At 71.6% G+C, this 56,633-nt stretch carries 50 protein-coding genes and 6 pseudogenes (1 of these 56 running past the window's edge); 31 read left to right on the top strand and 25 right to left on the bottom strand.

Annotated elements, in window-relative coordinates; all coding sequences use genetic code 11:
- Positions 1–12 carry the beginning of a hypothetical protein gene (locus IE277_RS19100; protein ID WP_189953995.1) on the bottom strand. The gene continues 354 nt to the left of window position 1, outside the view, so 12 of the gene's 366 nt are visible here — the first part of the coding sequence; the start codon lies at positions 10–12; its stop codon lies beyond the left edge, outside the window.
- Positions 9–332, bottom strand: coding sequence for a hypothetical protein (locus IE277_RS19095; protein WP_189953993.1), 324 nt, complete (start codon positions 330–332; stop codon positions 9–11). Before IE277_RS19095 ends, IE277_RS19100 begins: the two co-directional genes overlap by 4 nt.
- A gap of 32 nt (positions 333–364) precedes the next feature.
- Between IE277_RS19095 and IE277_RS19090 the strand changes: the two genes are divergently transcribed.
- The 3 genes from IE277_RS19090 to IE277_RS19080 all read left to right on the top strand — a co-directional run bounded on the left by IE277_RS19090 (position 365) and on the right by IE277_RS19080 (position 4,315).
- Positions 365–586 (top strand): hypothetical protein, encoded by a 222-nt coding sequence (locus tag IE277_RS19090; RefSeq protein ID WP_189953991.1) that lies wholly within the window; start codon positions 365–367, stop codon positions 584–586.
- Between the two features lie 384 nt (positions 587–970).
- Positions 971–2,506, top strand: a complete 1,536-nt coding sequence (locus IE277_RS19085) for a serine/threonine-protein kinase (RefSeq protein WP_189953989.1) — start codon at positions 971–973, stop codon at positions 2,504–2,506.
- Between the two features lie 234 nt (positions 2,507–2,740).
- A complete protein-coding gene (locus tag IE277_RS19080; protein ID WP_189953988.1) occupies positions 2,741–4,315 on the top strand; it encodes an alpha/beta hydrolase in 1,575 nt (524 codons plus the stop codon).
- Positions 4,316–4,367: 52 nt separating this feature from the next.
- Here IE277_RS19080 and IE277_RS19075 read toward each other — a convergent pair whose 3' ends face one another.
- The 3 genes from IE277_RS19075 to IE277_RS19065 are packed head-to-tail and all read right to left on the bottom strand — an operon-like array spanning position 4,368 to position 7,596.
- Positions 4,368–5,213 carry a carbohydrate ABC transporter permease gene (locus tag IE277_RS19075; protein ID WP_189953986.1) on the bottom strand — a complete coding sequence of 282 codons (846 nt, stop codon included), beginning with the start codon at positions 5,211–5,213 and terminating at the stop codon, positions 4,368–4,370.
- Entirely contained in the window at positions 5,213–6,157 is a 945-nt protein-coding gene (locus IE277_RS19070) for a carbohydrate ABC transporter permease (protein WP_189953983.1), read from the bottom strand. Before IE277_RS19070 ends, IE277_RS19075 begins: the two co-directional genes overlap by 1 nt.
- A gap of 32 nt (positions 6,158–6,189) precedes the next feature.
- Positions 6,190–7,596, bottom strand: coding sequence for an ABC transporter substrate-binding protein (locus IE277_RS19065; protein ID WP_189953982.1), 1,407 nt, complete (start codon positions 7,594–7,596; stop codon positions 6,190–6,192).
- A gap of 230 nt (positions 7,597–7,826) precedes the next feature.
- Here IE277_RS19065 and IE277_RS19060 point away from each other — a divergent pair, with 230 nt between their 5' ends.
- From IE277_RS19060 to IE277_RS19020, 10 genes are all read left to right on the top strand, one after another.
- Positions 7,827–8,324: an ATP-binding protein gene (locus IE277_RS19060; RefSeq protein WP_189953980.1), complete on the top strand. Its 498-nt coding sequence runs from the start codon at positions 7,827–7,829 to the stop codon at positions 8,322–8,324.
- Between the two features lie 119 nt (positions 8,325–8,443).
- Positions 8,444–9,427: a sugar-binding transcriptional regulator gene (locus tag IE277_RS19055; protein WP_189953978.1), complete on the top strand. Its 984-nt coding sequence runs from the start codon at positions 8,444–8,446 to the stop codon at positions 9,425–9,427.
- Positions 9,428–9,466: 39 nt separating this feature from the next.
- Positions 9,467–10,411, top strand: coding sequence for an ATP-binding protein (locus IE277_RS19050; RefSeq protein ID WP_189953976.1), 945 nt, complete (start codon positions 9,467–9,469; stop codon positions 10,409–10,411).
- Between the two features lie 150 nt (positions 10,412–10,561).
- A complete protein-coding gene (locus tag IE277_RS47230) occupies positions 10,562–11,329 on the top strand; it encodes a tetratricopeptide repeat protein (protein WP_229881772.1) in 768 nt (255 codons plus the stop codon).
- Entirely contained in the window at positions 11,298–12,206 is a 909-nt protein-coding gene (locus IE277_RS49195) for a helix-turn-helix transcriptional regulator (RefSeq protein ID WP_308433406.1), read from the top strand. Before IE277_RS47230 ends, IE277_RS49195 begins: the two co-directional genes overlap by 32 nt.
- A gap of 97 nt (positions 12,207–12,303) precedes the next feature.
- Positions 12,304–13,791, top strand: coding sequence for a Y4yA family PLP-dependent enzyme (locus tag IE277_RS19040; protein WP_189953972.1), 1,488 nt, complete (start codon positions 12,304–12,306; stop codon positions 13,789–13,791).
- Entirely contained in the window at positions 13,788–15,107 is a 1,320-nt protein-coding gene (locus IE277_RS19035) for a pyridoxal-phosphate dependent enzyme (protein WP_189953970.1), read from the top strand. The genes IE277_RS19040 and IE277_RS19035 overlap by 4 nt, the downstream gene beginning before the upstream one ends.
- Positions 15,108–15,113: 6 nt before the next feature.
- A complete protein-coding gene (locus IE277_RS19030; protein ID WP_189953968.1) occupies positions 15,114–16,322 on the top strand; it encodes an aminotransferase class V-fold PLP-dependent enzyme in 1,209 nt (402 codons plus the stop codon).
- 92 nt (positions 16,323–16,414) lie between these two features.
- Positions 16,415–17,179, top strand: a complete 765-nt coding sequence (locus IE277_RS19025; protein WP_189953966.1) for a class I SAM-dependent methyltransferase — start codon at positions 16,415–16,417, stop codon at positions 17,177–17,179.
- Between the two features lie 92 nt (positions 17,180–17,271).
- Positions 17,272–18,240 (top strand): asparaginase, encoded by a 969-nt coding sequence (locus IE277_RS19020; RefSeq protein ID WP_308433405.1) that lies wholly within the window; start codon positions 17,272–17,274, stop codon positions 18,238–18,240.
- Between the two features lie 50 nt (positions 18,241–18,290).
- Here IE277_RS19020 and IE277_RS19015 read toward each other — a convergent pair whose 3' ends face one another.
- Together IE277_RS19015 and IE277_RS48825 are read right to left on the bottom strand one after the other, a co-directional pair.
- Entirely contained in the window at positions 18,291–19,439 is a 1,149-nt protein-coding gene (locus tag IE277_RS19015; protein ID WP_229881764.1) for an LmeA family phospholipid-binding protein, read from the bottom strand.
- A 163-nt stretch (positions 19,440–19,602) separates the two neighbouring features.
- Positions 19,603–19,809, bottom strand: a pseudogene (locus IE277_RS48825) (GntT/GntP/DsdX family permease); the annotation flags it as partial.
- A 199-nt stretch (positions 19,810–20,008) separates the two neighbouring features.
- On the opposite strand from IE277_RS48825, the gene IE277_RS19005 reads away from it, so the two are divergent.
- The 8 genes and pseudogenes from IE277_RS19005 to IE277_RS18965 all read left to right on the top strand — a co-directional run bounded on the left by IE277_RS19005 (position 20,009) and on the right by IE277_RS18965 (position 26,443).
- Positions 20,009–20,500 (top strand): peptidylprolyl isomerase, encoded by a 492-nt coding sequence (locus tag IE277_RS19005; RefSeq protein ID WP_189954440.1) that lies wholly within the window; start codon positions 20,009–20,011, stop codon positions 20,498–20,500.
- 312 nt (positions 20,501–20,812) lie between these two features.
- Positions 20,813–22,758 (top strand): annotated as a pseudogene (locus IE277_RS18995) (serine/threonine-protein kinase); the annotation flags it as partial.
- Between the two features lie 349 nt (positions 22,759–23,107).
- Positions 23,108–23,431 carry a hypothetical protein gene (locus IE277_RS47220; RefSeq protein ID WP_229881763.1) on the top strand — a complete coding sequence of 108 codons (324 nt, stop codon included), beginning with the start codon at positions 23,108–23,110 and terminating at the stop codon, positions 23,429–23,431.
- Positions 23,432–23,538: 107 nt separating this feature from the next.
- Positions 23,539–24,039, top strand: a complete 501-nt coding sequence (locus tag IE277_RS18985) for a hypothetical protein (RefSeq protein WP_189953957.1) — start codon at positions 23,539–23,541, stop codon at positions 24,037–24,039.
- A gap of 409 nt (positions 24,040–24,448) precedes the next feature.
- Positions 24,449–25,081: a LysM peptidoglycan-binding domain-containing protein gene (locus tag IE277_RS49190; RefSeq protein WP_189953955.1), complete on the top strand. Its 633-nt coding sequence runs from the start codon at positions 24,449–24,451 to the stop codon at positions 25,079–25,081.
- Between the two features lie 147 nt (positions 25,082–25,228).
- Positions 25,229–25,573, top strand: a complete 345-nt coding sequence (locus tag IE277_RS18975; protein WP_189953953.1) for a hypothetical protein — start codon at positions 25,229–25,231, stop codon at positions 25,571–25,573.
- A 67-nt stretch (positions 25,574–25,640) separates the two neighbouring features.
- Positions 25,641–25,979 (top strand): hypothetical protein, encoded by a 339-nt coding sequence (locus tag IE277_RS18970; RefSeq protein ID WP_189954494.1) that lies wholly within the window; start codon positions 25,641–25,643, stop codon positions 25,977–25,979.
- Positions 25,976–26,443 (top strand): DUF6294 family protein, encoded by a 468-nt coding sequence (locus IE277_RS18965; RefSeq protein ID WP_189954492.1) that lies wholly within the window; start codon positions 25,976–25,978, stop codon positions 26,441–26,443. The genes IE277_RS18970 and IE277_RS18965 overlap by 4 nt, the downstream gene beginning before the upstream one ends.
- Positions 26,444–26,572: 129 nt before the next feature.
- Here the strand turns inward: IE277_RS18965 and IE277_RS18960 are convergent.
- Positions 26,573–27,046, bottom strand: a pseudogene (locus tag IE277_RS18960) (response regulator); the annotation flags it as partial.
- Positions 27,034–28,186: pseudogene (locus IE277_RS18955) on the bottom strand (sensor histidine kinase). The pseudogenes IE277_RS18960 and IE277_RS18955, both read right to left, overlap by 13 nt.
- Positions 28,187–28,405: 219 nt before the next feature.
- On the opposite strand from IE277_RS18955, the gene IE277_RS18950 reads away from it, so the two are divergent.
- From IE277_RS18950 to IE277_RS18935, 4 genes and pseudogenes are all read left to right on the top strand, one after another.
- Complete coding sequence (locus IE277_RS18950) at positions 28,406–28,942, top strand: TetR/AcrR family transcriptional regulator (RefSeq protein ID WP_373310821.1); 537 nt, start codon at positions 28,406–28,408, stop codon at positions 28,940–28,942.
- Positions 28,943–29,054: 112 nt separating this feature from the next.
- Positions 29,055–29,255 (top strand): ferredoxin, encoded by a 201-nt coding sequence (locus tag IE277_RS18945; protein WP_189953951.1) that lies wholly within the window; start codon positions 29,055–29,057, stop codon positions 29,253–29,255.
- On the top strand, positions 29,252–30,466 hold the full coding sequence (locus IE277_RS18940; RefSeq protein WP_189953950.1) for an NAD(P)/FAD-dependent oxidoreductase: 1,215 nt from the start codon (positions 29,252–29,254) through the stop codon (positions 30,464–30,466). Before IE277_RS18945 ends, IE277_RS18940 begins: the two co-directional genes overlap by 4 nt.
- Positions 30,467–30,530: 64 nt before the next feature.
- A pseudogene (locus IE277_RS18935) lies at positions 30,531–31,554 on the top strand (cytochrome P450).
- Between the two features lie 74 nt (positions 31,555–31,628).
- Here the strand turns inward: IE277_RS18935 and IE277_RS18930 are convergent.
- The 10 genes from IE277_RS18930 to IE277_RS18885 all read right to left on the bottom strand — a co-directional run bounded on the left by IE277_RS18930 (position 31,629) and on the right by IE277_RS18885 (position 43,951).
- Positions 31,629–33,896, bottom strand: coding sequence for an FG-GAP repeat domain-containing protein (locus IE277_RS18930; RefSeq protein ID WP_189953949.1), 2,268 nt, complete (start codon positions 33,894–33,896; stop codon positions 31,629–31,631).
- An 88-nt stretch (positions 33,897–33,984) separates the two neighbouring features.
- Positions 33,985–35,889 (bottom strand): ArnT family glycosyltransferase, encoded by a 1,905-nt coding sequence (locus IE277_RS18925; RefSeq protein WP_189953948.1) that lies wholly within the window; start codon positions 35,887–35,889, stop codon positions 33,985–33,987.
- 15 nt (positions 35,890–35,904) lie between these two features.
- Positions 35,905–36,135: a hypothetical protein gene (locus IE277_RS18920; RefSeq protein ID WP_189953947.1), complete on the bottom strand. Its 231-nt coding sequence runs from the start codon at positions 36,133–36,135 to the stop codon at positions 35,905–35,907.
- Positions 36,136–36,430: 295 nt separating this feature from the next.
- Entirely contained in the window at positions 36,431–37,723 is a 1,293-nt protein-coding gene (locus IE277_RS18915) for an alpha/beta hydrolase family protein (protein ID WP_229881762.1), read from the bottom strand.
- Positions 37,724–37,921: 198 nt separating this feature from the next.
- Positions 37,922–39,088: a hypothetical protein gene (locus IE277_RS18910; RefSeq protein WP_189953946.1), complete on the bottom strand. Its 1,167-nt coding sequence runs from the start codon at positions 39,086–39,088 to the stop codon at positions 37,922–37,924.
- Between the two features lie 205 nt (positions 39,089–39,293).
- Positions 39,294–39,773: an HIT family protein gene (locus tag IE277_RS18905; RefSeq protein ID WP_189953944.1), complete on the bottom strand. Its 480-nt coding sequence runs from the start codon at positions 39,771–39,773 to the stop codon at positions 39,294–39,296.
- Positions 39,774–39,782: 9 nt separating this feature from the next.
- Complete coding sequence (locus tag IE277_RS18900) at positions 39,783–40,784, bottom strand: zinc-binding alcohol dehydrogenase family protein (protein ID WP_189953942.1); 1,002 nt, start codon at positions 40,782–40,784, stop codon at positions 39,783–39,785.
- Positions 40,785–40,954: 170 nt separating this feature from the next.
- The gene (locus IE277_RS18895) at positions 40,955–41,932 is read right to left on the bottom strand and encodes an Lrp/AsnC family transcriptional regulator (protein WP_189953940.1); all 978 of its coding nucleotides are present in this window, start codon (positions 41,930–41,932) and stop codon (positions 40,955–40,957) included.
- Between the two features lie 44 nt (positions 41,933–41,976).
- Complete coding sequence (locus IE277_RS18890; protein WP_189954434.1) at positions 41,977–42,582, bottom strand: TetR/AcrR family transcriptional regulator; 606 nt, start codon at positions 42,580–42,582, stop codon at positions 41,977–41,979.
- Positions 42,583–42,817: 235 nt separating this feature from the next.
- The gene (locus tag IE277_RS18885; protein WP_189953939.1) at positions 42,818–43,951 is read right to left on the bottom strand and encodes an FAD-dependent oxidoreductase; all 1,134 of its coding nucleotides are present in this window, start codon (positions 43,949–43,951) and stop codon (positions 42,818–42,820) included.
- Between the two features lie 149 nt (positions 43,952–44,100).
- On the opposite strand from IE277_RS18885, the gene IE277_RS18880 reads away from it, so the two are divergent.
- Both IE277_RS18880 and IE277_RS18875 read left to right on the top strand, forming a co-directional pair.
- A complete protein-coding gene (locus IE277_RS18880) occupies positions 44,101–44,772 on the top strand; it encodes a TetR/AcrR family transcriptional regulator (RefSeq protein WP_189953937.1) in 672 nt (223 codons plus the stop codon).
- A gap of 159 nt (positions 44,773–44,931) precedes the next feature.
- Positions 44,932–45,687 carry an FAD binding domain-containing protein gene (locus IE277_RS18875; RefSeq protein WP_189953935.1) on the top strand — a complete coding sequence of 252 codons (756 nt, stop codon included), beginning with the start codon at positions 44,932–44,934 and terminating at the stop codon, positions 45,685–45,687.
- 7 nt (positions 45,688–45,694) lie between these two features.
- Here IE277_RS18875 and IE277_RS18870 read toward each other — a convergent pair whose 3' ends face one another.
- Both IE277_RS18870 and IE277_RS18865 read right to left on the bottom strand, forming a co-directional pair.
- On the bottom strand, positions 45,695–46,486 hold the full coding sequence (locus tag IE277_RS18870) for a polysaccharide deacetylase family protein (RefSeq protein ID WP_189953933.1): 792 nt from the start codon (positions 46,484–46,486) through the stop codon (positions 45,695–45,697).
- Positions 46,483–47,871 (bottom strand): MGDG synthase family glycosyltransferase, encoded by a 1,389-nt coding sequence (locus IE277_RS18865; protein WP_189953931.1) that lies wholly within the window; start codon positions 47,869–47,871, stop codon positions 46,483–46,485. Before IE277_RS18865 ends, IE277_RS18870 begins: the two co-directional genes overlap by 4 nt.
- Before the next feature lie 141 nt (positions 47,872–48,012).
- Between IE277_RS18865 and IE277_RS18860 the strand changes: the two genes are divergently transcribed.
- The 4 genes and pseudogenes from IE277_RS18860 to IE277_RS18845 all read left to right on the top strand — a co-directional run.
- On the top strand, positions 48,013–48,438 hold the full coding sequence (locus IE277_RS18860) for a BlaI/MecI/CopY family transcriptional regulator (protein ID WP_189953929.1): 426 nt from the start codon (positions 48,013–48,015) through the stop codon (positions 48,436–48,438).
- A 50-nt stretch (positions 48,439–48,488) separates the two neighbouring features.
- Complete coding sequence (locus tag IE277_RS18855; RefSeq protein ID WP_189953927.1) at positions 48,489–48,638, top strand: hypothetical protein; 150 nt, start codon at positions 48,489–48,491, stop codon at positions 48,636–48,638.
- 9 nt (positions 48,639–48,647) lie between these two features.
- Positions 48,648–49,409, top strand: coding sequence for a phytanoyl-CoA dioxygenase family protein (locus IE277_RS18850; RefSeq protein ID WP_189953925.1), 762 nt, complete (start codon positions 48,648–48,650; stop codon positions 49,407–49,409).
- 216 nt (positions 49,410–49,625) lie between these two features.
- Positions 49,626–50,615, top strand: a pseudogene (locus IE277_RS18845) (bile acid:sodium symporter family protein); the annotation flags it as partial.
- Here IE277_RS18845 and IE277_RS18840 read toward each other — a convergent pair.
- The 4 genes from IE277_RS18840 to IE277_RS18825 all read right to left on the bottom strand — a co-directional run bounded on the left by IE277_RS18840 (position 50,610) and on the right by IE277_RS18825 (position 56,184).
- On the bottom strand, positions 50,610–52,613 hold the full coding sequence (locus IE277_RS18840; protein ID WP_189953923.1) for a glycosyltransferase family 2 protein: 2,004 nt from the start codon (positions 52,611–52,613) through the stop codon (positions 50,610–50,612). The pseudogene IE277_RS18845 and the gene IE277_RS18840 sit on opposite strands and share 6 nt — an antisense overlap.
- Positions 52,614–52,766: 153 nt before the next feature.
- Complete coding sequence (locus tag IE277_RS18835) at positions 52,767–53,606, bottom strand: alcohol dehydrogenase catalytic domain-containing protein (RefSeq protein ID WP_229881760.1); 840 nt, start codon at positions 53,604–53,606, stop codon at positions 52,767–52,769.
- Positions 53,607–53,617: 11 nt separating this feature from the next.
- Positions 53,618–55,051 (bottom strand): cytochrome P450, encoded by a 1,434-nt coding sequence (locus IE277_RS47205; protein WP_229881759.1) that lies wholly within the window; start codon positions 55,049–55,051, stop codon positions 53,618–53,620.
- A gap of 209 nt (positions 55,052–55,260) precedes the next feature.
- Positions 55,261–56,184, bottom strand: coding sequence for an urea transporter (locus IE277_RS18825; protein ID WP_229881757.1), 924 nt, complete (start codon positions 56,182–56,184; stop codon positions 55,261–55,263).
- Between the last annotated feature and the right edge of the window lie 449 nt (positions 56,185–56,633).

The raw sequence follows: 56,633 nt of genomic DNA, 5'->3' as shown, positions 1-56,633 counted from the left end.
CCGTCGGTTCATGGCGGTCGCTCGGCGTGGGAGCGGGAGCACTCCCGGCAGTCGGCCAGATGCCGGTCGAGATCGACACTCGGGTACGCGCCCCCGCCGCGGGTCGCGGCTTCCAGGAGGGCGCCGAAAGCACGGCAGTGCTCGCCGGCGGACCGCTCGGCGTGGAGGTACAGACAGTGGAGGTACAGACAGGCGTGACGGAGCGCTTCGAGGGCACTGCGTCGCAGGCGGGGAACTCTGCTGGGAGGTACACCGAGGGACCGCCCCGCGGTGAGGACGTCGTCCCGCTGTACGACGGTGTGCCACAGGACCGCCTGGGTGCGCCGGCCCATGCTCGGGCAGTCCGCTCGACCATGAGGAGCGGATGCTGGAGCGGCGGAAGATCCGTGGCCGGCGCGGTGCGGATGTCGAGCACGGTGCGCTGGAGCGCCTCGATCGCCAGGTCGCGTACGGATGCCTCGGCCGCGAAGAGAGCGGCGTAGTCGAGCATGGCCGGGAGACGGCGCCAGCGGAGTTCGATCGCGGCCGCCGCGATCTGTTTCCTGCGGGCTCTGGGATCGCGTGGTCCTTGGTCATCCCGCCTTGACGTGGCCGGCAGACGCAGCCCCGCGATGAGTGCCTCATCGGGCAGATCGGGCGAGGACAGGGCCGTGTCGACGTCCACGGACTCCTGCGGCCGACGCGGTGCCGCCTCGACCAGGTGTTACGGCCGCCTCGACGGTGTTACGGAGGGCGGCGCCCATGCCCGGTGACCGCGCCTCGATTCCCGGCGGCGACGCGGAGACTCCCACCGGTGCGGACGGTCGCCGATTGCAAACCCGGCGGTATGTGTGCGTTGCCGCCGCTCGCTCGTCAGCACGTTCGGGAATGCCCTGGGTGGACGGGTCACGCGTAGCGTGTCCAGTTCGCGTTAGGGTGCTTCCGCAAATGTTGTGCATGCTGAGGCGTGCGAGGAGGGGGAGGTGCCACGGTGTCGGATCTGGGGCGGCTCATAGCCAACCGATACCGGTTGGTGGAGCGTGTGGGCCGCGGCGGAATGGGTACCGTGTGGCGGGCCGAGGACGAACTGCTCGGCCGACACGTGGCGGTGAAGAAACTGCACGTCCCGCTGCATCTGCACGACGACGAGGTCCAGCGGCTCCACGAGCGCACCCGCCGGGAGGCCCGCAGCGCCGCCCGGATCACCCACCCCCATGTGATCGTGGTCCACGACGTCGTCGATGACGAGGGGCTGCCGTGCATCGTCATGGAGTACATACCCTCGCTCACCTTGAGTGACGTCCTCAAGCGGCAGGGCACGCTGCCGCCCGCCGAGGCGGCCCGCATCGGCCGCGCCATGGCCGCCGCGTTGCGCGCCGCGCACCAGGTGGGAGTGGTGCACCGGGACATCAAGCCCGCCAATGTCCTCCTCGGGGACGACGGACGGATCGTCCTCACCGACTTCGGTATCGCCGTGGAGCCGGGAACGCCGTCACTGACCAAGACCGGCGAACTGGTCGGCTCGATCCACTACCTCGCACCGGAGCGCCTGCGGACCGGGATCGCCGAGCCCGGCCCCGCGTCCGACCTGTGGGCCCTCGGCGCGACCCTGTTCCAGGCGGTCCAGGGGTCCACGCCGTTCCAGCGGGACACTCCGATCGAGACGGCGTACGCCATCGCCACGGAGGAGTGCCCGCCCGCGAGCAACGCCGGGCACCTCACCCCGGTGATCGAGCGCCTGCTGCTGAAGGAACCCGGCCGGCGCATGGACGCCGAGGAGGCCGAGCGCCTCCTGGGCAGCGCGGCCGCACAGCACACGGCGGCCCCCTCTGACACGGCGACGCGCAGGGAGACGCGTGTCGACAGCCCCACGCCTCCCGCTCCGGCACCGGCTCCGGCCTCTGCGCCCGGCGGTAGGCGTGGCCGCCGTAGAGCCCTGCTGATCGTCCCGGCCGTGCTGGTGGCCGCCACGGCGGCGGGCGGAGCGCTCTGGCTCGGGCGTGGTGACGCCGCGTCGGGCGGTGCGTCCGGGGCCGGCACATCGAGCGGCCCGGCGAGCCCGAGTGCCTCCTCGTCCTCGGTGCCACCGCTGCCCCACGGGTACCGCCTCGAACAGGCGGCCCAGGGCATCTCCGTCCCCGTGGCGGACGGCTGGAAGTACAAGGACATGCCCGGCGGGGAGGTCGGCTACATCTCGGGGCTGGCCGGTCTGCGGATCAACGTCGTCCAGTTCGCGGGCGACGACCCGGTCCGGCACTGGCGGGACACCGAAGAGGCCCAGACGCGTCGCGACAACCCGGGCTATGAACGGGTCAGGATGGACCGGACGACGTTCCGGGGGCGGCCCGCGGGGTACTGGGAGTTCACGTTCCAGGGCAGGGTGCGGAAATACCGGGCGGTCGAGCTGTCCTTCAGCGGCGCCGACGGCACCCAGTACGTGATCTACCTCTCCGCGCCCAACGATCAGTGGAGCCAGTACCGGCCGGTCTTCGACAACGCGGTCAACGGAGTCCGCCTCAAGGGATAGCGGACTGCGGTCATCGGCAGGAGGACCCAGGGCGCGCGCTCCGACCTGCGGTGTTACCGAGCTGAGCGGTGGAGGGCGACGGGCTGTCACGGGACCGCCGGGCCGGTGTGACCCCGGTGGGATCCGGTCGCCGACTCCGCGGGTGACAGTGGCGGTGCCCCGGGTTCCCCGGCCGTGACGGCGCATTTCTCGGGGGACGAGAGAGCGAGAACGACGATGCGCATGCCGCGAGGGATGTCCCTGCCCCGAACCGCCGGCGTCCTCGCCGTTGCCACCCTGATGGTGACGGCGTGTTCCGCCGAACGTGGCGCCGACCCGCGGCGCGAGGACGGCACCCGGGGCACGTCCCTGCCGCGGCTGCCCGCCCGCTTCACCCAGCAGAAGATCGACTGGGCGGGCTGCCAGGGCATCACGTCCGAGCCGGTCGCCGGTGCGGAGTGCGGCTGGGTCGAGGTGCCCGTCGACTACGCGGCCCCCGGCACGGACACCCTCAAGCTGCGGGTGTCCCGGGTCAAGGCACAGGACCACGGCCGCAGGCTCGGCTCACTGCTCTACAACCCCGGCGGCCCCGGTGCCCCGGGCGCCGTGGACGTGGCCGAAGGCAGCTGGCAGGCCGGCAAGGAGGCGCGCGCCCGCTACGACCTGGTCGGCTTCGACCCGCGTGGTCTGGGCGCCTCCTCGCCCATCGAATGCCCCGACGGGGCGCCGCAGGAGCCCGAAGACACACCCCGGACCGTCGCGGAGGCGGAGAAGGCCTTCGCCGCGGCCCGTGGCCTCGCCCGGTCCTGCCAGAAGGGCAGCGGCATGGTCCTCGCGCACATGGACAGCGTGAGCGTCGCACGCGACCTGGACGTCCTGCGCAGCGTTCTGGGGGACCGCAGGCTCAACTACACGGGCATCTCGTACGGCACGTTCCTCGGCCAGCAGTACATGAAGCTGTTCCCCGACAAGGTCGGTCGCATGGTTCTCGACGGTGTCGTCAACCCGGCCCGCGACATGCGGCAGGTCGCCCTCCTCGACGTCAGGACCGCCGAGGAGGCGCTGCGTCGCTATGCCGGCCATCTCGTCGCCCAGGGCGATCTGCGCCTGGGAGCCACACCCGAGGACGTCATCCAGCGGATCACCGGCCTTGTCGCGGATCTGGAGCGCTCGCCGCTGACGGGCCCCGAGGGCCGACGGCTGACCGATTCCACCGTCTCCGCACACCTGCGTACGGCGACCCGCCAGGAGAACTGGAGACCGCTGACCGATGCCCTGGTGGCCGCCACGCACGGTGACGCCGGTGCCTTCGACCGCATGGACGAGGAAGGCGCCGCGGGGGCCGGTGAGGACGGTACGGGCGGCGCGGACGAGACGACGCCGCAGCAGGAGAAACAGGAGCGGACCGAAGCCATGGGCAACGCGGCCGTCCTGTGCCTGGACTCCCGCGGCGCGCCGACGTCCCCGCGGGAGATGCTCGACACGGCCGATGAGTTCGCCAGGAAGTCGCCCCTGTTCGGACGTGGCTTCGCTTGGCAGATGCTCGACTGCGCGACCTGGCCCGTCGCCGCGACCGGGAAGACCGAGCCGATCACGGCGCGGACCGCGCCGCCGGTGCTGCTGGTGTCGTACACCGATGACCCGCAGACCCCGCTGGAGAACGCCCGGGCCGTGCACCGGCAGTTGGCGCACAGCTCACTGCTGGTGCGGACCGGCCAGGGGCATGGGGCGTACGCCTCGCAGACCCCGTCCGCGTGCACGGATCGCGTCGTCGACGCCTACCTCGTCGGCGGACGCCTTCCCGAGGACGCGGCCAACTGCCCCGGCTGATAGGCGGAGACGCTGAACAGCTGACAAGCCGAGAAGGGGAGAAGGCTCCGGTTCACTTCACCGCTCCCATGGACAGCCCGCGGACAAGCTGCTTCTGGGCGATCCAGCCGGCGAGCAGGACGGGCAGGCAGGCCAGGCTCGCGGCGGCGGCGAGCCGGGCCCAGTAGAGGCCCTCGCTGGTCATGAAGCCGATCAGGAACACGGGCATGGTGGCGGCCCGGACGGAGGTGAGATTGAGGGCGAGGAAGAACTCGTTCCAGGAGAAGATCACGCAGATCAGCGCGGTCGCCGCGATACCGGGCGCGACCATCGGCAGCAGCACCTGGGTGATCTCCTGGCGCTGGGTCGCGCCGTCGACCCGGGCCGCCTCCAGAACCTCGCCGGGGACTTCGAGGAAGAACGAGCGCAGCATCCACACCGCGATCGGCAGGTTCATCGCCGTGTACAGCACGATGAGAGTGCCGATGTCGTCCAGGGCGCCGATGTCGCGTACGGCGAGATAGATCGGCACGATGGCGGCGACGACGGGGAGCATCTTGGTGGAGATGAAGAAGAACAGCGCGTCGCGCCATCTGCGGACCGAACGGATCGACAGGGCGTAGGCGGCCGGCACCCCGATCGCGAGCACGAGAAGCGTGGAAAGCGCGGTCGCCAGCGCAGAGTTGGCCAGATACGGGCCGATGCCGCTGGAGAACACCGCCCGGAACTGGTCGAGGGTGGGGGAGAAGACGAGATGCGGGGTGGTGGTGTAGGCGTCGGACTCCTGCTTGAAGGCGGTCAGCGCCATCCAGAGCACGGGAAAGAAGAACATCAGCCCCGCCAGCCAGGCACCGGCCGTCCAGGCGCTCTGTCCCAGCAGGCGCTTGACGCGGCGGGCGGAGGGTTCGACGGCGCTCATCACGCCCTCCCTTCGGTGGTGCCGAAGACGGTGAAGAGCATGCGCAGCGCGATCGAGGCGACGACGACGGTCCCGGCCACGGTGACGACGCCGAGTGCCGAGGCCTGCCCGACGTCGAAGCCGAGGAACGCGCGCTGGTAGAGGTAGTACGGCAGATTGGTGGTCGCCGTGCCCGGCCCGCCCTGCGTCATCATGAAGATCACGTCGAAGGTGTTGATCAGATAGATCGCGCCGAGCAGCACACCCAGTTCGATGTAGGGCCGCAGGTGCGGCACGGTGATGGCCCGGAAAGTGGTCCAGGGCCCGGCGCCGTCGATCTGGGCGGCCTCCAGCACGTCGCCGGACTGGCTCTGCAGTCCCGCGAGGACGATCAGCGCCATGAAGGGCGTCCACTGCCACACCAGCACCGTGACGATCGACGCCATCGGGAACCGGCTGACGAAATCGACCGGAGCGATCCCGGCCAGGCGCAGCAGGAAGTTGACGATGCCGTACACCGGGTCGAGCATCGTGGTCCTCCACAGCAGCCCCGCCACCGTCGGCATGATCAGGAACGGGGCGATCAGCAGCGTTCTGACCATGGCCCGGCCGGGGAACTCGCGGTCCAGCAGCACGGCCAGGCCGACGCCCAGCGCCATCGAGACGGCCACCGCCAGCAGGGTCATCTCGATCTCGGTGAACAGCGCGTCCCGGAAGGCACTGTCGGTGAAGACATCGCTGTAATTGCTCAGGCCCACCCAGTGCCGGGAGTGGGGCCGGACCAGATTCCAGGACTGGAACGAGAAGAGCACCGTGAAGACGAACGGGATCTGGGTGACGATGATCATCAGGAGCAGTGCCGGGCTCAGCGGCAGCCGGCGCCGCCATGCCTCGCCGGCCGACAGCCGTGACGACGGCCTGCCGGGCGTCAGGGGAACGGGGCTGGACGGGGCGAGCGTCGCCATGGCGCCTCCTCGGACGGCGGGGGTGGGAGCGGTCACCGGTGCCGGTAGGTCCGGCCGACGGTCTGGGCGTACTGCTGTGACTGGGCCAGGGCGGCCCGCACCGACTTCCGCCCGGCGATCACCGCGGTGATCTGCTGGCTGACCCGGGTGCCGAGGTCCTGGAACTCGGGGATGTCCAGGAACTGCACTCCGGTGTACGGGACGGGCTCCACGGTGGGGTGTTCGGGATCGGCGGCGCCGATCGCCCGCAGGGTGGGCTCGGCGAAGGCGGCGGCCCTGGCGTACTGCGGGATCCGGTACGTCGAGACACGGCTTCCCGGTGGTACGTGCGACCAGCCGAGCCTGCCGCCGACGAACCGGATGTACTGCTTGGAGGTCGCCCACGCCATGAACTGCCAGGCGGCGTCCCGGTGCCGGCTGGTCCCGGGGATCGCCAGCGACCAGGAGTAGAGCCACCCCGAGGACGCGGTCCGTTCGACGGGGGCGGACGCGTAGCCGATCCTGCCGACGACCTTGCTGCTGCCCGGGTCCTCCAGCGAACCGGCCGCCACGGTCGCGTCATACCACAGTGCGGCATTGCCCTGCGCCATGTCCGTACCGCACTCGGTGTATCCGGCGGTGGCCGCGCCCGGTTCGCCGGCCGTACGGAGCAGACCGGTGTAGAAACCGACCGCTTTCGTCACCTCCGGCGAGGTGAGCCGGGCGTTCCATCCCAGGTCGTACCAGCGTCCGCCGAAGGTGTTGATCACTGTGTCCAGCGGAGCCAGGTTCTCGCCCCAGCCGGGGACCCCGCGCAGACAGATCCCGGCGACGCGGTGCGCCGGGTCGTTCAGCTTGCGGGCCAGTGCGGCGACCTGCTCCCAGGTGGGCGCGGCGGGCATGGTCAGATGACGGGCGGCGAGGAGATCCTTGCGGTACATCAGATACGACGACTCGCCGTAGAACGGCACCGAGTACAGCTCACCCCGATAGGACAGGGACTGCCGGATCGGGCGGATGAAGTCGCCGGGGTCGTATCCCGGTGTGCGGTCGGCGTACGGCTGGAGGTCCACCAGCCAGCCGTTCCTCGCCCACATCGGCGTCTCGTAGTTGCTGATCATCACCACGTCGAACTCCTTGCCGCCGGTCGCCACCGATTCGGTGATCTTCTGGCGGGCCACGTTCTCCGGCAGCGTGACGTACCGGACGTGGACGCCCGGGTGGCGGTGCTCGAAGTACGGGGTGAGTTTCTGAACGTCCTGCATCTGCGGGTTGGCGACGATGGCCACCGTGATCGTGGTGCCCGCCCCGGAGCCGCCGCCGATCGCCCCGGCCCCGGCGCAGCCGGCCGCCGGCGACAGCCCGGCCAGGACCGCGGCGAGGGCCGCGGCGGCGCGTCGTCGTCGGTTTTCCGGCAATCGTCGGCTTTTCCGGAGCCGCCGGGTTCTCGGGAATCGCATCGTGGAGTACTCCTCGCTGTTCCGGTGTACAACGACGGCCGGATGCACCCGGCACGCCATTGTGCTCGGATGAGCGCTATTCGCTCCTCTTTGGCCTCATCCCCGCGATTCCATTGACGTCGGCTTGGCGTGGCCTTTAATGGAAGTACCTGAACGCATGAGGTCTATATGCTCAATCGAGCAGAAACCGTGGGGGCGAACCAGACTCTTCTGAAAGATCGGAAGACACCATGAACGCTGTAGCCGAACGCGACGTTCCGTGCGCTGCTGCCGAAGTCGCCTCCGCCTCCATCGAATTGCCGGCCGTCCTGACCGCGCCCCGGCAGGCGCGCGCTTTCACCAGAAACTCCCTGCGCCGCTGGGGGGCGGCGGAGGAATTCATCGAAGCGGCCGTCCTGGTCGTATGCGAACTCGTCACGAATGCCGTCTGCCATGGCTGCCGACCGCCGCGGACCACACACCGACACGCCGTGCATTCCGAACCGCTCGGACCGGAATCGTCGATCACACTCACCTTGCGACTGAGACCCGACGCACTCCACGCCGAGGTGCGTGACCCGTCACCGGACCTGCCGGTCCGGCGCTCGGCAGGGCAGGACGACGACTGCGGGCGCGGACTCGCGATCGTCGCCTCGCTCGCCGGGTCCTGGACAGCCGGCTGGGCGCCCGGAGGCGGCAAGTGGGTCCGGGCCTGTCTGCCCCGGGTGGCCGCCGCCGTCCCCGGCTGACATGTCGGGGAACGGTCCTGACTGTGTGGGACGACAGGTATGGGAGGACCGGCGTCGGAAGACAGGTGTGAGACGACTGGCACGGGACGGCTGGCGTCGGAAGACAGGTGATGGACGGCATGAGCACACAGCACAGACCGCGCGTCGGCAGGCCGCCGCACCACACGGGCCCGGAGGAGCTGGTGCAGACCGCCGCCATGGCCCGTCGGTTCTACCTCGAAGGCAGGTCGAAGACCGAGATCGCGGAGGAGTTCGGCATCAGCCGCTTCAAGGTGGCCCGCATGCTGGAGACCGCGCTGCACAACGGCCTGATCCGGCTGGAGGTCAGGCTCCCCGCCGAACTGGACGCCGAGCGCTCCGACGCCCTGCGCAGCCGGTACGACCTCCGCCACTGCGTCGTCTTCACCTCGGCACAGCAGGATCCGGGCGGCGCGGTGCTGGCCACCCAGCGCCTCGGCTCGGTCGCCGCGGCGCTGCTCGCCGAGATCGTCACCGATTCCGATGTCCTCGGCCTCGTCTGGGGCCCCGAGATCGAGGCGGTCGGCCGTGAACTGACCGTGCTGGCCCGCTGCAGGGTGGTGCAGCTGTGCGGGGTGACCCCGCTGCGGCCCGTGGACAACAACGCCGTGGAAGCCGTGCGCCGAGCCGCCTCCATCGCGCGCGGCCCCGTGTATCCGATCCACGCGCCACTTCTCCTTCCTGACGGCGCGACAGCCCGGACGCTGCGCCGGCAGCCGGGCATCGCTGAGGCGGTCGGCCAGTTCCAGCACCTCACCAAGGCCCTGGTCACCGTCGGCGCCTGGGAGCCGGGCCTGTCCACCATCTACGACGCACTCGGCGCCGACGAGCGCGAGCAGTACCGGAGCCGAGGAACCTGCGCGGAGGTCGTGGGTCAGCTGCTGGACGCGGACGGGCGTCCCGTCGCCCCGGAACTCACCGAGCGGATCATCGCGATCGGCTTCGACGAACTGCGCCGCGTGCCCGACGTGATCCTCCTCGCCGACGGTGCCGAGCGGGCCGCCGCCACCTCGGCGGCACTGAGAACCGGCCTGTTCAACGGCATCGTCACCAACACGGCCGTGGCGGAGCACCTGCTGCGCTGACCCCCGGGCCGGCGTGGCCGGACAACGTACGGAGAGACCATGACGCCTCTCGTGGAGCGCGCCCGCGCACTGCAGGTGCTGAACGCCCTGCTCGGCCACGTCGTGGCGGGCGCTGGCACGGCTGTGTCGGTCGAGGCACCGGCCGGGGCCGGAAAGGGTGCGCTGCCGGCGGAGGCCGCGGCCCGTGCCCGCCGGCACAAGGCCCACGTGTTGCGGGCACGCTGCTGTCCGCACGAGGCGGCCGAGCCGTGGGGAGCCGTCCGTCAACTGCTCGACGCGCTGCTGAGCGAGGAGGACCGCGGCCTGCTGGACGCCGGCCCGGCCCCGCTCCCCGACGGGTCCGGCGACCGTGCCCTGCCCGTCGAACGCTTCCACGATCTCTATCTGGTGCTGCTGCGTCTGTCGCGGCGAGGCCCGGTGGTCCTGCTGGTCGACGACGCCCACCACGCCGATGACCTCTCCCAGCGATGGCTGGCCTACCTGGCCCGTCGTCTGGAGGGTGTCCCGATCGGACTGGCCGTGGCCGGCCGTACGGCCACCGGAGCCGCCCGCGGAGCGCTCGAAACGGCGCTGGCGGCATGCCCGGAATTCCCCCGGCTGTCTCTGCGGCCCCTGTCCGAACAGGGCACGGCCGACACCTTGGCCGGCAAGCTCGGCCAGGCCCTGGAGCCCGACAGCGCGGCGGTGTGCCATGCCGCCACCGGCGGCAACCCGGGGCTGCTGGACGCCGTGGCCGTCTCCGTCGCCCGCACCGGCACTCCGGCCCCGCGGATCACGCCGGACCAGGCGGCCGGTCTCTGCGACCGCGCCGTCCTGCGCGCCCTGCCCCTGCTGCTGAACCGCCACGCACCCGCGGTGACCGCCACGGCCACCGTGGTCATCGCCCTCGGCCAGGTGACCGGTCTGCCACTGCTCGCGGCGACGGCGCGGATCGCCGTATCCGACGCGGAACAGGCCGTCACCGCCCCGGAGGACGCCGGATGAGGGTGCGCGGGACCGCCCTGGCAACTCCGCTCCGCCGCCGTCGCCCAGGTCCTCACCGCACAGGCGGGCGAGCACGCGCTCGGCACACTGCGTTCCCGGGCGGCCGAAGCACTGCGCGACCTCGGCGCCCCTCCCTCCGAGATCGCCGACATGCTGCTGCTCACCACACCCGGGGGACAGGCCTGGCGGGTGCCGGTGCTGCGGGAGGCGGCCCGTGTCGCCGAGGAGCACTCGGATCTGTCCGCTGCCGGCGCGTATCTGCGCCGTGCCCTGGCGGAGCCGCCCCCGGACACCGACCGCCCCGGGCTCCTGGCCCGGCTGGGCGTCGCCGAGGTGCACAGCGACCCCGAAGCGGCCGCCACGCATCTGCGTACGGTCCTGGCAGGCGAGGCCGACGTCCGGGTGCGGGCGACCCTGGTGCCGCACCTGGCCGAGGCGCTGGTCCGCACCGGGCGTGCCGAAGCGGCCGTGGCCCTGCTGGACGAACTGGCCGGCCAGTTCGGCGAGGACGACCGCGAGACGCTGTACCGGCTGTGGGCCCAGGGCATCCTGGTCCTCCTGGAGGAGACCCCGCACGTGGCCGACGCCTGGATAGCCCGCGGCCACATCGCCCGCGACCTGGCCGGTGCGAGCCCCGGACAGCGACTGCTGCTGGCCGCGCTCGCCCTGAAGACCACGCTGAGCGGACAGTGCGCCCACGCTGCCGCCGATTTCGCCGACCGGGCTCGCCCGGCCCGGACCGACGGAGGACCCCGCGCTCACGACCGTGTTCGCGGCGGCCGCGCTGCTGCACGCGGGCCGCCTCACCGACGCCCGCTGCTGCGACCAGCTCCTCGGCGACGGCATCCACCGCCAGCCCGCCCCCGTGCAGTCCCTCTTCCTGGCGATGCGCGCCAAGATCGCCCACCGCACGGGTGACATCACCTCCGCCCTGTCACTGGGCCGCCAGGCCCTCGCCCTGGCCCCGCCGGGGCGGCGCTACCAGCCCTATGCCACCGCCCAGGTCATCCACGCCCTGCTCGACCTCGGCGCCGCCGAAGAGGCGGACCACGTCTGCCAGGCCTCCTACCAGAGTCCGGCAGGCAGCCACTGGAGCTGGTCCGCCCTGCATGCCGCGCGCGCCCGGAACCACCACGCCCGAGGCGACCAGCACGCCGCCCTGGACGAACTCGGCGCCTGCGCCCAGCTGATGCGCGACGGCGGATACGACAACCCCGCCCTCGTCCCCTGGCGCTCCCACGCCGCCCTCGTCCACCAGCGCCTCGGCGACCACGACACCGCCATGGACCTGGCCGAGGAGGAGCTGGTACGAGCACGCCGCCGGGGCGCCGACCACACCATCGCCACCAGCCTGCGCATCCTCGGCCGGCTGCCCCCCCGGGCCACCGAGGCACGGACAGCGCTGTGCCAGGCACTCGACCTCGCCGACACCTCAGGCGCCGCCCCCCTGTCCGAACGCGCCTACCGCGCCTTCCTTGCCACCGGCGCGCGCCCCCGCCGCAGACGTCAGTCCGGAGTGAGCGCGCTCACCGAACGCGAACACCGTATCGCCTCCCTCGCCGCCACCGGCATGGACAACCAAGCGATCGCCTCCGCCCTGTTCGTCAGCCGGCGCACCGTGGAGTTCCATCTCACCCACGTCTACCGCAAGCTCGCGATCGACGGCAGAGCCGACCTCGGCACGGCACTGACCACCTCCCCGAGCCCAGCCTGCCCGCCCAGCCCCGCACCGCCCACGGCGACAGCTGACAAGAAGCGTTCGGTTCACCCCGCTTTTGAAGTTTCAGGGGGATAGAGCGGCGGGCGGACGGGAAGAGTGCTACACGGCGCACCGCGGGGAGCGGGGGAGCGTGTCCGGGAAGCCGGGCCCGATGCGCCGGGGAGGGCCACGTATGGGCGCACCGCCCTTGTATCTCGCACCACGGCTGGGCGAATGGCTGCGCTCGCTCCTCGCGGCGCCCGAACTGCTGCACACCCTCACCGACGCCCTCGGCTCTCCGCTGAACATGGTGATGCCCGATCAACTCGCCGCCAATCTGGAGCAGTTCAGGTCGGTGTACGGCACACATCGGCTGTCCGGCCAGGTGCTGTTCGCGCACAAGGCCAATCGTTCCAGCGCCCTGCTGCGGCGGCTGGCGGCCACGGACGCCGGCGTGGACGTCGCCTCCCTCGGGGAACTCCAGCACGCGCTCGGCGCCGGCTTCACCCCCGACCGCATCACGGCCACCGGTCCGAAGAACCCGGACTTCCTGTGGCTGGCCGCACGCACCTCGGTCACCGTCGTGGTCGACGGTCCGGCCGAACTGGAGCAACTCGCCGTACTCGTCCGCAAGTTCACCCTTCCGCGGACGCGCGTCCTGCTCCGGCTGGCGGGATTCGAGACATCCGGCGTGCGGGTGCTGAGCAGACGCAGCCGTTTCGGGACGCCCGTGAACGAGTCGGAGCAACTGCTGGAAGCGGTCCAGCGGCACAGCGACGTCGTGGAACTGGTGGGCGTGGCCTATCACCTGGACACCACGAGCGTCACCGAGAAGGCCACCGCGCTGGACGGCTGTCTGCGGGTGCTGGAGGAGTGCCGCGGCCGGGGACTGCGCCCCTCGGCCGTGGACATCGGCGGCGGATTCGGCGTCGACTACCTGGCCGACGGCGCGCAGTGGGAGCGGTACACGACCGCGCTCACCGCGGCCGTCCTCGGCACCCGGCCGCCACTGACCTGGGGCGGGCACGGCTACGGACTGCGCAACGAAAGCGGCACGCTGCGCGGCTCGCTCGGCCTCTACCCCGCCCACCGCCCGGTCGCCGGGCCGCGCTACCTCGACGAACTGCTCGCCCACCCGGCCGCCTCCTTCGACGGCCGGCCCCTCGCCGCACTGCTGCTGGAGCACCTCTACGACCTGTACATCGAACCCGGCCGGGCCCTGCTGGACCAGTGCGGGCTGACCCTGGCCAGAGTGCTGGAGGTGCGTGCGCCGCGGAACGGAGGCGCACTCCTCGTACGGCTCGCGGCCAAGGCCGACGACGTGGGCCTGGAGGAACACGGAGTGCTGATGGACCCCGTCGTCGTCCCCCGCGGCCGGGCGAGGCCGGCCGCGGAACCGGTCGCCGTGCATCTCTTCGGCAGTCTGTGCCTGGAAACCGACCTGATCACGCGCCGGACGGTCTTCCTGCCGCGCCGGCCCGAACCCGGCGACCTGCTGGCCTTCGCCAACACCGCCGGTTACTGCATGGACTTCCACGCCACCCGCGCCCAGCAGCAGCCGGCCGCGGCCAAGGTCGCCGCCTGGCAGCAGGCCGGCAGCTGGCGCTGGTGCCTGGACGACCAGTACTGGCCGGTCACATCCATGGGCGGGGTGGGATACGACATGGGGGGAGCGCAGTGAGGTACGACAGCATCACCGAGGCCATCGGCAACACACCGCTGGTGCGCATCGACCCGGCCGTGCACGGTCTGGCACATATCGACCTTTACGCCAAGCTGGAGCTGCTCAATCCGTTCGGGTCGGTCAAGGACCGGGCCGCCTGGAACATGGCCGGCCCACGGCTGGCAGAGGCGGCCGCGCACGGCAGCCAGGTCGTCGAACTGTCCAGCGGCAACACCGCCAAGGCGCTGGCCGTCCTCGCCGGGATGTACGGCCTGACCTTCAAGAGCGTCACCAACCGGATGCGCGTGCCGGAGATCAAGGACCTTCTGCTGCTGCTCGGCGCCGAGATCGAGGAACTGCCCGGCCAGAGCGAATGCCTGGATCCCACCGCCACCGACGACCCGCTCACCCTCTTCCACCGGACCCTGTCCGAGCCCGGCAGCGCCTATCTGCACACGGACCAGTACTTCAACCCGCGCAACACCGAGGCTCACCTCGCCGGCACCGGACCGGAGATCGTCAAGGACCTGGACGGGCGCGCCCCGGACTGGTTCATCGCCTGTGTGGGCACGGCGGGCTCCTCCACCGGCGTCGCCCGGGTACTGCGCGAACACGATCCCGCCGTACGGGTCGTCGGGCTGGTCGCCGCCAAGTCCGACTTCATCCCCGGCATCCGCACCATCGACGAGGCGCACCAGGTGGGCCTCTTCGACCCCGGCACCTACGACTCCATCGAGGCGGTCGACTCGGACGAGGCGATCGAGGGGATGCTCACCCTGAACCGGCGGTGCGGCATCCTGGCCGGACCGACCGGGGGTGCCGCCTACTTCGGCGCCGTGCGCCGGCTGAAGGCCGCCCGCGCCGCGTCCTCGGCGCGACAGTCGGCCGTCTTCATCGTCTGCGACCGGGTCGAGAGCTATATGAGCTACGTCCGCCGGCGCCGCCCCGACCTGTTCGGCCGCCCGCGCCGCGCCAACTCCCCGGCCGATCTCACCGACGCCGAGGTGCAGGCGGCGCCCGCCATCGGTGTGGAGGATGCCCGGACCTGGATCGGCACCGGTGCCCCGCTCGTCGTGGATCTGCGCAGCCCCTACGCCTTCGCCGCCCTCCACATCGACGGCTCCGTCAACATCGTCGACGAGCTGTTCGAGGAGCTGCTGCACGGCGGACTGCCCTTCAGCCGTACCCGTCCGGTGCTGCTGGCCTGCCCGGTCGGCGAGAAGTCGGCCCGCTACGCCGCGCTGCTGAACCGGATGGGCCACCCGGACGTACGCAGCCTGGCCGGCGGCATCATCGCCTGGCGGGACGCCGGCGCCCCGCTGGTGCGGGACTGACGACAGATGACCTCGTGCGTCAACACCACAGCCGGTCCGGGGGAGTCGGGGGAGTGGCAGCGGGCGCTGCGGGCCCAGTTCCCGATCCTCACCGGGCATCCGGACCTGGCGTACCTCGACAGCGCGGCCACCGCCCAGAAACCCCAGGCGGTCCTGGACGCCGTACAGACCTATCTCACCACCACCAACGCCAACGCCGGACGCGGCACCTACCCGTGGGCCAACCGCACCACATCCCTGGTGGAAGAGACCCGGGACCGGGTCCGGCGCTTTCTGCGCGACCCGGATCCGGAGCGGTCGGCCGTGCATTTCACCAGCGGCACCACCGAGGGGCTGCGGACGATCGCCCGCGACTGGCTCCCCGGCTTCCTCGTGGACGGCGACGAGATCGTCGTACCCGTCGCCGATCACCAGGCCAACATCGAGCCCTGGCTGGAGACCCAGCGGCAGCTGGCCCGCCAGGGCACCCATGTCCGCGTCCTGCCGATGCCCTACCAGCAGGCATCCGGCGACTACGACCACACCGTCCTCGCCCGGCTCGCCGGGCCCCGCACCAGGTTCGTCGCCGTCACCCATGTCCACCACGTGTACGGCGGCGACATGAACATCCCCCGTATCCGGGAGGCGGTCGGCCCGGACGCGGTCATCTGTCTGGACGCCGCCCAGAGTATCGGCCATCTGCCGGTGTCCCTGGCCGGCCTGGACGTCGACTTCGTCGCCTTCTCCGGGCACAAGGCGCTGGCCCTGCCCGGCTCGGGGGCGGTCTGGGCCCGCCAGGCGCGCGGACCGCGGTTCGTGCCCGGCGGCTGGTCCGGCACCCCGCACACGGTGGGCATCGTCTCGCTGGCCGCCGCGCTGGACTGGCTGGAGGCCGCGGGCACGGACCGGATCGAGCGGTGGACGGTCGCGCTGGCGTCCCGTCTCACCGACGGGCTGCGCCACCTGGACGCCTACGAGATCCTCGGCTGCCAGACCAGTCTGGCCGCCGACTCACCGGTTCAGCGGCGCCAGGGCATCGTGACCTTCCGGCACCGGGAGATCGGCTCCGGCGACCTGGGATTCATCCTCTTCAGCCACGGCTTCATGGTCCGCTGCGACCAGCACTGCCAGGGCAGCGCGGGGGAGAGCAGCGAGTCGGTGCGGGTGAGCCTTCATGTCTACAGCACGGTCGAGGAGATCGACCGGCTGCTGTCGGTCCTTGCCACTCTCGGGTGACGGGGGCCGCCTTCGAAATGTAATGGAAACCGTTTCCATCATAGGGTTCGGAGGAAGAGAACTCGTACGAGACGGCAAGGTGGCACGACCGGATGGGACTGAGCCTGGCGACGGCCGAGAAGTGGGTGGAGCGCTGGGAACTCCAGCAGCAGCGTTACGCCGTCGACCGTGAGGACCGCTTCACGGTGATCGCCGATGTCATCGAGCACATCACCGTGGGCCGCACCGGCCGGCCCACGGTCGTCGACCTCGGCTGCGGCCCCGGATCGCTGGCGGCGCGGCTGGCCCGCCGACTGCCGCACGCGGACATCGTGGCCGTGGACCGGGACCCCCTGCTGCTGGAGCTGGCCCGGGTTCACCACGCGGACGCGGCCCGCTACGTCGACACGGTGATCGGCGAGCACGGCTGGACACGGGCGCTGGCCCTCGACCACCCGCTGGACGCGGCCGTCTCGACGACCGCCCTGCACTACCTGGACCCCGGCACGCTGCGCCGCGTCTACCGGGAACTCGCCGCGCTGCTGCGACCCGGCGGCGTCCTCGTCAACGGCGACCACCTTCCGCCGGACGACGCCGTGCTCGCCGAGGTGGCGGGGTGTGTGGGACGCCGTCGGGCCCAGCGGCAGCGGGCCCTCGTCCACGAGGACTGGGCCTCCTGGTGGACGGCCGCCGCCGGGGAACCCGAGCTGGCCGAGCTGCTCGCCGAACGCGGCCGGCGACAGTCGTCCACCGGCACCGACAGCGCCGCCCGGCTGTCCCTGTCCGACCATGTCCGCCTGCTGCGGCAGTCGGGGTTCGCACAGGCCGGCGCCGTCTGGCAGTACGGCGACAGCTGTGTCGTCGTGGCGGTCCGCTGACCTGGGCGCGGGTCGGCCAGACGGGTACGTTGGGGGCGCCCGGCGGGTCTCCGCCCGGCGAAGTGCGGGCGAGGGAGCGGGCGTTGGGGGTCGTGCTGTTGGCACTCGGGGGAACGATATCGGTGCCGGGCGGCGCCCGGGGCGCGCGGCTGAGCGGTGCCGAGATCACCGCGGCCGTACCGGGACTGGCGGAGCTGGGGGTCCCGCTCGATGTGCGGGACGTGCACGCCGTGCCCAGCGGCAGTCTCACCTTCGCGCAGGTCCTCGATGTCGTCGCGGTCGCCGCACGGGCCGTGGCCGACGGCACGGACGGCGTCGTCGTCACGCAGGGCACCGACACCCTGGAGGAGACGGCCTTCCTGGCCGACCTGGTGTGGCCGCACGAGAAGCCGTTGGTGCTGACCGGTGCGATGCGGCAGCCGGCCACGGCGGGGGCGGACGGACCGGCGAACGTGCTCGCCGCCGTTCGCGTCGCCCTGGCCCGCGAGGCGCGCGGCGCGGGTGCGCTGGTCGTCTTCAACGACGAGGTGCACGCGGCGCGCTGGGTGCGCAAGACGCACAGCACGAGCACCGCGACCTTCGCCTCGCCGAACACCGGCCCGCTCGGACATGTCGTCGAGGGCCGGGTACGGATGCTCCTCGCCCCGCCCCGGCACGAGCCGCTGTCCGCCGTATGCGACCGGGAGCGGCTCGCGGCCGCCCGCGTCGCCCTGCACGTGGTGACCCTGGACGACGACGGCGCACAGCTCCAGGGCCTGGAGCGAACGCATCGGGGCCTGGTCGTCGCGGGTTTCGGTGTCGGTCACGTACCCGATGTGCTCGCGCCCCGGCTCGGCGCCCTGACCGAGCACATGCCGGTCGTGCTGACCTCGCGCACCGGCAGCGGTTCGGTCCTGCGGCACACCTACGGCGCGCCCGGCTCGGAGACGGACCTGCGCCGGCGCGGGCTGATCGACGGCGCCTTCCTCGACCCGTACAAGGCCCGGGTGCTGCTCCGGCTGCTGGTGGCGGCAGGAGCCGGACGCAAGGAGATCGCGGAAGCGTTCGCCCTGCGCGGCTGAGCGCGGTAAATGAGGCCCTGCCGGTACGAGGGGCATGTCGAGGCGCACGTTCAGTGGCCCAGCAGCAGCCCCGTCCCTGACACGTCGGCGCGGATGCCGTCCTTGTCCACGGTCACGCTCTGCAGTCGCAACGCGCCCCCAGGGGGCTTCGGGAGCTTGAAGGCGAAGGAGAAGCGGTCGGCGATCTGCGGGCGGGTGAGCTTGGTCAGCGTGGTGAGCAGGGACGGGTCGAGGCCCAGCCGCTTGAGGAAGGCCGGGTGGGCGACCGCCACGTCCACGAGGTTGATCCTGGTCAGTCCGTGCAGAAAGCGCGGCGCGCCGGTGAGCTGATGGAGCTTGTCCTCGTCGTGCAGCGCGGTACTCACCGCGCTGTCGGGAACACCCAGGCGGTGTACGACCGCCGGGATGCTCAGCAGGGCCTTGGCCTGCTCCGCCTCCCGGGTGAGCCGGCGGGCTGAGCCGGGCGTCAGATGGAGGCCCTCGGCGGGCCCGGTGCCGGGCCGGTACGTGGCGAGGTCGTCGATGTCGAGCCGGATGCCGTCCACGGACGTGGCGATGCCGCGCTCTCCGTCGAGCCGGATGCGGGCGTCGGCCTGCACGCTCAGATCGCGGCCGGCGATGCGCAGGGTGCCGTGGGCACGGACGCGGCCGGGCCCCTGAGCCGTGAAGGCCACCTGTGAGGCGCCGAGTTCACGGTTCATGTCGGCGAAGGACAGCAGGACCTGACCGTGCATCTGGCGAACGAGCGCGCCGCGCACGGTGGTGGGTCCGTCGCCGTCGATGCGGATGTCGTCGGCGGTCGCGGTGACCTGGGTGAGGGTGACGCGCTGGGCCGGGATGTCGGGGACGGTGACCCGAACCGAGTCCAGGCGCCGGTTCACCAGCTGGGTGAGGAAGGGAAAGCCGCCGATGGAGACCTCGGGCGCGGCGGCGAGATGCATCGAGTCCTTGAGCCGCTGGGCGGCCTTGTGCTCGGCGTAGAGCAGCGCCCAGCGGTCGGCCAGGACGAGGAGGGCGGCGAAGGTCAGCACCCACACCAGGAGACGGACCAGGGTGGGAAGGCCGGTGGCGCGGTTACGGCGCCGGCTGCCGCGCCGGTGATTGGGTGGCGACCAGGGCTCTTCCGCGTCGTCCCGCCGGTCCGCCGGGTCTTCCTCGGTCAGGAACTCCTCCAGCGGATTGTCCGCCAGCGCGGCCAATTCGTCGTAAGGATTACGGCCGGATGGAACCCGATCGGGGGGACGCCCGTCGGACTGGGCAGGTTGATGCGTCGGTATGTGGGGGGTACGCATCGCCAGATTTCATCACATAGTCACACCTGGTCTGCAAGTCCTACTCGAAGTAAGGCGCGAAATGAGTCACGTGGACCCCGCTGTCGGCGAGCAGTGGCAGGGCCACGCCCGAGGCGGTGACGACGGGGACGGTCGCCGAGCCGAGGGCGACACGGAGGATGGCCGCGATGAGCCAGGCGAGGATGATCGGCGACAGCGACCAGCCGTCCGCGGTGTGCTTGATGTGGAGCACGGGCCCCGACCCGGACGTGGCCAGGTGCGTCACGGCGGCTCCGGCGATGAGCAGGCCGTAGAACGGGGTCAGGTGATGCGTGCAGTTTTGGCCCCCGCTGGTCCGCCGCCCCGGGACTGGCGGACCGGCGCCTGCAAGAGACGCTCTCGCGGGGTAACCGGAACCTACGCTTCCAGCGGCCGTGACGGAAGACCTACCGGTGTGTGGTCCAGGTCATATCGAACCGGAGACATATGATCGCCGAATGACCACAGTGTTGCTGAATACCTCTGCCGGGGACATCACCCTGGAGCTCGATGAGTCGAAGGCCCCGAAGACCGTGGCGAACTTCGTCGACTATGTCCGGTCCGGTCACTACGAGGGCACGATCTTCCACCGGGTGATCTCCGGTTTCATGATCCAAGGCGGTGGCATGACCGCGGACATGAAGCAGAAGACCGCGTCGCAGCGGGTGGAGAACGAAGCCAAGAACGGCCTGCGCAACGACAAGTACACGGTGGCGATGGCGCGTACGTCCGATCCGCATTCGGCCAGCGCGCAGTTCTTCATCAACACCAGCGACAACGATTTCCTGAACTACCCGGGCCAGGACGGCTGGGGTTACGCGGTGTTCGGCAAGGTGACGGCCGGCACCGAAGTGGTGGACGCGATCGACGGCGTACGCACCACGTCCCGGGCCGGGCACGGCGACGTTCCGGTGGAACCGGTGACGATCGTGTCCGCACAGGTGCTCTGAGCCTGCCGACCTTCACCCGTTCACCGGCCGGGGTCCCGCAGCGCGGGCCCCGGCCGGCTGCCGTCGGAGCCCCGTCGCCCAAGCGCCGTACCGGGTACGGCAGTTCGGCGATGCCGGCCCGGGAGCGACTCCTGGGGGGATCCTGTGACGGTCGGCCCGATGGCTCCTGGCGCCGATCGCCACTGAGTACACTCTGTCACCCGTGCGGAACCAGGCGTGTCGGTGGGGGCGGTGTGGGCAGGGAGTGGGGCGGTGCCGGTGACACCGGAGGCCGGGTACAGGGTCGGGGGCCGGTATCGGCTGCAGGAGCCCATCGGACAGGGCGGGATGGGCGTCGTCTGGCAGGCCCGGGACGAACTGCTGGACCGCGGCGTGGCCGTCAGGTGCGCCCGCCCGGACGATGCCAAGGCCGCCCGGCGGCTGATGACGGAGGCGCGCTGCGCCGCGCGGCTGCACCATCCCAACGTCGTGGCCGTGTTCGACTACGTCGCCGACGGTGACGCCTGCTGGATCGTCATGGAATACGTACCCTCGCGCAGCCTGGCCCAGTTGGTGGAGGAGCGCGGCCCGCTCTCCCCTCAGGAGGTCGGTCGATCGGCGGCCAGATCGCGGCGGCACTGACGAAGTCCCGCGGCGAAAGCGTGGTGCACGGCGATGTGACGCCGGAGAACATCCTGGTCACCGAGGACGGCGTGGCCCGGCTGACGGACTTCGGGATCGCGCGCGCCCTGTGGAGCGAGGTCACCGAGACCGGCACCCACACGACGACGGGCACGGTGCGCGGCAAGCCCCGCTATCTCGCGCCCGAGGTCGCCAAGGGCGGGGCGCCGGACGCGAAGGCCGATGTCTTCTCCCTCGGCGCCAGTCTGTTCGCGGCGATCGAGGGCCGCTCGCCCTACGGGCGGTTCGAGCACGTGATGGGCTATCTGGCCCGCGCTCTCGAAGGACAGGTGGACGCCCCGCAGCAGGCGGGCCCGCTCGGCGAACCGCTCACCGCGCTCCTTGCGGTGGAGCCGGGGAACCGTCCGGACGCCGCCGCGGCACGCACCTTGCTCACCCGTGCCGCGCCACTGCCCGCGCACATCCGGGAATACGTCCAGGAGCACCTGAACGAGGGGGTGCGGGGGAGCGCGGACGAGACGCTGCGGTTCCGCCGGACGCCGGCCCTGCCGTCGCTCACCCTGTGGCTGCCACGAAAGGTGCGTGCTCGTCAGCTGCGTGGTCGTCAGCTGCGCGGTCGGCGCCGGGCGTGGACGGTCACGACGGCGGTCCTGGCCGACGCCGGGCTCGCGACCGGGCTCGCCCTCTTCGGCCCCTGGTCCTTCGGGCAGCAGCACAGCACCGGGCCCCGCTCCGGCGCGAAGCCCCCGGCGGCGGTGCCGGCTTGGGCCGGTGCCCTGGGCGACGAACCGAGCGCCGACCCCTGCAAGGTGATGGACGCCGCGTCGCTGAGCCGTTTCGGCCACACGGAACTCGCCCCCACCTACGGTCAGCTGAACCGGTGTGACGTACTGGTGCTCGACTCCGACGGGGACGAGATCGCCGACGCCGAGGTCGACTTCAGCAGTGATCCGGTGGAGTTCGACAGCGCGGTGCCCGTCCGCAGGGTCGGCAACGTCGAGGTCGCCTCCCTGAAGCGGGACGGCGACGAGTGTCTGCGGTTCATCACGACGTCGGACCGTCGGCAGATCGTGGTCAACGGCAAACGGGACGGCGCCGGCGCGCCCGAACCGTGCGCGCTGTCGGACGCGGCCGCCGACCACGCGGTCGCCGTGCTGGACCAGGGCCCCGTGCCACGGCGTTCGGCGGCCTGGCCCGCCGACTCCCTGGCCCGGCTGGACGCCTGCGCGCTGCTGGACCAGGCCGCGCTGAAGCAGGTGCCCGGCCTTCGGCCGCGGCCGAAGGATCACGGCTTCGCCCACTGGGCCTGCGACTGGGCGAGCCCGGACGGCCGACGCGCCTATGTCCAGGTGCAGTTCACACAGGACAACGACCTGTCCGACAACGGCAGTCCCGCGCGTATCGCCGGCACCACTGCTTATGTCTCTCCCAAGGAGGAGGGAGACGACAGCTGCGTCGTCCACACACCGCACCTTCACCGACTCCGTCGGCGACCGGACCATCGAGCTGTTCCGGCTGACCGTGCAGGAGCAGGGACAGCAGAACGCGAAGGTGTGCACACGCGCCGAGTCGCTCGCGGGCGCCGCCGCGCGGACCGTCGCGAAGACCCTGCCCGGAAAGTGAAACCGCCCGCATGACGCAGAACCTCGTAGTTCTCCCCGCCACCCACGGCAGCCTCGCCCGCGGAGTGTCCGCACCGGTGCCCGGCACCGTGATGCCACCGGTGAGCGCGAGGGCCAGGGCACGCTCACCCGTCGGGACGGGCGATGGTGGCTGAGCACCAGCGGCCGGCTGCCGATCCGCTGCACCGAGGGCCGGCTGCTGTTCCACGGCGAGGAACCCCTCCCGCTGTCCACCGGCTACACCCCGCTGTTCATCCAGGGCTCACGGGGACGCGAGCACCTGCTCGAAGTCCTCGTCACCGGCGCGGGCGACGAACGGCCCCGCGCCCGGCACGGGGACGTCACCCGCCCGCCGCGGGTGTGGGTGCTGACCGAGCAGGAGAAGCTGGCCCTCGTCGTGCTCGGCCGGCGCTATCTGCTGCACGAGCCGAGGCCGCAGCCGCTGACCTGGAAGCAGACGGCCGCGCAGCTCGACGAGCTGCAACCCGGCGCGGGCTGGACGGACAAACGCGTCGCCCACCTCGTCGACGCCGTGCGCGCCCGGCTCTCGCGCGACGGGGTGCCGTACCTGACCCGCGAGGAGATCGGCGAACCGGTCGGCAACGCCCTCAACGACCATCTGCTGCGCGCCCTGCTGGCCTCCACGACCCTCGTCCCCATGGACCTGGCCCTCGTCGAGGCACCCTGACCCCCGACTTCGCGAGCCCCTGCCCGCCGAGCCCTCCGCCCGCCGCGCCCCGCGCGCCCCACCGGGCTCGGGACCCCTCCCGGCCGCCCCTGCCTACGCTCCTCGCCATGCCGGCCCCATCACGACCCGCGCTCAGGACCGCCGCCCTGCTCACCGCCGCCGCGGCCCTGGGCGTGGCCGCGTGGAACCCGTCACCCGCCTCGGCCGCCACGCATCGGCGGCTCGTCGTCACCCAGGGCGGCACCGCCGCACATCCGGCCGTGTACGACGGGCACGGCCGCACGTACGACTTCGTCATCCGGGACAACTACTGCGACACCCGGAAGGCGTCCCAGGCCCTGATGTTCGAGGACGTGCAGCACCTCACCATCGTCGGCAACACCTTCGCCGCCCCCACCGACCACGCCATCGGCCTCGCCATCCACTCCACGGGCGCCCACGTCTGCCACAACCGGACCAACCCCCGCGTCCGTTACGAGGTCGGCATCGACGCCTTCTCCCGGCCCCGGCTACCACGGCCCGAAGCCGGGCGGCGCCCCCTGACCGTCCGGCACCTCGTGCGCACGGCCCGAGGGCGGACGCCTGCCCGGCGGGCCGGAACCCCGTAGTCCATCGCCGTTTCCCGCCCAAGACGCGGATCATCGCGCGAGGGACGGAGGTGTGCGCCTCCTGGCGCGTTTGCCCGGTGCCTGACCCCGCAGCGCCGCCGCCCCGGCCGCCGCATCCGGGCGGTGCGCTCCCGTCCCGGACACCGATGAGCGCTGCTCCCGCGGCGTGCTGTCGACGGGCGACGAGGTCTGGAATCGCGGTGGTTCAACTTCCGTGCGCCCGTGCTCACTTGTATGCCCACACCCCGACGGAACTGATGGGTCGTCAGGGAAGTGCGAGGTCGCGCGGAGCGGCGCATGACCGTCCGTGAACTCCGCACGCCTTGTGAGCGGCCGGGCGTCACTGCCGTACTGCCTACAGCTCACCGGGGCGACCGGTGGGCTGGATCCGCAGTGGAGAGGAAAGCCTATGACCGCACGACCGCGGCACCGCGGCACCACGTCCCCACGCCTCCTGCCGTCGCTCCGCCTCGCCCTCACCATCGGCAGTTTCGGCGTCGTCCTGCCGCTCCTCGCCCCCGGCATCGGCGAAGCGGCCTCCGGCACCACCTGGGACCGGGTCGCCGGCTGCGAGAGCGGCGGCAACTGGAGCACCAACACCGGCAACGGCAACTACGGCGGACTGCAGTTCACCCAGCCGACGTGGGCGGCCTACGGCGGAACGGCGTACGCCCCCCGGGCCGATCTGGCGACCCGGGCGGAGCAGATCAACGTGGCGGAAGCGGTCCTCGCCCACCAGGGTCCGGGAGCGTGGCCGGTCTGTTCGGTGCGCGCGCACCTCACTCGGGGCGGTGGGCGGAGCGAGCCGCTCCTGCGTCCCGCCCGCCACCGGCACACCGTGTCGCCGTCCCGCTCACGCGGGGGCACCGGCCGGCACCTCGGGGGGTCGTACACCGTGCACGGCGGCGACACCCTGGCGCTCGTCGCCCAGCGGGCCGCCGTCTCCGGTGGCTGGCGGCGCCTGTACGACGCCAACCGGAACGTCATCGGCCGCGACCCGGATGTGATCTACCCGGGCCAGCGGCTCACCCTGCCCGACTAGCGGCCGCACGGAGTGCGCGCCGTCGCGACGGCAACACCAAGCCGTGCGCGACGGCGCGCAACCGCACCAGTGCAGGCCACTGACCTGCTTATATTACCTATTATCACGAGAATGGCCCATTTGGCGACAGGGCAACATCGCGGCGTGATGAGACTCCGCAGAGCCGTTCCGGCTCTCTTCGCCCTGGTCTTCGCCCTCGGGATGCCCGCCAGCGCCGCCGCCGACGCGCTGGTGCCCGCTCCCACGGCCAAGGTCCAGCAGCATCGGTGCTACACCCCCGATCAGGCTCGTGCCGAACTCGACCGCCGGACAGCGGCGGCGGTCGCGTCCGGCAAGAAGGTGCGGGTGATGGTGCCGGTCTGCGAGAGCAGCGGCACATCGCGCTGCGACGCTCCGAACCACCGGCTGCTCTGCGGCCAGTGGTGCCGGGACTGTGACGGGCTGGTGTGTTCACAGCCGTGGTTCTCGGAATACCAGTGCGGCAGCTGCTGACCAGGGCCGAAGAGTGGCCAAGGAGAGGGGAATCGTGAATTCGTCATCGGCACTCCGTCGTGTGCGGATGCCTGCCCTGGCGGCAGGCTTCGCGCTGGCACTGCTGGTCGCCGTGCCCGAAAGCGCCCAAGCGGCCGACGGAAGCTACACCTACATCACGGCGGCCGGAGGGGCCTTCCGGGTCGACGAACCGGCGAGCGACACCTGCCTCCCGCTCGTGGGCGGCGCCGTGGAGTTAGCCAACGACACCACAGACACGGCGTTCCTGTACGCGGACTCCTCGTGCCGCGGAGGGTGGGGGGCGTTGGTCGGGGTCGGCGCCACCTGGGACGCGCCCACCGGCGCCCAGGCATTGGCTGTCCGGCTGGGCTCGGCGCCCGAGGCCGCGAGGGGGGCCAGGTCATGACCGCTCTTCGACGTGTGGGCCGGCTCTTGGCGACGGTGACCGCCGTGCTCGCCGCTGTGCTGGTGTTCCATACGCCGGCCTGGGCCGACACCAACAGTGACGCCGTTCGCTCGGGTGTGTCGACCGAGTCCCGGGCCGGGCTCGCCGACGTCGCCTACAAGTGGTTCAGCTGGGGGGATCTGAAGGTCGGGGACTGCCACCAGACCGGCGGATACCTGCGGCTGTACGCGGACGGCACCCTCGCGTTCAGCGCACGGACCTGGACGGACTTCACACTCAGCGGTGACGTGTGGCATGCGCGTTTCGAGCTGAAGGACTCCGCGGGCCAGGGCCTGTTCACCACCTCGACGTACGACAGCCCGACCATGTGGGCGAGCAAGAAGCACGACTGGACGGCAAACGGCACCTACGAACCGAGCTTCTACGACGCCACGGTCAGGGTGACTCAGTGGGCCTCCTGCTGATCGGACCACAGCACTGACAGCTGGCGCCTCGCGAGCCCGGGTCGGAGGACACTCGAGTCGACGCGGGCTACCCGAGGCGCCGGCCCGCGCGACACGGTCGGTCCTCGACCGTGTCGCGCGGGAGCGGCTCAAGTCCTCGCGCTCGCGCGGTGTCAGCGAGTCGAGGGGCCTGTCGCGGCGCCGGGTCAGCAGCTCGGTGACCACCTCGGGGTCGAGCGCGGTCCCTCGGCCTGCGACCCGCTCCATGGCGTCGAGGAACTCCTCGACCCGTCCCACCCGGTCCTTGAGCAGATAGCCGAGCCCGCCGGCGCCGCTTTCGAGGAGTTCCGCGGCGTACGACTCCTCGACGTACTGGGACAGGACGAGTACGGGCAGGCCGGGGAGCCGCGCACGCGCCTCGCGTGCGGCGCCCAGGCCCTCGTCGCGGAAGTGCGGCGGCATCCGCACATCGAGGACGGCCACGTCCGGGATGTGTTCCAGCAGCGCGGGGAGGATCTCGGGCCCGTTGCCGACGACGGCGACGACATCGTGTCCGGCCGACCTCAGCAGCAGGACGAGCCCCTCTCTGAGGAGGGCGTTGTCCTCGGCGATCACCACACGCACGGCAGCTCCACGGCAATCGTGGTCGGTCCCCCGACGGGGCTGGTCACGGACACGGCACCGTCCAGGGCGGCGACACGGCGGCGGATGCCGAGCAGCCCGGTGCCGGCCCCCTCGTCCGCGCCGCCGAGACCTTCGTCCCGGACCACGGCGCGCGGTCCGGTGGGCAGGCGTTCCAGGCGGACCGCGGCCCGGGAGGCCCCGCTGTGCTTCGCCGTGTCGGTGAGGGCCTCCGCGACCGCGAAGTACGCGGCCGCCTCCACGGCTGCCGGGGCGCGCGCCCCGGTGTCCTCCAGGCCGTCCACCCGCACGGTCACATCGAGCCCGCTGTTCGCGGCGAGTGCCCGGACCGCGCCCGCCAGCCCGCGGTCGGTGAGGATCGGCGGGTGGATGCCGCGGACGACATGGCGCAGCTCGGCCAGCGCCTCCTCGGCCAGGTCCTGGGCGTCGCCGAGCATCCGGCGGGCGGTGTCGGGGTCATGCTCGTAGGCGCGTCCGGCCAGGCCGATCCGCATGGAGAGCGAGACCAGCCGGGCCTGGGTGCCGTCGTGGAGATCCCGCTCGATCCGGCGCAGCTCCGCGGCGTGCGCGGCGATCGCGCCCGCCCGTGTCTGGGTCAGCTCCTCGACCCGTACGGCGAGCCGGGCCTTCGGGGACGGCTTGAGCAGCGCCTCGGAGCAGCGGGCCCCCAGGCCGGCGAGGGCGGTGATCAGCGGCAGCACGGCCGCCCTGCGCCGCAACAGCCCGCACCACACCCCGTCGACGGCCAGCCCGAGCGGCCACAGGGGCAGCGCCAGCAGGGCCAGCGGGCTGTACAGATACTGGGCGCCGAGCTGGCGCAGGTCGGTGTGCGTACCGGGGTCGAGGACCGTCTTGCGCGGCCGCTCGCCGCACGGTGCCGGTGAGCGGCGTGTACGCCTCGGGGATCTGCCGGCCGGTCCAGGACGTCACCTGATGCCGCTTCGCCCCGGCGATCCGCCGGATCAGCAGCACCGTTTCCGGCAGCATCCACGCCCCGACCACCGCGAGCGTGGCGACGGCCGTGATCAGCAGCACGCTGATGAAGAGATACAGGCCGAAGCCCATCGCCGCGGTCAGGACCAGGTGGACCGTGGCCCGGGCGGCCCGGGCGGCCTGGGCCATCGTTCTCCACACGTCATCCACGCTGGGCGACGGTCGCCCCGGCCGCGGGGGAGCGGGCTCCACCGCGGGGGTCCAGCCCGCTTCACCCCTGATCGGGGGGACCACTCCCTCGATGGGGCGCGCCGGGTGCGCAACCGTGGACCTGGCGAACCTTTCGACCGCTGCCACCAGGGATCTCCAGTAGTCCAGTGCTGCGCACGACACCGAAGGAGGTGCGGAGTGACCCGTTCGCTGCACACGCCCCGGCCGGACCGCGCGGCGGGAACCCGGGAGGCGATCATGACGGTGGCGGAGCGGCTGTTCGCCGAGCACGGCCTGTGCGCCGTTTCCAACCGGCAGATCGGCGAGGCGGCCGGCCAGCGCAACGTGACCGCCGTCAGCTACCACTTCGGCAGCCGCACCGAGCTGGTCCGCGCGATCACGACACGGCACGGAGAGCGGTCCGACCGCATGGCAGCTCAGGTCATGACCGACCCGGCGATGCGGGCGCTCGTCTCCGAGGAAGCCCTGAACCGGCCGCACCTGCGCCGGACCCTGGACGGACTCGGCGGGCTGCTCGGGCATCTGCCGCCCGGGACCCGCGCCGCACGCGGCGAGATGGCCCGGCACCTGATCACCCATGCCTGCGCCGAGCAGGAGCAGGCCCTGGCCGAGGGCACCGGACTGCCGCGCCCCTCCTGGCAGCGGACCGCCGGCGACCTGACCGACGCGGTCGTCGGCCTGATGACCGCACCGGTCACCTCCCGCCGGATGTGACCGCGTAGCCCTCCCGCGACCAAGTCCCCCTCGACCAAGCCCCTTTACAACGGGACCATCCACCCCTCACAGCCGGACCATTCACCCCCCACACCGAACGGAGACAGGACACATGAAGATCAGCGTCGATGAAACGAAGTGCTGCGGTGCCGGGCAGTGCGTCATGCTCGCACCCGAGGTGTTCGACCAGCGGGACGAGGACGGCATCGTCGTCCTGCTCGATGCCGCGCCGGCACCCGAACACCACCAGGCGGCAAGGGAGTCCGCCGAGGTGTGCCCGGCCGCCGCGATCCACATCGGCGAGGAGGCATGAGCGCCCCCGCCGGCGTGCTCGTCGTCGGCGCCTCGGCCGCCGGCCTCAGCACCGTCGAGGCGCTGCGCCGCAAGGGCTACGACGGCCGGCTGACCGTGCTGGACGCCGCCGCCGGAGCCCCGTACGACCGTCCGCCCCTGTCCAAGCAGATCCTCTCCGGCACCTGGGATCCGGAACGCGCGCATCTGCGGACACAGGAGCAACTGGACGCGCTGGGTGCCGAGTTCCTCCTCGGTGACGCGGCCGTCGCCCTCGACGTACCCGGCCGCACCGTGCACACCGCCCACGGGCGCGCCCTGAGCGCGGAGGCAGTGGTCCTGTCCACCGGACTGCGCCCGCGCCGGCTTCCCGGCGCGGAGGACCTGACCGGACTGCACGTCCTGCGCACCCTCGACGAGGCGGTGGCGCTGCGCGGCGCGCTCAGGAACTCCCGCCGGGTCGTTGTCGTCGGCAACGGCGTCCTCGGATCGGAGATCGCCGCCACCGCCGCCGGACTCGGCCTCACCACCACGCTGGCCGGACTCCAACCGGCGCCCATGCAGGACCAGTTCGGCCCCCGGGTCGCGGGTGCCCTGGCGGATCTGCACACCCGTAACGGTGTCCGGCTCGTCAGCGGGGTCGGTGTCGGCGAGCTCACCCGCGACCAGGGGCGGGCGACCGGCGTGCGACTGACCTCCGGCGAAGTCCTGTCCGCCGACGTGGTCGTGGCCGCCATCGGCTGCACACCGGCCACCGACTGGCTCGCCGGAAGCGGACTCGATCTGACGGACGGAGTGACCTGCGACGCCTACTGCCGTGCCGCGCCTGGCGTGTACGCGGCGGGCGACGTGGCCCGCTGGTACCACCAGGGTCTGGGCACCCACCTCCGGCTGGAGAACCGTACGAACGCGACCGCCCAGGCCGGCGTCGTCGCCGCGAACATCCTCGGGCAGGACCTCGTCTACGCCCCCGTGCCCTACTTCTGGACCGACCAGTTCGACGTGAAGATACAGGTCTACGGCGCCCCGGCACCGGACGCCGACGTCACGATCGTCGAGGGCGAGGACGGCGACCGCTTCGTCGCCCGCTACGACCGGGCCGGCCGCACCGGTGCCGTACTGGGATGGAACATGCCCAAACAGGCCCGCATACACAGCCGCCTGCTCACCGGCACCCCCGGCGGCGGCCGGGATTGCGCCGCCGCGGCGACCGCCGCCGCGCCGTCCGCCTGACCCGGACAGCCCCCGGCAGAAGCCCCTGCTCCCCCCCCCCACGCCCGACCAGCGAAGGACCATCATGACGACGGCACCCCACGCCGGCGCGGAATCCACCGGCATCCCCCCGTTCCCCGACCCGCGCTCCTCCGGCTGCCCGTTCGGCGTCGCCCCCGAGATGCGCGCCCTCTTCGACCGCGGACCGGTCGGCAGGGTCCGGTCCTGGGGCGAGAGCACCCCCTGGGTGGTCACCAGCCATGCCGAGCAGAAGAAACATCCCCAGCCCCGTCGACCCGCAGAGGGCCGGCACCGGCCATACGGACATGCGCTTCGTCGGCATGGACGATCCGGAGCACGCCCGGCTGCGCCGCATGGTCAGCGGAATCTTCACCATCAAACTGACCAACAGCAAGACCATCGTCTCCGCCACCGCCGACGCCGAGGCACGGCACACCGCCCACCTGGCCCTCACCGAATACCTCGACAAACCGGTCGCGGGGAAGCTCACGGATCCCGGCGACGACCTCCTGTCCGCCCTGGCCGCACGCGTCGAAGCCGGTGAACTGACCCGCCGTGACCCCGATACCATGGGCGTGCTGCTGCACCTCGGCGGACACGAGACCACCGCCAACATGATCACTCTGGGTACCCTCCTGCTGCTGGAGCACCCGGAGCAACTCGCCGCGATCCGCGACGCCGACGATCCCCAGGTGGTCGCCGACGCCGTCGAGGAACTGCTGCGCTATCTGTCGATCGTGCACCTCGGACGGCGCCGCACGGCGCTGGAGGACATCGAGATCGCCGGTGAGACCATCCGCGCGGGCGACGGTGTCATCCTGCTCAGCGAACTCGCCAACCGGGACCCCCAGGTCTTCCCCGACCCCGACACCTTCGACATCACCCGCAACGCCCGCCCCCACCTGGCCTTCGGCGCCGGCACCCACCACCGCGTCGGTCAGCCGCTTGCCCGGATGGAACTCCAGGTCATCTGTCCCACCCTCTTCCGCCGGATCCCGGCCCTGAGGGCGGCCGTCGACACGGAGCGGATCCCCTTCAAGTACGACGCGGTGATCTACGGCGTCCACGAACTGCCGGTCACCTGGTAGCCGGCGGTGTCCGTCGAGCCTCGGCCGAGTCTCGACGGACACCGCTGTTCACCTCTGTGGGAGGGCGCGCCCGGTCAGGAGAGGGTACGGCCGCTCCAGCCCGAGCCGACGCGGACCCGGCCGCCGAACGTGCCATGGCCGGTGCCCGGGTTGAGCCAGGCCACCCCGTCGGAGTCGACCGAGAGCAGATCGGCCTTGCCGTCGCCGTTCAGATCGCCGGCACCGAGCACCTGACGGTAGGTCTTGCCCCAGTCCCGGAAGACCAGGACACGGTCGGCGAGCTTGCCGGTGCCGGTGCCGTTGTACCGCCACAGCTCGCCGGAGCCGTCGAGGGCCAGCACGTCCCCACGCCCGTCGCCGCCCAGGTCCCCGGCGCCGATCACCCGGGTGTACCCCTTCCAGCCGGACCGGATCCTGACCCGCGGCGCGAACCCGGCGCTGCCGTTGCCCGCGTACAGATAGACGTCACCGGTCGCGGCGGAGCGGGCCAGCAGGTCGGCGCGGCCGTCGCCGGTCAGGTCGCCGGGGGCGGTGAGGACGTTGTAGCCGCGCCAGTCGGCGCTGATCTTCCGGTACGGCGACGTCGGGACGGGCAGCCGGCCCGCCGGGGTCTCGTACATCCGGGCCTCGCCCGTGGGCAGCACGGCGAGGACGTCGTTGACACGGTCCCCGTTGAGGTCGCCGAAGCCCGTGAACCGGGTGCCGGCGGGCCAGTCGGTGGTCATCGCGCCGCTGTGCACCGAGCCCTTGGCGAGGTGGCCCGCGGCGTCGCCGTCGTAGCGGGCCAGGGTGGTGCCGGTCAGGGACAGCACGTCGGCGCGGCGGTCGTCGCCGTAGTCCCGGACGCCGGGCAGTGCGCGGGAGGTGCCGTTGACGGCGTACAGCGGGCCGCCGCCGGCGTCGCTGTCGTACCAGAGAGCGGTGGGGCGGGTGCCCGTGACCGTGAGGGCGCCGGAGACGGTGTGGTTGCCGGTGCCGTCGGCCAGCGTCGTGGGGGCCGACCAGCCGCCACGGGTGCGGAAGGCGGAGACGAACCGGTACGAGCCGTTGCCGAGGGACACGGTCCAGCCCGCGTGCACGGTGCCGTCGGAGGCGATGCCGGAGCTGACGGACGCGTGGGACGTGCCGATGGGACGCCGGTCGTCGGCCTGTTCGACGGCGCCCCACAGTCCGGTGCGAGCGGAGCGGGTGGTGGAGATCACCGCGTTGCCGGTGTTGTCGACGAGGGTGACATCACCGTTCGGGGCGGTCAGCGGACGGGGCAGGCCGTAAGGGGCGTACCAGCCGGTGAGCGGTGTCTCCTCGGGGGCGGTCCACGCCTGGCCGGGAGCGCTCTTGCGGGCGAAGCGGAGCGGTCCGTTGCCGGCGCTCGCCCACAGCATGGTGAGGCCGCCGGCCGGGTCCGCGTCCAGGCGGAGGGCGCCGGGACGGGTGCCGGCGAGCGGGGTCAGGTCCTCCGGCTCGCCCCAGGTGGCCGCGCCGGCCTTGCGCTCCATGATCCGGGAGTGGTACGAGACCTCGGTTCCGGTCGCGCGGATTCCGCCGCCCTCACGGAGGGCGTCGTCCAGATTCCACGCGATGGCCGCGTTGCCCGCCTTGTCGACGGTGGCGGACAATCCGGTCAGGGTCCACTCGCCGTCTTCGTCGCTCTTGACCGTCTCGAACACGGTGGGCTCGGACCAGGCGCTGCCGGGGGTCGGCCGCTCGGCCATGTGCAGCTCGCGTGCGCCCGTGACCTGGGTGACCCAGACGGCGGTGAGCCGGCCGGTGGCGCTGCCGAAAACCACGGGAGAGGCGTCGACCCAGTCGGTGGCGGCGACGGTGCTCGGGTCGGACCAGCGGGTGGCACCGGGGGCCAGGGTGGCGGCCTTGAGGAGGACCTTGCCCTGCGGGAGGCGTTCGCGCCAGTAGGCGACGAAGGAGCCGTCGGCCTGCGCGGCGAGGGTGCTGGAGCCGTGGATGTAGTCGGAGGCGGTGGACAGCGTCTGCGGCGCGGCCCAGGTGGTGCTGCCGGCCGGGCGGACCTGGATGGTGAGCCGGCGGACCTCCATGGACTGTGCGGGATCCTGCGGCTGGTTGCGCAGGACGACGAGGGCGCCGTCGGCGCGGGCCTGCAGGCTCAGGACGTCATGCCGGGCGGAGGAGGCGAGTTCGGTGGACGCGCCCCAGGTGCCGGGCTGCACGGGGTCGGTAGCCACCTCGGCAGCCCCCGTCTGCGCGCCGGACGCCGCACCCGCGGCTGTCGACGCGGGTGCCGCCTCGGCCGACAGCGCGGGCAGAGCCCCCACCAGACCCCCGCTCAGCACGAGCGCGAAAGCCCCTTTGACGACATGCGAGTTCACGATCCGGCCCCCCACAGGCTGCACACTTCGTAAGGAAAGTGTGTGGATCTTATATGAGCGGTGTCGGTCCTCGGCCCGGTGCCGGTCCTCAGCGCTGTCGGGCGCAGTCGTAGAGGCCGAAGCTGCCCCTGGTGCGCCAGCCGTAGTCCTTGGAGCGGAGGCGCGTGCAGTGGGACTTCACCCAGGTGGTGGCGGGGGTGGTGGGCCGCAGGGGAGTGAGCAGCACATAGCGGAGCTGGTGCGTGGTGATCAGGGTGCTGAGCTGATCGGCGCTGGGGAAGGGGGTCTTGCCGGTGAAGCCGCCCATGACGAGCATCGGCTGGGACTGGGCGCGCAGCAGCCGTTCCGCGGGATAGGCGGCCTGGGTGGCGAGCAGGTATTTCTCGCCGTGGTGGTGTGCCGTCAGGTAGTCGAGCAGGGCGATGTCGCGGGTGCTGGGCTGGTCGAGCCCGACCCGGCGCAGCGCGGAGCGGTCGTGCACGGCCTTGTGGTACGCGGTGCCGACCGGACCGGCCGTCGGTGACGTGGAGGCGCCCGCGTAGAGCGGATCGAGGCCGGCGGCGGCCCAGCCCGCGGGGACGAGCAGGGTGGCCGCGATGCCGGCGGCCAGCGAGCCCTGGACCATCGTGCGGGAGGCGCCTGACCGGCTGACCCACAGACCGATCGCGCCGCCCACACCGAGGGGGACGGCGAGCAGCAGCAGCCAGGAGGCGAACCAGGTCGGCCAGTCGAGTACGAGCGCCCACACCACCGTCAGCACCAGGGCCGACGGGAGCCACAGCCGCCGCTGACCGCCTGCCTCGTACGCGGACCGGAAGAGGGCGAGTCCGCCTCCGGCGAGCGCGGCGATCGCCGGCGCGAGCACGGCCGTGTAGTAGGGGTGGTTGCCGTTGGAGACGCTGAACACCACGGCGTGCACGGCCAGCCAGCCGCCCCAGAGGAGGAAGCCGGCCCGCAGCGCGTCGGTGCGCGGTTCGCGGGCGCGCCAGACCAGCGCCATCACGGTGACGAGCACGGCGAGCGGCAGGAACCAGGCGATCTGCGGGCCGACGGTGTGGTTGACCAGCATCCCCCAGCCGGTGTTTCCGCTGGTCCGGCTGGCGGCGGTCCCTGCGACGGCACCGAGCGCGGTGTCGTCGTCACCGAAGCGGCTCAGGCCGTTGTAGCCGAAGACCAGGCTGAAGGGATTGTTGTTGGACGTGCCGTCGACATACGGGCGGTCCGCGGCGGGCGTCATCCAGGCGAGCAGCGCCCACGAGCAGGAGACGGCCAGGGCGACCGCACCGCTCAGCAGGAGGCGCAGAGCCCGTCGCAAGGGCGCCTCGCTCGCGGTGATTTGGTAGACGAGGGCGAAGACCGGCAGGACGAGCCACGCCTGGAGCATCTTCGTCTGGAAGGCGAGCCCGACCCAGACGCCACAGGTGAGCAGCGGGAGCAGCCGCCCGGTCCGCACCGCTTTCTGCAGCGCTCCGGCGGCCGCGACCAGCAGCAGCGTGAGGGCGGTGTCCGGGATGGTGGCCCGGTTGAGGACCACGGTGACCGGGGTGAACGCGAGCACCAGCGCGGAGATCAGCGCGGCGAACGGCCCGGCCCACACCCGTACGATCCGGTGGAGCAGCCATATCGTGAGCACGCCCTCGACGACCTGCGGCAGCGCGGCCGCCCATGTGTGCGGGCCGAAGAGCCAGACGGATACGGCATCGGGCCAGAAGGCGCCGGGCAGTTTGTCGAGAGTGATCGAACCGCTGGTGTCGAGACCGCCGAAGAAGAAGGCCTGCCAGCTCGTCGACATCGACCGTATCGCCGAACTGTAGTAGGGGTGGATCGCGGCGCTCCCCATGCCCCAGGCGTACAGCACCGCGGCCACGACCAGCACCGCGGCCAGCGCCGGCCGTTCCCAGGGCGCCGGGGCCTCAGGCTGCTCGTCTGGGCGCTGCGATGACCGGCGGCGGCCGTGCGAGCCGGTGCTCTGGGCGGTGGGGAGGGTGGCCATGCGAAGGTCCTTGGATCAGTGGGAGGCGGAGCGGTGGTTCACGGACGGCGGGCCGTCCGGAAGCCGAGGGCGCGGCAGCTGCGTGCCGTGCTGCGCCGCCCCGCCCGGCAGACCCTCGCTGGTCGTGCTCTCGGCGGCGGAACGGCTGGGCCGGAACGCGGGGCGTACCCGGCGGTCGAGGTCCCCGCTCACGGCGTCGTACTCAACGGCCATGGCCGGCGGGGACGTGCCGCGGGTGATGGTCACCGCGGCCTGACGGTGGGGCTGAGGGGGCGATGTGGCGCGGCGTCCGGAAAGCGGTGGGCAGGGCAGCGGATCCTCTCTCAACCGGCGGCGAGCGCTCGAATGTTCGGCAAGTGCACACTTTAGCCGCACGGGATCACACAACCATCACACTTACCTCCTTCTGTCCTGCTGCTAGAAAACGGTGCGGCGGCTGGCTCAGGAGAACCTGAGCCAGCTGTTCATACGGCGATCCGGTCGAACGCGCTCAACGGCCCGAGGCGTGTCCCACGTGGGGCTCCCGCCTGGGGGAGTCCGTTCAGCGGACGAACGAGATCTCCGGGTAGCTCTTGGCGGGGCCGTCCAGCAGGGTGCTGTGCTTGTGACGCAGCACCTGGTCGAAGTAGGCGGCGAGGTACTCGCGCTGGATCTTGACCGCCCGCTCGGGGTCGATCGTGCCGAACTGCTGCTGCAGCTGGGCCTGGGAGAGCCCGAGCAGATTCGCCTCCTGCGGCACCATCACCTCGTTGTCGCTGAACGACAGGTGCGCCGCGCCGTGCAGCTGGATGTCGACCCGGTAGCCCTTCAGATGGGGCCACAGCTTGCGCCACGACGAGTCGTTGTTGCGGTTGTGCGTGCCGGAGCTGAAGAGCATGAACGGGCGGTCCAGGTCCTTGCCCGGCGCGGAGCCGAAGAACTGGCCGTCCAGGTCGGCGCCGGCGTCGATGCGACGGTCGAGCTGCATGGCGGTGTCGACCGCGGCGCCGCCCAGCGACCAGCCGAACATGCCGATGCGGGTCGTGTCCACGGCCTTCGACAGACCGCTGGGGAGCTTGGCGTGATCGACGTCCGGGTTGCCGCCCTTGGAGATGGTGCCGAGCTGGTCGATGACGAAGCGGATGTCGGCGGCGCGCACATTGAGGGTGTCCGAGGAGTGCGAGCCGGCCGGCATGGTGTTGACCTCGACGCGCCCGCTCGGGAACTGAACCTCGTTGGCGTCGTGGGTGTGGTCGACCGTGACGACGAGGTAGCCGCGGCTGGCGAGGTCCTGGGCGAGCACGGTGCCCATCGCACGGTCCGAGTGCAGCCCGGTCGAGTACAGGAGGACGGGCAGCTTGCCGAGCTCGGTGTCGACCGGGGCGAGGAGGTGGCCGGCGGTCTGGGGCAGGGTGACCTGCTGCGGCGACAGACCGCGGGAGGCGAGGAAGTGAGCCCCCGAGCCCGACGGCATCCACGGGACCGACGCGTGCCCGGACGTGGCGGACGCCGGGTACCAGTACGTCACCATCAGCTCGCGCGCCTGATTGCCGGGCACGTAGGGGTCCGTGCGCGACTTGTCGACGAGATGCTGGCTGAAAGTACCGACCTTGTAGGGGCCGGTCGGCGCGGGGAGCGTGAGCTGGAGACCGTCGCTACGGCCACGGCTGAACGGGGCCGCCGGGTGGGCGGCCTGCTGCGGGGGAGTGCTGTCGTGCTCCGGCGCCCAGGGCGCGTCCGGCTGGTCGGGCGACGGTCCGGTGGCCGCCGGCTTGTGGGACGTCTTCCCGGCGGCCAGCGCCGGCGTCACGCCGGCACCGAGGGCGACGGCCAGCACACCTGCGGTACCCACCACGCGGGATATGAGTCTGCGGTGGTGGCGCGGTCTGCGGTGGTGCATAGAACTCCCCTTGGGATCACAGGCCATGGGCCCGTTGACTGTCAGGGGCACACCGTACCGCTGCCCGGACCGGATGATTCCCCGGTCACGGATTCGCCGCGGGGATTTGCGACAGGCCGATCCACGGCCTACGGTGCGGACCCGGTCGCCGGGTCAGGCCGTGGATCCCCGCCTGCGGTTGCGGCTGCGGACCAGCAGCACCGCGGCGGCGCCCAGAACGAAGGCTCCGGCGGCGCCGCCCGCCCAGACGGCGGTCGGTATTCCGCCCTGACCGTCGTCGCGGGAGGGGTCCTGGGTGACGGTCAGAAAGCCGGTCTTCCGCACCCGCCCACGGTGGCTGACGACGGTGACGGGATACGAACCCGGCTTGAGACCGGGCTTGATCCGCGCGGGGCCCCAGAAGACCGGGTCGTCCCCCTCATGACCCTTGGGGAGGTCGAACGTCAGCTTGGCCGGGGCCTGGAACGCCGGGGACGTCGCGGTCATCCGCTCCTCCTCCCCGGGGTCCGGGTACGCGTCCTGCCATCTGACGTACACCGTCCTGCCCGCGGCGACCGTGACGCCCTTGGCCCGGGCGTCGAACAGGTGCTCCGATCCCTTGAAGAGCGCGGGGCCGTCGGTCCTGCCGAGATAGTCGTCGTCGCCGGGACGGGCCGAACGGACTTCCAGCCGGGTTTCGGCTTTCCGCGCCCCGTGTGCATCGGTGACCCACACCGTGTAGGTCCCGTCATGGAGCGTGTGGGGCAGCGGCACGTCAAAGGCATTGAAGATGCGGGTGTTGTCCCAGGACTTCTTGTCGTGCACAAGGCGGACCGGCGCGGCGAACGCCGTGGAGCGGGCCGTGAAGGACGTGCCGGTCTCTCCGGGGTACAGGTCGTCGAAGAACACGTTGACCTTGGTGCCCGGCCGCTGCGTGCCGTCCTCGTCCACTTCGACGGACGGCCGCTTCTGCGGCTGGACGTGGATGGTGTCCCGGGCCACGACCTTCGCCCCGGCCTTGACGACGAGCGGATACGATCCGGGCCGGGCCGAGGCCGGGATGGGCGCCTTGACGCCGTACCCGGCGGTGGCCGCCGCGGGATCGTCCATCCGGATCGGGGCCGCGAAGACCGGCGATTCGGCCACCAGGTGCACGCCGGGGGCCCGTTTGTAGTTGAGGAGAGCGATACCGATGGCTTCTCCGGGACGCGGGTCCGCGAATGCCTGAGTGATCCTCGGGGGTGTGTCGTCGGCCGCGGCCGGCTGCACCGCGCCCCCGCACGTCAGCACTCCACCGCACACGCCGACGGCCATCACACGCTGCCAGTTCGCCTTCTTCATGGCGCCCCCTCTCGTTCACAGATGTAGAGGGAGGGAGAGGCACGGCGGTTGTCCGGCCCGACGGGACGGCGGGCCGGCCATGCGGTCCACCATGGCATGGTCTGACCCGGATAGTTCGGATATGTGAGAACGATCTTGCCCAGCGGCGACATCATTCATGCGCTCCAGATCGCGCCACGACGAACTCTCGGCGGACCCGCCGTCCTCAGATCACCGAACGCAACCGATCCAGTTCGCGACCGATCGCATCCCGCAGTCCGTCATGCCGCGGACCGAGCCTGAAACGCTCGTCGCCCCAACGGTCCGGCGGATACAGCCACACCGGCTTGCCGGCCAGCTCGGCGGATTCCCAGGCATAGCGCGGCCAGACATGGGCGTGCAGGAACGGGTCCGTGTTGCCGAGAATCTCCAGGTTGACCCGGCGAAAATCGGGGTCCAGACCTCGGCAGGCCCGCTCGACTGCCTCTCCGAGCTGGTCCATTTCGGACAGAAACGCCAGCCGTTTCTTCTTCGGTAGGTCGGACAGCCGTTGAACATCGGGTTCGTCCACCAGGAGAACCGAGTAGCCCGGCAGGAACTGAACGTCGCCGATCACCGCGAATCCCGATTCGAGCCGCCGCAACACCGTCGGGTTCTCCCCGCGCAGAGCAGCCCCGATCCGATCCGTCCGCCAGTCGCCGATCATGGGTCCAACCTACCCGTTCAGCAGGACGGCCGCCCCGTCGAAGCGTCCCGCCTTCAGGTCTCGCAGTGCCCGCGGAGCGTCGGAGAGGGGGTAGGGATGGGTGGTGGCGCGGACGCCGTAGCGGGCCGCGAGGTGCAGGAAGTCCCGGCCGTTGTCCCGGGTGTTGGAGGTGACGCTGCGCAACTCTCTTTCGTGGAAGAGTTCGCTGTCGTAGTGCAGGACGGGGATGTCGCTGAGGTGGATACCCGCGATGGCGAGGACCCCGCCCCGGTCCAGCGCGCGCAGCGCCACCGGTACGAGCTCGCCGGCCGGCGCGAACAGGATCGCCCCGTCCAGCGGCTCCGGCGGACGGTCGTACACTCCGCGGGCCGAGGCACAACCGAGGTCCAGTGCCAGGCGTCGGGAGGCCTCGTCGCGGGTCAGGACGTGCACGGTGGCGCCCTGGGCCAGGGCGACCTGCGCGCACAGGTGCGCGCTGCCGCCGAATCCGTACAGCCCGAGGCGCCCGCCCGGCGGCAGTGATGTGCGCAGCAGCGCCCGGTACCCGATGATCCCCGCGCACAGCAACGGCGCCAGCGCGATGTCGTCCACGTCCGCCGGCAGCCGGTAGGCGAAAGCGGCCGGAACGGTGGTGTACTCGGCGTAACCGCCGTCCGCGTCCCAGCCGGTGTACTCGGAACCGGGACACAGGTTCTCGTCCCCGCGCAGGCAGTACGCGCAGGTGCCGTCCGTGCGGCGCAGCCATGCCACGCCCACCCGGTCGCCCGTCGCCCACCCGCCCACGCCCGCGCCGACGGCGTCGACCGTGCCGACCACCTCGTGCCCGGGCGTCACTCCCGCCCGGCGCACCGGCAGGTCACCCTCGGCCACGTGCAGATCCGTACGGCACACACCGCACGCCCGCACCTGCACCCGCAACTCACCGGCCTCCGGCACCGGGACGGGCCGCTCCACGAGCCGCAGCGGCTCCTCCTCGACGGGTCCCGGCCGGGCCACCACCCAAGCGCGCATCGACCGCGCCCCCGTCCTCTCCACGCCTTCCCCCTCCAGTGTGGCCCGGCAGCACGGCAGGCGCACGGTGTGGAGAGAGGGGACCCCTGGGGCTCGTGTGGTCGGTGCTGCGGCCTCGGGGACCCCACGCGCCTGCTTCGCCGCTCGGGCCGATCTGGGACAGGCCGGCCTCAGAGGCTGCCCGGGCGGACAAGTCCCGTTCTCTTGACCCCGGTCAGGAGAGGGGTGACCTCGACGGTGGAGATGTGTGTGAGGGCACCGACGGTGTCGCTCAGGAAGTGGTAGAGCGCGTCGAGGTCGGCTGCGGCGACGGCCACGAGGAGATTGGCCGGGCCGGTCGTGGCGGAGGCGAAGCGGACCTGGGGGTGGCGGCTGAGCCGCTGTCCCGTCTCCTCCAGGCGGCCGGGTGCGACAGTGATCCACAGGAGGGCCTCGGTGCGGATGCCCAGCCTGGCGAGATCGACCTCGGTCGCGAGCCTGAGCACCTGCCCGCCCACCAGTGCCTCCAGGCGACGGCGCGCGGTGACAGGAGTGGTGTCGGCGCGGCGGGCGAGGTCGGTGTAGGAGGCTCGTCCGTCCTCCGTCAGCCCCGCGATCAGCTGATGGTCGACGGGCAGAAGCCCGGAAGGGGCGGGCGCCGCGGGCAAGTCCTGGCGCAGACTGGTCAGTTCGGTTTCTGACAGCAGACCACCGCTCCAGTCGAAGCCGGCGGGGAAGACCCGCAGGAGGACATGAGAGGTCCACGACCGGACCGCAGGGGTGGCGGGAAGATCGCGCAGCAGCAGCGCGTTCCGCGCGTCCGGCCCGTCCAGGAACAGGATGGTGCAGATTTCGTCGCCGCCGCCGAGGACGTCCACCCAGAGGGTGTCGGGGCGCCGGGCCAGGGTGGCCGCGATGGCGCTGATCCGGTTGGGCCGGCACCGGATGCGCAGGGCCAGCGGAATCAGCTCGGGGAACCAGACCGGGTTGCGTACGGCCGTGGCACGCAGCGTCCCGCCGTGGAACAGCGGTGCCGCGCGACGTACCACCGTACGTTCCGAGACGCCCAGGACACGGCCGACCGTGCGCCACGAGGCACGCGGGGACGCCAGCATCGCGGCGGCGATCCGGCTGTCCGTTTCATTCAGCTGATGACCGGCTTTCTCCATCTCTCAATGCTCCGACATCTCAATGCTCCAACCCTGACGCGGGGTCAGGGACAATCCCCGCCGCAGAGAGGGCCCGAAGCGTGTGTCGGACACCGGGGCGCCGTGGTCGCTAAGGCGCCGGCGGCCGCGGCGAGTGCGGCGGTTCTGGCCGCGTCGCCCGGCAGTCGCGGGTCGGGCGGGGTGCGCAGGAGCACAAGGTGGTGGTACAGCGGCGCGGTGGCGGTGATGAGGAGTCGCCTGGCGTCGATGCGCGGTGCAAGCTCGCCGCGCCGGACAGCCCGGCTGACGATGAGCTCGCAGCGGGCGTACCGGTCCTCCCAGAGCCGCTGTCGGGCGTGGGCGGCCTGCTCGGAGCGGAACGAGGCGGCGATCAGCGCTGCCACGATCGTCGGCTCCGCGGTCAGGGCCGACTGGATCTCCTGGTTCAGTGCCGTCAGATCGCCTTCGGGTGAGCCCGTGTCCGGTGGCTGCCAGTCGTCGTCGCCCGCCGCGTCGAGAACGTCGGCGAGCAGTCCGCCGACATCGCCCCAGCGCCGGTACACCGTGGTGCGGTGCACGTCGGCACGGACGGCGACGGCGTCCACGGTGAGCCCGTCATAGACGTGTTCACCGAGTTCTACGAGGACCGCGTCGAGGACCTGCGCGCGAATGCGGGCGGTACGGCCCCCGGGGCGACGTCGGGCCGACGGCCGGGTGCCTTCCGGCTCAGGGTCTTCGGGTCGGGAGGTTCTGCGCGTTGGGCGAGGGTGTCATGACGTCTGGTTCGGCTACCGGGTTATGGTCGCCGACTACCGCGATCCTGGCGTGTCTGCTCATCCGGTTCCGTGCCCTTGAATCACGCCGTCCTCCATCAGTACGTCGCCGCGGTCGAGATCGCGCGGTGAGTCACCCCGTCTGCTCATCGAGGGTGAAGAAGCCGACGAGGCTGTGCGGGGCGTTGTCGTCGAGGCACAGCCGGTGGATGTGGGAGGCCTCGGCGGCAGCGGCGGTGCTGCGCGGGAACAGCGCCTCCTCGTACGCGATGAGCGCGGCCTCGGTGTCGTCCGGGTGCGCGGCGAGGGCGTTGCCGAGTTCGGCGCCGTCGTACATGGCGAGATTGGCTCCCTCGCCGGACGGGGCCATCAGATGGGCGGCGTCGCCGAGCAGCGTCACGCCGGGCACCCGGTCCCAACGGTGTTCGATCGGCAGGGCCTTGAGGGTGCGCGGGACGGGGGCGGTCCCGCTGCCGGTGATCAGCGCGGTGAGTTCCGGGGCCCAGTCGTGGAACTCCGCGGCGATGCGGGCCGTGGCCGCGCCGGCGTCGGTGAAGTCGATGGCGTCCGTCCACTCCTGCGGCTTCCGGAGCGTCACATAGGCGTGCAGGACGCCGTCCGGCTCGCGGTGGGCGCAGATCCCCTTGCCGGGGGCGAGCGCGAAGAGCGAACCGTTGCCGGCGGCCCGCGCGCTGGCCGGGTGCCGGGTGTCGCTGTCGAACAGGAAGGTCTCGATCAAGGCCGTACCGACGTACTCGGGCTCGGCGTCGGACAGCAGCGGACGGATCCTCGACCATGCTCCGTCCGCGCCGACCAGCAGATCCGTCGCGACGCTCGCCCCGTCCGCGAACGTCGCCTCGTGCCGGCCGCCGCCGAGGGGCCGGACCGCGGTGACCTTGCGCCCCCACCGGACCGTGCCGGCGGGCAGCGAGTCGAGCAGGATGTCCCGGAGATCGCCGCGGCGCACCTCGGGCCGTCCGCCGGTACCGTCGTCGGGCTCGTCCAGCAGGACCTTCCCGTCCTTGTCGAGTACCCGTGTCGCCTCGGCGCCCTGGTGGATGATGCCGAGGAACTCCTCGAACAGGCCGGCCGCCTTGAGGGCGAGTTGTCCGTTGTGGTCGTGGATGTCGAGCAGACCGCCCTGGGGGCGGGCCGTGGGGGACGTCTCCGCTTCGTAGACCGTCGCCGGGATGCCGTGGACGTGGAGGACGCGGGCGAGCGTCAGTCCGCCGAGTCCCGCGCCGATGATCGTGACCGGAGTGGTCATGGTGCTTCCTTCCTGGGCAGGGAGAGCGGGTCGCTGGGCGGACACCCGGCGAAACGCGTCTGGAACGTCGTTCCAGCGCATACAGAGTGGAACGGCGTTCCATAGAATGTCAAGGTGGAACATCGTTCCAGGGCGTCTAGAATGCCGCCATGGCAACCAGGACGCGTCGCCCGGACCGACGGCAGGAACCGCTCTCCCGCGAGCGCATCGTCAGCGCCGCCGTGGAACTCCTCGACACGGTGGGCGAGAGCGGTCTCACGTTCCGCGCACTCGCCGAGCGCCTTGCGACCGGCCCAGGGGCGATCTACTGGCATGTCACGGGCAAGGCCGAGCTCCTCGGTGCCGCCACCGAGGCCGTCGTCACCACCGCCATCGCCGGCGACGACGCCGACGCGACGCCGCAGGAGGCGATCCGCGCCCTCGCTCGCGGCGTGTTCGACGCGATCGACGCCCACCCCTGGGTCGGCACGCACCTGGCCCACGCGCCGGGGCAGTCGCCGATGCTGCGGGTCTTCGAGCGTGTCGGACGCCAGGTGCAGGCGCTCCGCGTGCCGGAAGCCGCCCAGTTCACCGCGGCGTCGGCGTTGCTGAGCTACATCCTCGGAGTGGCGGGCCAGAACGCCGCCAACGGCCGGACGGTCCGACCGGGCACGGACCGGACCGAATTCCTCGACGCCGTCGCGGCCCAATGGGCGGAACTCGACCCTGACCAGTACCCGTTCACCCGGAGCGTCGCCGGCCAACTGCCCGAGCACGACGACCGGGCGGAGTTCCTCGCCGGCATCGACCTCATCCTGAGCGGAATCACCGCTCGGCAGTAGCCGGCCGATGCGCCGTACCGGCGCGCGACCCCTCGGCGTGCTCGTGTGAGCCCCTGTACGCGCCCCCGCCCTGGCGAGAAAACTGCCTTCGCGGCGGGAGGTGGCCAGAACTCTACCTACCGTCTTCGCCCGACATCCCAGGAAGGCAGGTCGGTCGCTGTGCTGTTGCGTCTGCCCACGTCGGTGTCCGAAGCGCAGGAGTGCCTGGCGGAAGGAGCGGTGCCCATCGGCGGGGCCACACTCATGTGGGCCACATGGCAGCGGGACGGCTTTCCCGAACTGGCCATGTCCCTGCGTGAGTTGCCGGAGGCCAATGTGCTGGGGCCGCAGACCGTGGGCGGTGCGGTGGTCCTGCACCGCATACGCGACGGCGTGCCGGACGTGCTGCGCTCGGCCGCCGCCCAGGTGGGCACCGGGGCCGTGCGCCGCACGGCGACCGTCGGCGGCAACCTCGTCGGCAGCACGCTGCGCTGTCTGCTCCCCGCGGCCCTCGCTCTGGACGCCCGCGCCACGGTGCTGGAGTCCGACGGAGTGCATGAGACAGACCTGGCCGAGCTGGTGGCCAAGCGTCCTGTCCTGCTCAGTCTGCGATGGCGTGAACCGATCGCCTGCGCCTACCGCAAACTCCCCGGCGAGGCGGGCGGACGGCCGCCCCTCGTCGTCGCCTCCGCGGTGCATGCGGAGGACGGCGGCGGCCGCCTGCGGGTGGCCGTACGCGACGGCTACGAGGTGCTCAGCGCCGACACCGCGTGCGCCACCGGCACTGACACCGGCACCGGCACCGGCCCTGACGTCGACGAGGTCCTCGACGCGCTGCGTTCCACGGCTGTCGGCGAGCTGCCGGCCGGCGCATGGGACGTCGTCCGTTCACAGGTCGCCGACCTGTTGACCGGTACCGGTACCGGGTCGGACTGACCCGGGCTCATGCCGGCCGGGTGACGCCGAGGTCGTCGAGGTAGTCACCGCTCGGCCGGTACATCGCATTCCGCACAGGCCATCCGTGGTCGAGCAACCGGCCGACCCTGTAGCCCCGTTCCTCGCAGGTGTCGAGGATGCGGGGGAGTGCGCCGAGCGCCGAGCGCCATGCTTCGGGGGCGGAGGTGCAGTCGGAGTCGTGCAGAAGGATCGTGCCGCCGCCGTCCAGGTCGGCGGTGACCGTGCGGTGCACGGACTCCGGGGTGGCACGGGCGGTCCAGTCCTCGCCCCAGCAGGTCCACAGCACGGGGGTGAGGCCGAGGCGGCGGGCCGCCACATGGGCGGCGGTCGACATGACACCGTACGGCGGCCGGAAGAGGGCGGGCGGGCGCCCGGTGAGGCCGGCGACGGTGTCACGGACACGGCACAGGTCGTCGTATGTGGCCCGGGGGCCGCGCAGCAGCAGGGGGCGGTGCCGCCAGCCGTGGACGCCTATCTCGTGGCCGGCGGCGGCGATCTCGCGCACCAGACCGGGGGAGCGGTGCGCCTCGCCGCCCAGCAGGAAGAAGGTGGCCTGCACCTGGCGTTCGGCGAGCAGTCGCAGGAAGTGCGGGGTGGACCGGGGATCCGGGCCGTCGTCGAAGGTGAGCGCGATGTGGTCGGGGCGGCCGCGGCCCGACAGACGGGGCATGACGCGGTTGCGCAGCGGACCGAACGTGGAGACGACGGGCGCGGCGTGGGCGACGGCGAGAGCGGACAGGCCGACCGCGGTGGCGCCGAGTGTGCGAGCGGTGTTCATGAGTGGTGGTCTCCCGGCTGCGATGCCTGGTGTGGCATGAGTCCGTCCAGGTCGAGGCCGTGGCCGATGGCGTGCATGAGGTCGGCGCCGTCGTGCGTCGTCGCCAGTCCCGTGCCGACGACGCCGGCCCACACGGCGGACGCGACCGCCGTGGTGGTGACGAACCGGCGCAGCACGGGGCGGCGCCGTTTGGCAGGATGAGGAGGCCCGTCGGGGAGGTCCGATCGGTGGACTCGCGCTATCTCGGCCGCCGGACCGCCGTCCGGGGACTGCGCGAACAGGGCGAGGCCGGCCGCGCGCTGTCGCTGTCCGGGCGCGCCGTCGATGAGGTCGCACAGCACCGGCTTGAGGCCGGCCGGATCGCGGATCCACGCGGCGACGCCGGCTTCGTCCAGGGCGGCCGCGTTGGTCAGCCCATGACCCGGGATACAGCGGTAGCTGGCCACGGGCAGGCCCGCGGCGAACGCCTCCAGCGAGGTGAGCCCGCCGGCGTTCTGCACGAGCACATCCGCGGCGTGCATCAGAGAGGGCATGTCGTCGACCCAGCCGTACGTGTGCTCGATGCCGTCCGCGCGCAGCTGTCCGGCCAGGGTCTCGTTCCTGCCGCACACGACGACCGGGACGGCGGCGCCGCAGTCGCGCAGCTCCAGAGCGACCTTGCGGACGGGGCCGACACCCCAGGAGCCCGCGACCAGGAGGGCGAGCGGCGCGCGCGCCGGCAGGCCGAACGCGGCACGTGCCTGCGCGCGTTGCCGCCCGTCGCACGGGCGGAACCGCGGGTCGGTCACCGGCCCGCACACCCGTACGTCCTTGGCCCCGGCGGCCCGCGCCTGGGCTGCGGGCACGGCGTGTGCCGCCAGGTGCACATCGACGCCGGCCGCCACCCACAGCGGATGCACCGAGAAGTCGGTCAGATAGGTGAGGACGGGAACGCCCAAGCGCCCCTTGAGGCGTAGGTTGCCCAGGACGCGGCTGGCTCCCGGGTAGGTGGAGACGACCGCTCCGGTGCCTGGAGGCAGCGCGCGCAGCACCCGGTCCTCGGCGGAGCGCAGCAGCGCGCGCGACGCCGGGCCGCCGCCCCCGGCGCGCTCGGTGCTGGAGTAGATCCGCTGGTAGGCCCACGGCGCCCGGACGAGCATCCGGTGATAGCTCTCCTGGACGGCCCGGCCGAGCCGGGCGGGCAGCAGGTCCAGCAGGTCGAACCGGTCCACTGCGAAGCCGTCCGCGGTGAGACGCCGGGCCAGTTCGGCGGCGGCGCCGTCGTGACCTGCGCCGACGCTCGCGGAGACGACGGCGACCCGGTCCGCGCCGGACGCCGCGGCGCGCGGCTGGGGAACGGTGCCTGAAAGCGCGGAACTGTGCGCCGTGGTGACGGCGTGGGACATGGGCTTTCCTCCGCACATGAGGGAGCAGCGGAACTCTACGAGATGTAGTAGTTCGCGGTTCGAAGCCCGGAGCCTACCTCCTACAACTAGTAGGAGATGGGTGAGTAGTCTGTACGAACGCCCGGCGAAGAAAGGTGGACAGTGAGGGAACGAGAGGATGAGCAGGCCCGACGGGTGTCCGGCAGACGGGCGCGCGGCGAACTGGAGAGCGATGTCCTGGCCGCGCTCTGGGCCGCCGAGGGGCCGCGGACAGCCCGTCAGGTCCGGGACGACCTGCCCGGTGACCTCGCCTACACGACCGTCCTGACCATCCTGTCCAGGCTGCACGAGAAGGGCATGCTCGTCCGGCACCGCGAAGGCCGTGGATACGCCTATGAGCCGGCCCGCGACGAGGCGTCCCACACCGCCCGGCGCATGCGGTCCCTGCTGGACGGCGGGTCGGACCGCGAGGCAGTGCTGGCCCGCTTCGTCTCGGAACTCTCCGCCGACGACGAGCACATGCTCCACCAACTGCTGGCCGAGCCCGGAGGACCCGGCCAGGGCGAGAGCTCCCGCCGGAAGCGGTGAGCGGGCGCTGATCGGCGTCTACGTCCCTTTCGTCTCCGCTGTCCGTCACCGTGCTGCGCGCCGAGGACCCGGTCTCGCTGGTCGTCGCGGCCGGCAGCGCCCTGCTGCCGGCCGTGATCGACGACGATGTCCCGCCGGTGTTCGCGCTGCCCGCTCGTGGCGCAGAAATTCGTTCGCGGCCGCGGTCGCCGTCCCTCTAGGTTGTTCGAATGCTGAGCGACCGTCAGATCAACGAGTTCGCGGAGCGAGGCTTCGTCGTCGTTCCGCAGGTGGTCCAGGACGATCTGGTGGACCGGGCGGCCCGACGGATCGACGAGGTCATCGCCGCCGATCCACCCGCCGCCGACACACACGGCAACCACTTCTACTTCCTGCGGACCAGCGACGAGCCGGCGCTGACGGCACCTTTGACCGGCAGCCCTGCCTTCGCTCTCGCCGAGAACCTGGCCGGGACCGGGACACTGGAGATCCCTTGGCAGGTCCAGATCGCCCTGAACATCCCGCCGTACTCACACCGCCCCGGCCGTCCGCACATCGACACCTCCGACGCCGAGCCGAGCGACGCGCCGGTCCGTGGCACGTTCACGCTCCTGGCCGGTGTCCTGATGTCCGATCAACTCACCGAGAACTCCGGCAACCTCTGGGTCTGGACAGGCACACATCTCACCCACGCCGCGTACTTCCGCGAGCACGGCCCGCAGATGTTCTGCGCCTACCCGCCGATCGACCTGCCCGAGCCCGAGCAGATCAAGGGACGGGCCGGCGACCTCCTGCTCGCGCACTACCTCCTCGGCCACAACATCGGCGGCAACTACGCGTCCCAGCGGACGCGACGCGCGCTGTACTTCCGCATCAGCGCCCAGGATCACGCCTCCCGTCGTGAGGAGTTCCTCCAGGACCCGTGGCTCGACTACCCGCCCATCAGGTCCACGTCCCCGACACCGCCGACTGCGCGCCCCGCGGCCGGTTGACCACCTGAACACATCCTGACTGCCGGTGTGGATCACTCGCCTGACGCATGACACATGAGCAGCATGGCTCCATGCACCCGCACGCACATACTCTCCGCATAGCGGCCTTCCGCCCCGCCCCTGACCTCGCGACGGAAGAAGACCGCCTTGCACACCCGGACCACCGCCCCCGCCTCCGCCCCTGCCCTCGCGTCCGCTGATCGGGCCACCGCCTGGCTGCGGCGTCGGCTGGGTCGTGCCGTCGTCCTGTCCTATGCCGCCGCCCTGCTCCTGCCGGGGCCAGGACTGTGGCTGCGGCACACCCACACTCTGCCGCTCGGACCGCTGCTCCATGTGCCGCTGTCCACCGCGCCGTGTCTGCTGTGGCTGGTGCTGTTCTCGGCCGGGCTCCAGGTCCCCGTCCGCGAGGTGGGCCGTGTGGTCCGCGGCCCCGGTGCCCTGCTCGCGGGGCTCGCGCTGCATCTGGCGATCCCGCTGCTCGTCATCCCGCTCATCGCGTTCCTGCTGCGGACCTCGCCCGACGCCGACGGTGGCAGTGGCCTGGTCACCGCGATGATCCTGATCGTCGCGATGCCCGTCGCGGCCGGCGCCACGGTGTGGACCGGCAAGGGAGACGGCGATCAGCCCACCATGGTGGGCCTGGTGCTCGCCTCGACGCTCCTCAGCCCGCTCACCACTCCCGTGGTGATCCGGCTGCTGTCCCCGTTGCTCAGCGACGGGTACGCCGACTCGCTCGCCGTGAGTATCCGCACCTCGGGCGGCGGCTTCGCCCTCGTCGGCGTGGTGGTGCCCTGTGCGGCGGGCGTCCTGATCCGGCTGGCCGTGCCCCGGTCCCGGCTGAGCGGGGTGCTGGGGATCGTCGTACCCCTGGCGCTGGCCGGCTCGCTCGTCCTGACGTACGTCAACGCCAGTGGCGCTCTCGGCTCCTTCGTCGCCCGACCGCGTCCGCTGCTGTTGGCGGCCGCGTCGGTCGTGGCGGCGCTGGTGTGTCTCCTGTCCTTCGGGTGCGGTCGGTGTGCGGCCCGGCTGCTGCGGCTGGACGCGCCCGCCGCCTCGTCGCTCACCCTCGCCTGCGGGATGAACAACAGCAGTGCGAGCGCCGTGCTGATCACCGCGACGCTCCCGGACAAACCCCACCTGCTGCTGCCGGTCCTCGCCTACGGCCTGCTGCAGAAGACCGCTGCCAACCGGGTCGTCAGCTCACGGACGCACCGTGGCGCGTCGGGTGAGTGCCCTGACGAGGTCGGTCTTCGCGACAAGCAGGGCGAAGCGGCCGGCGGAGCCGGGGACGGGCCGGGCGTACCAGGGCAGTGCCCGGCGTCGCCACTTGGCGGGAGGGAGGTCCGCCGGGAGCGCGGGCAGGGGTACGGCCCATGTGCCGAGCCGGAGTTCGCCGGTCCAGGTGCCTGCCGGAAGCCTGTCGACGGGGACGGTGACACGGAAGTCCCGGCTGCCGGGGACGGACCGGACCGGGAACTCGACGGCTTCGGCGCCGCCCTGACATAGAGTCAGGAAGAGGGCGTCCGCAGGGTATTCGGCCAGGTCGCAGCGTCCGCCGAACTGCAGCTGCGCCGGTGCTCCTTCGGCCCAGCGGATGTCGTCGAGGCGCAACTGCGGCCGTACCCGGTGCTTCTTCTCGCCGAGTTCGAGTGTGACGTTGCCGTGCGGCTTGGTGGTGTACAGGGTGACCGCGCGCAGGCCTTCGGCGGTGGCGGCCACATGTGTGGCGGGTGCGGCACAGACACCGGCGGCCCGCTTGCTGCCGATCCGGACCTCCTTCGACAGGCCCTGGGCGCCGACGGCGAGGGAGATGTCCCACAGTCCGTCGGCGAGCGGTCCGCCGTCGGCTGCGGTGGTGAAGTCGACGGCCGCCTCGAAGCCGGCCGTCTCGTAGTGGTAACGGCCCTCGTCCTCCTGGGAGCCCAGTTTCGGGGTGGCGGTGTGCGTGACGGGCAGGCGGTACTCGGTGCCGCTGCCGCGCTCGCGCAGCACGAGTGCGGTGCTGACGTCGTGCGTCTCCACGCGGTGGACGTAGCCGTGGCCGGCCAGGTGCAGCGTGGTGCCGCGCAGCTCGGCGCGCGTGACGTGGTGGCGGACGCCGAGCTGGGCGATGACGTCGTAGCAGATGTCGGGGACGGCCCGGTCCGGGTCGCGCAGGAAGGGGTAGCGGGCGAGGGCCCGGCCGCCGTCGACGAGGACGGGGGTGGCCACCTTGGTGCGGCCGAGCCGCTTCTCGAAGGCGAGGAGTTCCAGGAGTTCGTCGAGCATGCGGTGGCGTACGAGGTGCAGGCGCAGCCGGGCCATGGCCGAGAGCCGGCCGTTCATGCCCTCGTGCCACAACGGCTCGATGATCTCGGCCAGTTGGTCCAGCATCTTCTGCTGGGTCTCGCGGGGCTCGAAGACGAGCTGGTCGGCGAGCAGCTGCTGGACCTCGACGGTCAGGTGCCGGTGCGCCAGGTGGTCGCGGCCGGGACCGGGCGGTACGTTCTCCAGGATCATGCCGATCACGCGAGGCAGGAACCGCAGTCGGCGTTCGGAGCCCTTCAGCCGGCGGGTGATGTTGCCCTCGTCCTCGCGCAGCACCCAGAACAGACAGTCGTAGTCGGCGACCACGGAAATACCCGACGCGTGCAGATAGGCCGCGCCGACGAACAACTGGTCCTCGCCGATGGCCAGATCCGTGGGGAACCGCAGCCCGTGCCGCTCCAGCAGTTCCCTGCGGAACAATTTCATCGGGTTGAGCGTCCAGTAGACGCGGGAGGAGAAGACGTCGGTGCGGGGCTGACTGCGCTTGAACATCGATGTGGGCGCACCGCGTCCGCCGACGCCGACCATCTTGCCGAGGACGATGTCGGTGCCGTTCTCCTCGGCCATCCGCACCATCCGCTCCAGCGCCTCGGGTCCGAGGTGGTCGTCGGCGTCCAGGAAGAACACGAAGGTGCCCGTGGCGTGTTCGAGACCGGAGTTGCGCGGCCCGGACGGGCCACCGGAGTTCTCCTGGTGCAGGACGCGCAGCAGCCCGGGGTAGAGGCCGGTCAGACGCCGCAGTTCGGCGGCTGTGCCGTCCGTCGACCCGTCATCGACGACGATGACCTCCAGCCGCTCGCGACCGATGGTCTGCTCGGCGACCGAGGTGATACAACGCGTCAGATACGGCATCGCGTTATAGGCGGCGATAATGACGGAAACGCTGGCGCCGGGCATGAATACGCGCTCCAAAATACCGGGCACAACCCCATTCCACGGAGTATTCCGATATCTCCCATGGCGGCTTTTTGGGCGGGGCAGGCTGCAATGTTTCCCGTGAACATATCATGAACTGGGTATGGATGTGGTGTGTAAACATCGCCGTGAACGTCAGCGCGAGCGGCCTTCCGTGGTTACGCGTCGAAGGTGACGACGACCTTCTCGGCGGCACCCGGTGTCGACGCCGGCTCGAAGGCGCGGTCGGCCTCGGTGAACGGCACCCGATGGCTGATCGCTGCGCAGCATGCCACCGAGGTCGAGTTCGGTGCCGGTCTTCTGCACGGCCACCATGACCAGCTTGGCATGCCACTTGGCGGCGGCGACCACGGTGTTGAAGACGGCCGCGACACCGGCCGCGTCGATGTGGATGTCGGTGTCCGGTCGGGGCTGTCCGAGCGCGTTGGCGCCCTGGCCGTGCAGCTCGGTCAGGCGCGCGGTGACGTCCTCCCGCGCGGAGTCGGTGACGGCGTCCGCGCCGACGGCCGGGGCCTTCTCCAGGCGCGAGGGGATGACGTCGGCGACCGCCACGTGCGCCACGCCGCGCAGCTTCTGCCAGATGGCGGCGTCCAGGCCGATCGGCCCGGCACCGAAGACGACGACCTTGTCGCCGGGCCCGGCCCCGGAACGGTTGACGCAGTGCCGGGCGGCCGCCATGGGCTCGTTGATGCCGGTGGGCGCGTTCTGCGGGTTCACGACCACCCGGTCGCCCACCGCGAGGCCCTCGGCCTCGCAGCGGGCCTCGACGATCTCTCCGGCCGGTTCATGTCCCAGCGGTACGGGGACCGGCCGGCCACCGAGGTGTGCGCGGGCGGGCATGCCGCCCATGTGCAGGAACGAGACATCGGTCCCGCAGATCCCGCAGGCGCGGACCTTCAGCAGGATGTCCTTCGGGCCGGGCACGGGGCGCTCGACGTCCACGGCTTCGACCCGTCCGGCTCCGGCGGTATACACGGACTTCGCCGCTACACCGTGAACCGGGGAGAGGACGCCCTCACGGCGGGCGTCGGACGCCGGGATCGTGGATGCCGGAGATCGGCAGGGCGCGCAACGGCGCCCCCGATCGGATCAGACCCCCGCATTCCTGAACCGAAGGAAGTGCCATGCGTCCGCTCGCCCGGGTGAAGCCGTTCGTCGCTGATCTGCTGCTGCGGTCGTGCTTCACGGGAGGCCTCGCCGCGAGCGCCGCCTCGGTGCCGTACTCGACGGCACCCGGAAGGACGTCGCCACCTGTGCCGGTATCGCCGTCTCGCTTCTGACGGGCTCGCGCATCGCGAGGAAGCCGAAGGCCAAGACGTTCCTGTCGAAGCGGGGCACGCTCTGGTTCCTGTTTCCTGTTCAACACAGGTGCGGCCGTGTCGATGTACTTCGCCATGGACGGTGTGAAGGGCGTCATGGGCGCCGCGTTCATGGGCCTGGTGTCCCCGGGAGCGGCCGGCGGCCTTGTCGCGGGCCGCCGCCGGCCGGAGGAGGTCGGTGGTGAGCAGGCCTTCGACGCGGGGCAGCTCCGCCGGCTCGACGGCGAGGGCGAGAGTGGGCAGCCGGCGCAGCAGCACGCCCAGCACGGTCTGCAACTCGGTGCGCGCGAGCGGCTGGCCGAGACAGGAGTGCGCTCCGGCCCCGAAGGCGAGGTGGGTGTTGGGGGTACGGCCGAGATCCAGCTGCTCGGCGCCGTCGAAGGCTTCGGTGTCGCGGTTGGCGGCGGCCATGCTGCACACCACGGTGGTGCCGCCGGGCAGTACGGCGCCGCTGCGGATCTCGGTGTCCTCGTGGACGTAACGGAGCATGCCGAACCCCGTGTAGGGCTCGAAGCGGAGCACCTCCTCCACGGCCGAGCGGATCAGTGAGCGGTCCTCCAGCAGCCGCTCCCAGCGCGCCCGGTCGGCGAGCAGCACGGCCGCCCTCGTGGTGATGAAGCCGGCGGTGGTCTCATGGCCGGCGAGCGGGAGGGCCTGGCCGGTGGCCGCCAGGGCACCGTCGGACATCGGCCGGCCCTCGGCATCCGTCGCGGCGATCAGCTGACTGAGCAGGTCGTCCTGGGGTTCGGTGCGCTTCTCGGCGATCAGGCCGGCCATGTACGCCGCGAAGTCCCGGTGGGCCGCGTCCATCTCGGCGCGGGTGTGCTGCGACAGATTGAGGAAGACGTCCGACCAGTGCTTGAAGTCGTCCCGGTCGTTCTCCGGGACGCCGAGCATGTCGCAGATCACGAAGACGGGGAGCGGGAACGCCAGATGCGTCATCAGGTCCGCCGGGTGCCTGTGTGCCCGCATGCCGTCGATGAGCCGCTCGGTCGTCGCCTCGATCTTCGGCACCAGCGCCTGCATGCGCCTGGCCGTGAACCACTTGCCGACCATCCGCCGCCAGCGCTCATGACCCCCGGCGTTGAGCGTCTGTGCCATCGGGCTGTCGAAGACGCCGCCCGACTCGCTGTCGGCGATACGGGCGGCGTCGGGCCTGGTCAGGCCCTCGCGGCGTGAGAGACGTGGGTCGCTGAGCGCGCGCGAGTCGTACGTCGGCGTAGCGGGTGAGCAGCGTGCGCTCCTTTGTGTCCAGGGGCTGATGCCGATGGCAGTAGCCGACCGGACCCCGTTTAAGTCAAGTGATTGACTTAAACGGCTCGGGCCTCGAACGCCTCGGTGATGCGGGGGAAGGAGCGGGCGGCGGTCAGGAAGCCGAGTGCTGTCAGCACGAACGGCCAGGTGAACGGGTGACCGCCGGATGGCGCGAGCAGCGCGGCGACGGCCGGTGTGAGGGCGGTCGCGGTCGCGGCGCCGAGCAGCGCGTACAGCAGCGTCGCCCGAGTGGCGGTGAGGAACACCCCGCACAGAGCCAGCGCGACGAGCACCGCGTTGTATCCCATCGTGCCGTCGGCGATCCGCGCGGTCGGCGCCCCGAGCGCCCAGGCCGTGAGGATGCCGGTGGCGCTGCCGCAGCAGGCCACCCAGCCCGCCGCCCGGCTGGCCAGGAAGAGGCCCGCGAGCAGCAGAGCCCCCACGTACCACTGATCCATGAAGAAGATCTGGGAGATGTTGCGCAAGAACGCTCCACCCAGGTCGTTCGGTCGCAGGACGGTGGGTCCGGACGTGGCCGGGGGCAATGCGGCGAGGCTCGCGCCATGGGGCCAGATCCGCTGGAAGGCGGGCGCGGCGATGGTGACAGAACTGGCCAGGAGACAGAAGGGAAGGGTCAGCGTCGGCAGATCCCAGACACGCAGCACGCGGACCGCGGCCGCCGTGACGACGGTGACCACGAGGCACGCCATCGCGGCGAGCAGTGCCGTGGCCGGCCTTCCCCCGTCGAGGAACGCGGCGAAGGAGAGCGCGGTCAGACAGGAGTTGAAGCCCTCCAGCCCCGCCCCCACCCGGTCGCGGGCGACGCCCAGCAGGCGTGCGGCGCCTGTTCCGAGGGCCGCGCCGCCCAGGCCGTAGACGCCGGACCGCCAGTCGGCGGTCAGCAGTGCCAGGCAGAACACCGCGCCTGACCAGGCGTTGTCCAGAAATACGACCTGGGCGAGACCGCGCAGCGCGTGCACCCCGAACTCCCGGCCATGGTGCGGATGCCGCCGCCGGGGGTGAAGTGATGGTGTTGAGCCCCGCCCCCTGTGCTGTGCCTCGCTCCAGTGGTGCACCTTCATCCCCATGTGGCCCCACATAGCCAGCCCCCCAGCCGTCTTTTCCGCTTTGCGGCATCATATTTCCACAATGCGACATTGGGGAATCGTCCCGGTCTCCGCCGAGCAGGCGCCTCCGGCCCTCCGGTCACGCCCCCCGGGGCCCTGGATGCGTGACGCCACCCATAGGAGCCAGATCACATCCGATCCGGGATCGTAGGAACGGAACGCCCTGAACAGGGACTGAAAGCGTCAAAAGCGGGCAAGCCAGGCAATCATCCTATGTGGGGTAGTACGTCACATCATTGCGCACCACCCCAACCGCCGCTAACCATGGCTGTCGTTGCCGGGAACACCACGACGGACCCGAC

It is taken from the genome of Streptomyces alanosinicus, assembly GCF_014650595.1.
GTDB classification, from domain to species: domain Bacteria; phylum Actinomycetota; class Actinomycetes; order Streptomycetales; family Streptomycetaceae; genus Streptomyces; species Streptomyces alanosinicus.
This window is presented reverse-complemented; position numbering and strand designations above follow the sequence as displayed.

Bases quoted from the DNA above. Each gene is read 5' to 3' on its own strand.
- IE277_RS19040 (WP_189953972.1), top strand. From the start codon at position 12,304: ATGGGCGCACCGCCCTTGTATCTCGCACCACGGCTGGGCGAATGGCTG.
- IE277_RS47230 (WP_229881772.1), top strand. From the start codon at position 10,562: ATGCTGCTGCTCACCACACCCGGGGGACAGGCCTGGCGGGTGCCGGTG.
- IE277_RS18880 (WP_189953937.1), top strand. From the start codon at position 44,101: ATGGCAACCAGGACGCGTCGCCCGGACCGACGGCAGGAACCGCTCTCC.
- IE277_RS19065 (WP_189953982.1), bottom strand. From the start codon at position 7,596: ATGCGATTCCCGAGAACCCGGCGGCTCCGGAAAAGCCGACGATTGCCG.
- IE277_RS18900 (WP_189953942.1), bottom strand. From the start codon at position 40,784: ATGCGCGCTTGGGTGGTGGCCCGGCCGGGACCCGTCGAGGAGGAGCCG.
- IE277_RS18965 (WP_189954492.1), top strand. From the start codon at position 25,976: ATGACCGCTCTTCGACGTGTGGGCCGGCTCTTGGCGACGGTGACCGCC.
- IE277_RS19075 (WP_189953986.1), bottom strand. From the start codon at position 5,213: ATGAGCGCCGTCGAACCCTCCGCCCGCCGCGTCAAGCGCCTGCTGGGA.
- IE277_RS19070 (WP_189953983.1), bottom strand. From the start codon at position 6,157: ATGGCGACGCTCGCCCCGTCCAGCCCCGTTCCCCTGACGCCCGGCAGG.
- IE277_RS18985 (WP_189953957.1), top strand. From the start codon at position 23,539: ATGCCGGCCCCATCACGACCCGCGCTCAGGACCGCCGCCCTGCTCACC.
- IE277_RS18885 (WP_189953939.1), bottom strand. From the start codon at position 43,951: ATGACCACTCCGGTCACGATCATCGGCGCGGGACTCGGCGGACTGACG.
- IE277_RS19080 (WP_189953988.1), top strand. From the start codon at position 2,741: ATGTCCCTGCCCCGAACCGCCGGCGTCCTCGCCGTTGCCACCCTGATG.
- IE277_RS19005 (WP_189954440.1), top strand. From the start codon at position 20,009: ATGACCACAGTGTTGCTGAATACCTCTGCCGGGGACATCACCCTGGAG.
- IE277_RS18940 (WP_189953950.1), top strand. From the start codon at position 29,252: ATGAGCGCCCCCGCCGGCGTGCTCGTCGTCGGCGCCTCGGCCGCCGGC.
- IE277_RS18925 (WP_189953948.1), bottom strand. From the start codon at position 35,889: ATGGCCACCCTCCCCACCGCCCAGAGCACCGGCTCGCACGGCCGCCGC.
- IE277_RS19055 (WP_189953978.1), top strand. From the start codon at position 8,444: ATGAGCACACAGCACAGACCGCGCGTCGGCAGGCCGCCGCACCACACG.
- IE277_RS47205 (WP_229881759.1), bottom strand. From the start codon at position 55,051: ATGGCACAGACGCTCAACGCCGGGGGTCATGAGCGCTGGCGGCGGATG.
- IE277_RS19030 (WP_189953968.1), top strand. From the start codon at position 15,114: ATGACCTCGTGCGTCAACACCACAGCCGGTCCGGGGGAGTCGGGGGAG.
- IE277_RS19060 (WP_189953980.1), top strand. From the start codon at position 7,827: ATGAACGCTGTAGCCGAACGCGACGTTCCGTGCGCTGCTGCCGAAGTC.
- IE277_RS18975 (WP_189953953.1), top strand. From the start codon at position 25,229: ATGAGACTCCGCAGAGCCGTTCCGGCTCTCTTCGCCCTGGTCTTCGCC.
- IE277_RS18870 (WP_189953933.1), bottom strand. From the start codon at position 46,486: ATGAACACCGCTCGCACACTCGGCGCCACCGCGGTCGGCCTGTCCGCT.
- IE277_RS19025 (WP_189953966.1), top strand. From the start codon at position 16,415: ATGGGACTGAGCCTGGCGACGGCCGAGAAGTGGGTGGAGCGCTGGGAA.
- IE277_RS19050 (WP_189953976.1), top strand. From the start codon at position 9,467: ATGACGCCTCTCGTGGAGCGCGCCCGCGCACTGCAGGTGCTGAACGCC.
- IE277_RS49190 (WP_189953955.1), top strand. From the start codon at position 24,449: ATGACCGCACGACCGCGGCACCGCGGCACCACGTCCCCACGCCTCCTG.
- IE277_RS19090 (WP_189953991.1), top strand. From the start codon at position 365: ATGCTGGAGCGGCGGAAGATCCGTGGCCGGCGCGGTGCGGATGTCGAG.
- IE277_RS18970 (WP_189954494.1), top strand. From the start codon at position 25,641: ATGCCTGCCCTGGCGGCAGGCTTCGCGCTGGCACTGCTGGTCGCCGTG.
- IE277_RS19095 (WP_189953993.1), bottom strand. From the start codon at position 332: ATGGGCCGGCGCACCCAGGCGGTCCTGTGGCACACCGTCGTACAGCGG.
- IE277_RS18945 (WP_189953951.1), top strand. From the start codon at position 29,055: ATGAAGATCAGCGTCGATGAAACGAAGTGCTGCGGTGCCGGGCAGTGC.
- IE277_RS18865 (WP_189953931.1), bottom strand. From the start codon at position 47,871: ATGTCCCACGCCGTCACCACGGCGCACAGTTCCGCGCTTTCAGGCACC.
- IE277_RS18840 (WP_189953923.1), bottom strand. From the start codon at position 52,613: ATGCCCGGCGCCAGCGTTTCCGTCATTATCGCCGCCTATAACGCGATG.
- IE277_RS18905 (WP_189953944.1), bottom strand. From the start codon at position 39,773: ATGATCGGCGACTGGCGGACGGATCGGATCGGGGCTGCTCTGCGCGGG.
- IE277_RS18910 (WP_189953946.1), bottom strand. From the start codon at position 39,088: ATGAAGAAGGCGAACTGGCAGCGTGTGATGGCCGTCGGCGTGTGCGGT.
- IE277_RS18895 (WP_189953940.1), bottom strand. From the start codon at position 41,932: ATGGAGAAAGCCGGTCATCAGCTGAATGAAACGGACAGCCGGATCGCC.
- IE277_RS18850 (WP_189953925.1), top strand. From the start codon at position 48,648: ATGCTGAGCGACCGTCAGATCAACGAGTTCGCGGAGCGAGGCTTCGTC.
- IE277_RS49195 (WP_308433406.1), top strand. From the start codon at position 11,298: ATGCGCGCCAAGATCGCCCACCGCACGGGTGACATCACCTCCGCCCTG.